The organism is Pseudomonas frederiksbergensis, assembly GCF_003732705.1.
GTDB classification, from domain to species: Bacteria; Pseudomonadota; Gammaproteobacteria; order Pseudomonadales; family Pseudomonadaceae; genus Aquipseudomonas; species Aquipseudomonas frederiksbergensis_F.
Genome location: NZ_MOBR01000044.1, coordinates 150,758 through 208,428 on the forward strand (window position 1 = coordinate 150,758; position 57,671 = coordinate 208,428).

General features: G+C 60.8%; 37 protein-coding genes (1 of these 37 cut by a window edge). 20 read left to right on the top strand and 17 right to left on the bottom strand.

Annotated features, from left to right (window positions below; translation table 11 throughout):
* Positions 1-48: 48 nt before the first annotated feature.
* Positions 49-957 (bottom strand): LysR family transcriptional regulator, encoded by a 909-nt coding sequence (locus BK667_RS32055; protein WP_123515015.1) that lies wholly within the window; start codon positions 955-957, stop codon positions 49-51.
* 115 nt (positions 958-1,072) lie between these two features.
* Here BK667_RS32055 and BK667_RS32060 point away from each other — a divergent pair, with 115 nt between their 5' ends.
* Positions 1,073-1,954, top strand: a complete 882-nt coding sequence (locus tag BK667_RS32060; RefSeq protein WP_123599993.1) for an MBL fold metallo-hydrolase — start codon at positions 1,073-1,075, stop codon at positions 1,952-1,954.
* Positions 1,955-2,014: 60 nt separating this feature from the next.
* Entirely contained in the window at positions 2,015-2,629 is a 615-nt protein-coding gene (locus BK667_RS32065) for an NAD(P)-dependent oxidoreductase (protein ID WP_123599994.1), read from the top strand.
* Between the two features lie 117 nt (positions 2,630-2,746).
* On the opposite strand, the gene BK667_RS32070 is transcribed toward BK667_RS32065, so the two are convergent.
* The gene (locus BK667_RS32070; RefSeq protein ID WP_123599995.1) at positions 2,747-3,628 is read right to left on the bottom strand and encodes a LysR substrate-binding domain-containing protein; all 882 of its coding nucleotides are present in this window, start codon (positions 3,626-3,628) and stop codon (positions 2,747-2,749) included.
* A gap of 159 nt (positions 3,629-3,787) precedes the next feature.
* On the opposite strand from BK667_RS32070, the gene BK667_RS32075 reads away from it, so the two are divergent.
* The 6 genes from BK667_RS32075 (at position 3,788) to BK667_RS32100 (ending at position 11,297) form a co-directional block, all read left to right on the top strand.
* A complete protein-coding gene (locus BK667_RS32075) occupies positions 3,788-5,425 on the top strand; it encodes a 5-guanidino-2-oxopentanoate decarboxylase (RefSeq protein ID WP_123515007.1) in 1,638 nt (545 codons plus the stop codon).
* Positions 5,422-6,870 (top strand): aldehyde dehydrogenase family protein, encoded by a 1,449-nt coding sequence (locus tag BK667_RS32080; protein ID WP_123599996.1) that lies wholly within the window; start codon positions 5,422-5,424, stop codon positions 6,868-6,870. Before BK667_RS32075 ends, BK667_RS32080 begins: the two co-directional genes overlap by 4 nt.
* Positions 6,871-7,168: 298 nt before the next feature.
* A complete protein-coding gene (locus BK667_RS32085) occupies positions 7,169-8,272 on the top strand; it encodes an extracellular solute-binding protein (RefSeq protein ID WP_123515003.1) in 1,104 nt (367 codons plus the stop codon).
* Positions 8,273-8,469: 197 nt separating this feature from the next.
* The gene (locus BK667_RS32090) at positions 8,470-9,381 is read left to right on the top strand and encodes an ABC transporter permease (RefSeq protein WP_123514999.1); all 912 of its coding nucleotides are present in this window, start codon (positions 8,470-8,472) and stop codon (positions 9,379-9,381) included.
* Complete coding sequence (locus tag BK667_RS32095) at positions 9,378-10,226, top strand: ABC transporter permease (RefSeq protein ID WP_123514997.1); 849 nt, start codon at positions 9,378-9,380, stop codon at positions 10,224-10,226. Before BK667_RS32090 ends, BK667_RS32095 begins: the two co-directional genes overlap by 4 nt.
* Positions 10,227-10,241: 15 nt before the next feature.
* The gene (locus tag BK667_RS32100) at positions 10,242-11,297 is read left to right on the top strand and encodes an ABC transporter ATP-binding protein (protein WP_123599997.1); all 1,056 of its coding nucleotides are present in this window, start codon (positions 10,242-10,244) and stop codon (positions 11,295-11,297) included.
* Positions 11,298-11,620: 323 nt separating this feature from the next.
* On the opposite strand, the gene BK667_RS32105 is transcribed toward BK667_RS32100, so the two are convergent.
* A complete protein-coding gene (locus BK667_RS32105) occupies positions 11,621-12,550 on the bottom strand; it encodes an AraC family transcriptional regulator (protein ID WP_123508579.1) in 930 nt (309 codons plus the stop codon).
* 351 nt (positions 12,551-12,901) lie between these two features.
* Between BK667_RS32105 and BK667_RS32110 the strand changes: the two genes are divergently transcribed.
* Complete coding sequence (locus BK667_RS32110; protein WP_123508578.1) at positions 12,902-13,255, top strand: putative quinol monooxygenase; 354 nt, start codon at positions 12,902-12,904, stop codon at positions 13,253-13,255.
* Positions 13,256-13,296: 41 nt separating this feature from the next.
* The gene (locus BK667_RS32115; RefSeq protein WP_054045089.1) at positions 13,297-13,527 is read left to right on the top strand and encodes a hypothetical protein; all 231 of its coding nucleotides are present in this window, start codon (positions 13,297-13,299) and stop codon (positions 13,525-13,527) included.
* Between the two features lies 1 nt (position 13,528).
* Here BK667_RS32115 and BK667_RS32120 read toward each other — a convergent pair whose 3' ends face one another.
* On the bottom strand, positions 13,529-14,158 hold the full coding sequence (locus tag BK667_RS32120) for a flavin reductase family protein (RefSeq protein ID WP_123508577.1): 630 nt from the start codon (positions 14,156-14,158) through the stop codon (positions 13,529-13,531).
* A gap of 257 nt (positions 14,159-14,415) precedes the next feature.
* On the bottom strand, positions 14,416-14,649 hold the full coding sequence (locus tag BK667_RS32130; protein ID WP_123508585.1) for a hypothetical protein: 234 nt from the start codon (positions 14,647-14,649) through the stop codon (positions 14,416-14,418).
* Between the two features lie 456 nt (positions 14,650-15,105).
* On the opposite strand from BK667_RS32130, the gene BK667_RS32135 reads away from it, so the two are divergent.
* Positions 15,106-15,861, top strand: coding sequence for a COG4705 family protein (locus tag BK667_RS32135; protein ID WP_123599999.1), 756 nt, complete (start codon positions 15,106-15,108; stop codon positions 15,859-15,861).
* Positions 15,862-15,976: 115 nt separating this feature from the next.
* Here the strand turns inward: BK667_RS32135 and BK667_RS32140 are convergent, their stop codons facing one another.
* The 8 genes from BK667_RS32140 to BK667_RS32185 all read right to left on the bottom strand — a co-directional run bounded on the left by BK667_RS32140 (position 15,977) and on the right by BK667_RS32185 (position 33,224).
* Entirely contained in the window at positions 15,977-17,299 is a 1,323-nt protein-coding gene (locus BK667_RS32140) for an MFS transporter (RefSeq protein ID WP_123409329.1), read from the bottom strand.
* Positions 17,300-17,582: 283 nt separating this feature from the next.
* A complete protein-coding gene (gene mifR / locus BK667_RS32145; RefSeq protein WP_123600000.1) occupies positions 17,583-18,908 on the bottom strand; it encodes a two-component system response regulator MifR in 1,326 nt (441 codons plus the stop codon).
* The gene (locus BK667_RS32150) at positions 18,902-20,710 is read right to left on the bottom strand and encodes a two-component system sensor histidine kinase MifS (RefSeq protein ID WP_123600001.1); all 1,809 of its coding nucleotides are present in this window, start codon (positions 20,708-20,710) and stop codon (positions 18,902-18,904) included. The genes mifR and BK667_RS32150 overlap by 7 nt, the downstream gene beginning before the upstream one ends.
* 47 nt (positions 20,711-20,757) lie before the next feature.
* Positions 20,758-22,941: an RHS repeat-associated core domain-containing protein gene (locus BK667_RS32155; RefSeq protein ID WP_259698295.1), complete on the bottom strand. Its 2,184-nt coding sequence runs from the start codon at positions 22,939-22,941 to the stop codon at positions 20,758-20,760.
* A gap of 147 nt (positions 22,942-23,088) precedes the next feature.
* Positions 23,089-23,550 carry a hypothetical protein gene (locus BK667_RS33775; protein WP_259698296.1) on the bottom strand — a complete coding sequence of 154 codons (462 nt, stop codon included), beginning with the start codon at positions 23,548-23,550 and terminating at the stop codon, positions 23,089-23,091.
* A gap of 46 nt (positions 23,551-23,596) precedes the next feature.
* Positions 23,597-26,293, bottom strand: coding sequence for an RHS repeat-associated core domain-containing protein (locus BK667_RS32160; protein ID WP_123600002.1), 2,697 nt, complete (start codon positions 26,291-26,293; stop codon positions 23,597-23,599).
* Positions 26,290-30,765: a SpvB/TcaC N-terminal domain-containing protein gene (locus tag BK667_RS32165; protein WP_123600003.1), complete on the bottom strand. Its 4,476-nt coding sequence runs from the start codon at positions 30,763-30,765 to the stop codon at positions 26,290-26,292. Before BK667_RS32165 ends, BK667_RS32160 begins: the two co-directional genes overlap by 4 nt.
* A 935-nt stretch (positions 30,766-31,700) precedes the next feature.
* On the bottom strand, positions 31,701-33,224 hold the full coding sequence (locus BK667_RS32185) for a fumarate hydratase (protein WP_003214142.1): 1,524 nt from the start codon (positions 33,222-33,224) through the stop codon (positions 31,701-31,703).
* Positions 33,225-33,941: 717 nt separating this feature from the next.
* Between BK667_RS32185 and BK667_RS32190 the strand changes: the two genes are divergently transcribed.
* The 3 genes from BK667_RS32190 to BK667_RS32200 are packed head-to-tail and all read left to right on the top strand — an operon-like array spanning position 33,942 to position 36,757.
* Complete coding sequence (locus tag BK667_RS32190) at positions 33,942-35,048, top strand: GGDEF domain-containing protein (RefSeq protein WP_123600005.1); 1,107 nt, start codon at positions 33,942-33,944, stop codon at positions 35,046-35,048.
* Entirely contained in the window at positions 35,041-35,976 is a 936-nt protein-coding gene (locus BK667_RS32195; protein ID WP_123508566.1) for an iron-sulfur-binding ferredoxin reductase, read from the top strand. The genes BK667_RS32190 and BK667_RS32195 overlap by 8 nt, the downstream gene beginning before the upstream one ends.
* A 31-nt stretch (positions 35,977-36,007) precedes the next feature.
* Positions 36,008-36,757 (top strand): enoyl-CoA hydratase-related protein, encoded by a 750-nt coding sequence (locus BK667_RS32200; RefSeq protein ID WP_123600006.1) that lies wholly within the window; start codon positions 36,008-36,010, stop codon positions 36,755-36,757.
* 194 nt (positions 36,758-36,951) lie between these two features.
* Here the strand turns inward: BK667_RS32200 and BK667_RS32205 are convergent, their stop codons facing one another.
* A complete protein-coding gene (locus BK667_RS32205) occupies positions 36,952-38,256 on the bottom strand; it encodes a delta-60 repeat domain-containing protein (RefSeq protein WP_123600007.1) in 1,305 nt (434 codons plus the stop codon).
* Positions 38,257-38,440: 184 nt separating this feature from the next.
* Positions 38,441-39,892, bottom strand: coding sequence for a pyruvate kinase (gene pyk / locus BK667_RS32210; protein WP_123600008.1), 1,452 nt, complete (start codon positions 39,890-39,892; stop codon positions 38,441-38,443).
* A gap of 157 nt (positions 39,893-40,049) precedes the next feature.
* Between pyk and BK667_RS32215 the strand changes: the two genes are divergently transcribed.
* Positions 40,050-40,427 (top strand): tetratricopeptide repeat protein, encoded by a 378-nt coding sequence (locus tag BK667_RS32215; protein WP_123508562.1) that lies wholly within the window; start codon positions 40,050-40,052, stop codon positions 40,425-40,427.
* A 245-nt stretch (positions 40,428-40,672) separates the two neighbouring features.
* Positions 40,673-41,032, top strand: coding sequence for a PilZ domain-containing protein (locus tag BK667_RS32220; RefSeq protein WP_123600009.1), 360 nt, complete (start codon positions 40,673-40,675; stop codon positions 41,030-41,032).
* A gap of 149 nt (positions 41,033-41,181) precedes the next feature.
* Here BK667_RS32220 and BK667_RS32225 read toward each other — a convergent pair whose 3' ends face one another.
* Positions 41,182-41,547 (bottom strand): DUF6124 family protein, encoded by a 366-nt coding sequence (locus tag BK667_RS32225; RefSeq protein WP_123508560.1) that lies wholly within the window; start codon positions 41,545-41,547, stop codon positions 41,182-41,184.
* An 875-nt stretch (positions 41,548-42,422) separates the two neighbouring features.
* Between BK667_RS32225 and BK667_RS32230 the strand changes: the two genes are divergently transcribed.
* The 4 genes from BK667_RS32230 (at position 42,423) to BK667_RS32245 (ending at position 57,225) form a co-directional block, all read left to right on the top strand.
* Entirely contained in the window at positions 42,423-45,059 is a 2,637-nt protein-coding gene (locus BK667_RS32230; RefSeq protein ID WP_259698297.1) for a hypothetical protein, read from the top strand.
* A 150-nt stretch (positions 45,060-45,209) separates the two neighbouring features.
* On the top strand, positions 45,210-48,800 hold the full coding sequence (locus BK667_RS32235) for a Tc toxin subunit A (RefSeq protein ID WP_123600010.1): 3,591 nt from the start codon (positions 45,210-45,212) through the stop codon (positions 48,798-48,800).
* A gap of 48 nt (positions 48,801-48,848) precedes the next feature.
* Positions 48,849-52,913 carry a Tc toxin subunit A-related protein gene (locus tag BK667_RS32240; RefSeq protein ID WP_123600011.1) on the top strand — a complete coding sequence of 1,355 codons (4,065 nt, stop codon included), beginning with the start codon at positions 48,849-48,851 and terminating at the stop codon, positions 52,911-52,913.
* Positions 52,906-57,225: an Ig-like domain-containing protein gene (locus BK667_RS32245; RefSeq protein ID WP_123600012.1), complete on the top strand. Its 4,320-nt coding sequence runs from the start codon at positions 52,906-52,908 to the stop codon at positions 57,223-57,225. Before BK667_RS32240 ends, BK667_RS32245 begins: the two co-directional genes overlap by 8 nt.
* Positions 57,226-57,237: 12 nt before the next feature.
* On the opposite strand, the gene BK667_RS32250 is transcribed toward BK667_RS32245, so the two are convergent.
* A protein-coding gene (locus BK667_RS32250) for a DUF58 domain-containing protein (protein ID WP_123600013.1) crosses the window boundary here: on the bottom strand, positions 57,238-57,671 show its 3' portion. Its footprint extends 898 nt past the window's final position; 434 of the gene's 1,332 nt are visible here — the last part of the coding sequence; the start codon falls outside the window, past its right edge; the stop codon is at positions 57,238-57,240.

Genomic DNA, 57,671 nt, shown 5'->3' on the forward strand with positions numbered 1-57,671 from the left:
TTCAAGCTGCAAGCCGCGCGCCGTTAACTTGCAGCTTGCAGCTTAAAGCTAGTAGCTGCCTTTATCCCATTCCGGTTCTTCGGGGAATCTGAGCACCAGGAAGTCCAGCATGCTGCGCATTGTCGATGGCATGTGTTTGCGTGAGGCGTAGACCGCGTACATGTTCATCTGCCGCGGTTCGGCGTGGGGCAGCAGGCGGATCAGTTCGCCGCTGTGGATATGCACGCCGGCCTGGTAGCTGGGCAGCATCGCGATGCCGGCGCCGGCCATGGTCGCGCGCAGCAGGGTGCTGGCCTCGTTGGCGCTGATATTGCCCTGTACCGGCACCGACACCTGTTCGCCGTCCTGCTCGAAATGCCAGAGGCTTTTGCCGAAGTAGGAGTGGGTCAGGCAGTTGTGCTGGCTCAACTCCTCGACCCGCTGGGGCGTCGGGTGTTCTTCCAGGTAGGCCGGGGAGGCGCAGATCACCGAGCGGCACACCGTCAGTCGGCGGGCGATCAGGTTCGGGTCCAGGTCATTGCTGGTGCGGATCGCCAGGTCGATGCGTTCGTCCACCAGGTTCACGGTGCGGTCGATCATTTGCATGTCGATGCTGACGCCGGGGTAGCGCTTGACGTAAGCGGCCATAGCATCCGCCAATTGTGCCTGGCCGAATGAGGTACTGACGCTGATCCGCAGCAAGCCACGGGGCGCTTCGTCCGGTTCGCTGATGGCGGCTTGCATATCCGTGGTCAAGTCGAGCATCTGCCGACAGCGCGGCAGGATTTCGCTGCCCGCCGCCGTCAGGCTCAACTTGCGCGTGGTGCGGTGCATCAACCGGGCGCCAACCCAATCCTCCAGCTCCGCCAGATACCGCGACACCACCGGCCGCGACAGGTCCAGGTGATCGGCCGCCGCTGACTGGCTGCCCAGGTCCACCACCGAGACAAACACCTGCATTGCTTGAAGACGATCCATGATTTGCCCACTTTTAGAAACAAACTATGTTCAAGCATCGCATTTTTTGTACTGAGATTGGCAACTAAGCTCTGTCCCCATCGCCAGACACGGCAATCGGACAACGGAGCAACAGATGATCGGTTTCACCGCAATCAAGCGCATTCTCCTGGCAACCGCCACCCTCGGCTTCGCGGCTCACGCTGCGGCGGCTTCGACCCTGACCCTGGATGTCTACAACCCGGGCGACAAGGCGATTTTCCCGGTGACGTCGGTGCTGGTCAGTGGCAAGAAAGAGGCGATCCTGGTGGACGCGCAGTTCGGCAAATCCCAGGCCGAACAAGTGGTGCAGAAAATCCGCGCCAGCGGCAAGCAACTGACCACCATCTACATCAGCCACGGTGACCCGGATTACTACTTCGGCCTAGACACCCTGACCGCCGCGTTCCCGAACGCCAAGGTGTTGGCCACGCAGCCGACCGTGGACCACATCAAGCAAACCGTCGACGGCAAACTGGCGTTCTGGGGGCCGAAAATGGGCGCCGACGTGCCGGCCAAAACCATCGTGCCGGGCGTGCTCAAGGGCGACAGCCTGATGCTCGAAGGGCAGAAATTGCAGGTGATGGGCCTGGACGGCAAGCAGCCGGATCGCAGTTTTGTGTGGATTCCGTCGATCAAGGCTGTGGTCGGTGGTGTGGTTGTCGCGGAAAACATCCACGTATGGATGGCGGATACGCAGACCGCGCAGTCCCATGCCGATTGGCTGACGACGCTGCATTCGATCGAAACCCTGAAACCGAAAACCATCGTGCCGGGTCACTACCTGGGTGAGAGCGCCCGTTCCCTGGCTGCTGTGCAATTTACGGCTGAGTACATCAAGGCGTTCGACGAAGAAACCGCCAAGGCCAAAGATTCTGCTGAACTGATCGCAGCCATGAAAAAACGCTACCCGACCCTGGGCGAAGAAAGCTCCTTGGAACTGAGCGCCAAAGTCGCCAAGGGCGAGATGAAGTGGTAATCCGCTGACCCTGATCGCCCTGATCAAAACCTGCCACACCTTACCCAACTGGAGAACGTCATGAGCAAAATCGCAATCATCGGTGCCACCGGTCGTGCCGGTAGCCAACTGTTGGAAGAAGCCCTGCGTCGCGGTCACAGCGTTACCGCCATCGCTCGCGACACCTCGAAGATCGGCCAGCGTGCCGGTGTGGTCAGCAAGAACGTTGACGCACTGGATGCCGAAGCGCTGCAAGCCGCTGTTGCCGGGCATGACGTGGTGATCAGTGCTGCGCATTTCTCGACCTTGCCGGCCAGTGCCGTGATCGGGCCGGTAAAGAAGGCTGGGGTCAAACGCTTGCTGGTGGTGGGTGGGGCCGGTTCGTTGTTGCTGCCCAATGGCACTCGTGTGATCGACAGCGAAGGCTTCCCCGAGGAGTACAAGGCTGAGGCCAGTGCCGGGGCGTTGTTCCTGGAGAACCTGCGCAAGGAGCAGGAACTGGACTGGACGTTCGTGTCGCCGTCGGCGGAGTTTGTTGAAGGTGAGCGCACCGGCAAGTTCCGGATCGGCAAGGATGATTTGCTGGTCAGCGCAGAAGGCCGGAGCTGGATCACGTTCGCCGATTATGCGATTGCGCTGCTGGATGAAGTGGAAATGCCGAAGCATTCGCGGCAGCGGTTTGCCGTGGGGTATTGAGATCCACTGATCGTTCCCACGCTCTGCGTGGGAATGCCTCACCGGACGCTCTGCGTTCGGCTCTGGATGGGACGCGGAGCGTCCCGGGCTGCATTCCCACGCGGAGCGTGGGAACGATCAGCGTACAGCGGCCTGTTCTACCAACCACCCCAACAATTCCTGCAACTTCGGCGAAGGCGCCGGCTTCTGCGGCAATACCAGGTAATACCCCAACCCGGTTTTCACCTTCAATTCAAACGGCATGACCAGCCGCCCGGCGCTCAAATCATCGCCGATCAACGACCAATCCCCAATCGCCACCCCCGTCCCTTGGGACGCCATCGACATCGCCAAATCCAGCGTTTCAAAGTGTTGGCCTTTGCCGACATTGCTCAAGTGCACATCCGCCGTGGTCAGCCACGCCTTCCAGTCGCGCTCATCGCGAGTCGGGTGCAGCAGCATGTGTTGTTCCAGATCTTCCGGCGCCTGCAACGGCACCGGCCCTTCGAGATAGGGTTTGGAACACACCGGCGTCAGTTGCTCATCGAACAAGCGATGGGACGCCAGTGACGTATCCGGTGGTACGCCGTAGATCACCGCCGCATCAAACTGCTCACGATGAAAATCCACGCCATGCCGCACCGTCGTGGTCAGTTCCACCGGCACGTCCGGGCGTTCCTTTTGCCATTGCATCAGGCGCGGCAACAACCAGCGCATCACGCAGGTCGGGGCCTTGAGTTGCAGGGTTTCGCGCTTGACGCCGATCTGCTCAACCGCCTCGCCGATCAAGCCGAAAATCTGTTGAACCCGTGGCAGCCACTCCCGTCCTTCGGCGGTCAGTTCCAGGCCTCGGGCCTGGCGAATGAACAACTCATACCCTAGGTGATCTTCCAGCCCGGCGATCTGGCGACTCACCGCGCCCTGGGTGATGTGCAACTGCTCAGCCGCCCGGGTGAAGTTGCAACATTGGGCCGTGATCAGAAAAGTGTGCAGGGCGGGCAGGGGAGGCAGTCGTTTCATGAGGACCCAAGGTATGACGTGAGGACATGGCTAGTATGACTTTTTATCCATTGTTGCGGCTACGTGCCGCCCGTTCCAATGAGGCCATCCCTGGGCTTGCCTTCGCATCATAAACACTGCGCGGGCCCGGCGTCTCAAACGAACAAAAAGGGCAAAGACATGGCGACGTGCGGCGAAGTATTGGTCAAGTTACTCGAAGACTACGGGGTCGAGCAGGTGTTCGGCATTCCCGGGGTGCATACCGTTGAGTTGTATCGCGGGCTGGCCCGTTCGAGTATCAACCACGTCACCCCGCGTCACGAACAGGGCGCCGGTTTCATGGCCGACGGCTATGCGCGCACCAGCGGCAAACCGGGCGTGTGCTTCATCATCACCGGCCCGGGCATGACCAACATCACCACGGCGATGGGCCAGGCGTATGCCGACTCGATCCCGATGCTGGTGATCTCCAGCGTGCAAACCCGCAACCAATTGGGCGGCGGGCGCGGCAAGCTGCATGAGCTGCCAAACCAGAGCGCACTGGTCGGCGGCGTGGCGGCGTTCTCCCACACCCTGATGTCGGCGTCCGAATTGCCGGGCGTGTTGGCCCGTGCGTTTGCGCTGTTCCAGGCCGGGCGTCCGCGCCCGGTGCACATTGAAATTCCGTTGGATGTATTGGTGGAAGAGGCCGACGACTTGCTCGCCAGCGTCCCGGTCAACATCGACCGCGCCGGTGCTGCGCCGAGTGCCGTTTCGCGCATGACCGAGTTGCTGGCGGTTGCCAAACGTCCACTGATCCTGGCCGGTGGCGGCGCCATCGAAGCCGCTGCCGAGCTGACTGAATTGGCGGAATTGCTCGACGCACCGGTTGCGCTGACCATCAACGCCAAAGGCATGCTCGAATCCAACCATCCACTGCTGATCGGTTCGACCCAAAGCCTGGTCGCCACTCGCGCCCTGGTCGCCGAGGCCGACGTCGTGCTGGCCATCGGCACCGAACTGGCCGAGACCGACTACGACGTGACCTTCGCCGGCGGTTTCGAAATCCCCGGCAAACTGCTGCGCGTCGACATCGACCCGGACCAGACCGTGCGCAACTACCCGCCGCACGTGGCGCTGGTGTCCGACTCGCGCAACGCCGCCCAAGCCCTGCTCAGCGCGCTGTCCCACAAATCGTTGGCCGAGCGCCGCAACGATTGGGGTCAGGTGCGTGCCGCGCGGTTGCGTGAAGAACTCGCCGCGACCTGGGATGCGCCGACCCTGGCTCAAACCCGTTTCCTCGAAACCGTCCTCCACGAATTACCGGATGCGGTGTTCGTCGGCGATTCGACCCAACCGGTGTACACCGGCAACCTGACCTTCAACCCGGAACGTCCGCGCCGCTGGTTCAACTCGTCCACCGGTTACGGCACCCTGGGTTATGCCTTGCCGGCAGCGATTGGCGCCTGGCTTGGCGGCAGCGCTGAAAGCGGTTCGCGTCCTCCTGTTGTGTGCCTGATCGGCGACGGCGGCCTGCAATTCACCCTGCCGGAACTGGCCAGCGCCGTGGAAGCGCGCACGCCAGTGATCGTGCTGCTGTGGAATAACCAGGGCTACGAAGAGATCAAGAAATACATGGTCAATCGCGCCATCGAACCGGTGGGCGTGGACATCTACACCCCGGACTTTGTCGGTGTGGCCAAGGCCCTGGGTTGCGCCGCCGAAGCGGTCAACGGTGTCGAGCAACTGCGCAGCGCCTTGCGCGCCGCCACCGACCGCCAAGGCCCGACCCTGATTGAAATCGATCAGACCCAGTGGATGAAGGCGGTGTCGAAATGACTTTTCCAACAACGCTGGACGGTCTCTATATCGACGGCCAATGGTCGGCGGGCAGCGAACACCTGCGCGTGATCAACCCGGCCACCGAAGCCCTGTTGACCACCGTGAATGGCGGCGATGAGACAGCCGTCGATCAAGCCGTCCACGCCGCGACCAACGCCTTCACGGACTGGTCGAAAACCACCGGCACCGAACGCGGCGCGATCCTGCGCCGCATCGCTGCTGGCGTAGCGGCGGGTCGCGAACAGCTGATGCATTTGCAGTCGAGCAACAACGGCAAACCGCTGTTCGAAGCGGCCATCGATGTGGACGACGTGATCGCCACGTTCGAGTACTACGCCGGTCTGGCTGAAGGCCTGGACGCCAAGCAGGACAGCTCCGTCGAGTTGCCAAGCGACGACTTCAGTGCGCGCTTGCGCCGTGAACCGTGCGGCGTGGTCGGCCTGATCGTGCCGTGGAATTTCCCGATGGTCACCACCGCCTGGAAACTCGCCCCGGCCCTGGCTGCCGGCTGCTGCGTGGTGCTCAAGCCGTCGGAAGTCACGCCGCTGCCGGAGCTGGAACTGGCCGCGATCATCGCCGAGGCCGGCCTGCCTAAAGGCGTGTTCAACCTGGTTTGCGGAACTGGTCTGGCGGTCGGCGCGCCGCTGTCGGCGGATCCGCGCATTGCCAAGATTTCCTTCACCGGCAGCAACGCGGTGGGCGTTCAGGTGATGCAACGCGCCGCCGAAACCGTGAAGGGCGTAAGCCTGGAACTGGGCGGTAAATCCTCGCTGCTGGTGCTCAAGGACGCCGACGTCGAATTGGCCGTGGAACTGGCCTGCGGCGGTGGTTTCTTCAACGCCGGGCAGATGTGTTCCGCCACCAGCCGCGTGCTGGTCGCCGATGAACTGGCGGATGAATTCCTGATTCGTTTGCAGGCCCGGGCCGAAGCGATTCGCGTGGCCGACCCGTTCGACCCGAACGTGGAAATGGGCGCGCTGGTCAATCAGGCGCAATACCAGCGTGTACTCGGCCACATCGATCGCGGTTTGAGCGCGGGCGCCAAGCTGATTTGCGGCGGCAATCGTCCAGCGGATCTGCCGCGCGGTTATTTTTTGCAGCCGACAATCTTCACCGAAGTGCCCCTCGACAGTGCGCTGTGGTGTGAAGAGATTTTCGGGCCGGTGATCTGCGTGCGCAGTTTTGCCTCTGAAGCCGAAGCAATTGCCCTGGCCAACGACAGCCAGTTCGGCCTGGTGGCCAGTGTGGTCAGCCGTGACAACGCAGCGGCGGATCGGGTCGCCAACGCTCTGCAGGCGGGCCTTGTGTGGATCAACGCGCCGCAAGTGATCTTCCCGCAGACCGCTTGGGGTGGCTACAAACAGAGCAGCATCGGCCGCGAGTTGGGGCCGTGGGGTTTGCAGGCGTTCCAGGAAATCAAACACGTGATTCGGACCGTCTGATCGCCTTTCACTGTAGGAGCGAGCCTGCTCGCGAAGGACGTTAACGATGACGCGGGGATGCCTGAATAAACGCGGCGCCCGTGCGCTATTCGCGAGCAGGCTCGCTCCCACATGAGGCATGCGTTGGCGTCATGGCTTCAATGAGTTTTTATCGATAGTCAGGTGTTTTGCACGACCTCAGGATGAACCCGTCGGCTCAGCTCAAGTCCTTTCAAACCGGGGGCTGGAAGCAGATCCGACCGCGCGGATGCAACGGTTGCGACCAACCTCATACTTACAAAAACAAAGGGAGTCCTTCATGGGCCAGCATGATCTGAACAGACGTCAATTCATCAAAACCGTGGGCGTGGCTTCGGTTGCAGCGGCGGCCATGAGCATGCCCTTCATCCGTGCCAATGCCAGCGACACCCGTTTCCAGGGCAAAACCCTGCGCCTGCTGACCTGGTCCGATGACACCGGCCTGGCCGCATTGCGCAATATCGCGGCGACTTTCGAAGCCAAGTACGGCTGCAAAGTCATCGCCGACCGCACTGGCAGCACCTCGGAAATGGTCGCCAAACTCAAGGCCGGCGGTGATCGTCCGCAGTACGACATCATCACCCTGGCGGGCGTCGGTGCCGAAGGCCTGGCCGCCGCCGATCTTCTGGAAAAGCCCGACCTCAACCGCATCCCCAACCTGGTGGACGTGCCGGAGAAATACCGCACCGGCGCCAATGGTCACGGCATCGGTTACCTGCTGTGGTGCAACAGCCTGGTCTACAGCACTCGCACCCAGACTGAAGCGCCAACCAGTTACGCCGCGCTGTGGGACGCCGAGTTGGCGCCGAACATTTTCCTGCCGCCGCCGAACTGGACCGAAGCGATGGACCTGATCATCATCGCCGCCAAACTGGCCGGGGGTGACGAACACAACATCGAGCCGGGCTTCAAGAAACTTGCGGAGCTGAAAGATCGCGTGGTCACGTTGGGCGAAAACCCGAACCAGATTGCCGAGCTGTTCCGCACCGGTTCCCTGGACATGGGCGGCCTCTACGCCCCGGCGTTTTTCCCGAAACAGATCCGCGACCCGGCCTACGGTCTGAGCGCAACCTTTGGCATGAAGGAAGGTTTCTACACCGACCTGATGCAATCGGTAATGCCGAAAAATCGTCCGGGCGATACCGACCTGGCCTACGCCTTCATCAACCACTCTCTGGACCCGCTGGTGCAGGGCAAGATGGCCGAAGACATCTACAACGGCCCGGTCAACGCCAAGGCGATCATCTCCGCCGAAGCGCGCAAGAGCCCGTACATCCTCACGCCAGAGCAGATTGCCGACAAGGCGATCATGCACGACAACGCCTTCCTGGCCACCGTGCATGACCAATGGATTCGTCGCTACACGGAAATCTTTTCTTCCTGATTGAGTGGTGAACACCGATTTCGAAATCACCACAAATCCCCCAGTGGGAGCGAGCCTGCTCGCGAATGCGGACTGACATTCACCATTGATGTCGACTGACAGATCGCTTTCGCGAGCAGGCTCGCTCCCACAAGGGGGGTGGAGGTGGATTCAAGGGCTGTGTTTGCCAGCTGCTTTCCATTGACGAGACTCTTGCTATGGAACACCAACCACATCTGACTCATCCGGTCGCCGTCGCGCCAGCGCCTTCGCGCCGGGGTGTGTCGCCGACCACCCGCGCCTGGCTTTTTCTGTCGCCGTCGATGCTGTTTCTCGGCGTGCTGATTGCCGCGAGCCTGCTGGTACTGCGCATGAGCGTCGGCACCAAAGGCGCGGAGTGGACCGGGTTCAGCCTGGCCAGTTACGCGCAGTTGCTCGAACCGTACTACCTCAAATCCCTGATGCTGACCCTGCGCCTGGCGTTGTTCAGCGCAGTGATCGCGGTGCTGTTGGCGATCCCGGTGGCCTACACCATGTCGCGGCTGACGTCGCCGTTTATCCGGCGGATCTTCCTCGCGGCGGTGTTGCTGCCATTGCTGGTCAACCTGCTGCTGCAAAGCTACGGCTGGCTGGTGATTCTCGGCCCGGCCGGGATGCTCAATCAGGCGCTGTTGGGTCTGGGTTTGATCAAGCGCCCGATCATGCTGCTCTACAACCAGAACGGCGTGTTGATGGGCCTGGTGCAAACCGCGTTCCCGCTGGCCGTGCTGCCGATTGCCAGCGCCATGCGCGGCGTTGCTCGCACCTATGAAGAAGCCGCCGCCACTCTCGGCGCCAGTCGCTTTCAGGTATTCCGCCAAGTGGTGTTGCCGATGAGTCTGCCGGGGATCATCACCGGCGCAACGTTGGTGTTCGCCTACAACGCCAGCAGCTTCGTGGTGCCGTTGCTGCTCGGCGGTCGTCGCGTGCCGATGCTCGCGGTCATGGTGCATGACCAGATCGCCCCGCTGATGAACTGGCCCGCCGCGTCCGCTGCCGGTGTGGTGTTGATCGTCACCACCCTGGCGATCATGACCTTGTCCGAATACATCACCGGCCGTCGTCGGCGCATGCTGGAGGCTTCGCAATGAGTACGCTGACCAAGAAACGTTATGGCCTGCTGCCGGGGGAAACCGGCAAGTTTGCCGGCATCCTGTCGGGCTTCATCCTGCTGTTGGCGGTGCTGCCGATCCTGACCATGATCGTCATGTCGTTCAGCGGCGCCTCGAACCTCGACTTCCCGCCCAGCAGCTACAGCCTGCAATGGTATCGCGCGGCCTGGCACACCTTCGTTTCGCCGGACGCCAGCGACGTGCTGAGCCTCGGCAAAGCCATGACCACCAGCCTGATGGTGGCGTGCCTGACCATGGTCTTCGCCACGATCATCGCCGTGCCGGCGGCTTATGCGCTGACCCGTTGCGAATTCCGTGGCAAAGCCGTGGCCCTGCAATTGATGTCGCTGCCGTTGGTGTTCCCGATGGTGGTGCTGGGGCTGGCGTTGCTGCTGGTGTTCGACAGCCTGCCGTTCCAGATCACCACTTCAAGATTGGTGATCGCCCACGTGATCCTGGCGTTGCCGTTCGTGGTGAAAAACTGCACGGCAGCGATGCTCTCCATCGGCAGCGAAGTCGAAGAGGCCGCGCAAATGCTCGGCGCCTCGCCGACCCGCGCGATCATCGATGTCGTGGTGCCGTTGATGAAATCGGGGATTCTGGCGGGGATGCTGCTGGCGTTCATCGTCTCGTTCAACGAGTTCACCGTGACCTATTTCCTCTACACCATCGACGTCATGACCGTGCCGATCTGGATGTACAGCCGCACCGTGTCATCGCTGGACCCAACCGTTTTCTCGTTTGCCGTGCTGATCGTGCTGATCGACTTCGTCCTGATCTGGGCGTTGGAGAAGCTGGTCGGTGAAGGTGGCGTTTCGTTCTGATTCTTGAGGTGCAACATGACTGGTCTGATTCTGGAAAACGTCGAGAAACACTACGGCTCGGCCTGCGCGGTAAAGGATGTAAACCTGCATTTGCCCGAGGGCAAACTGGTGTGTTTCCTCGGCCCTTCGGGCTGCGGCAAAACCACGTTGCTGCGGATGATCGCCGGGCTCGAAACCCTGAGCGGCGGCGAGATTCGCCTGGACGGCGAAGACATCGGCCACACCCCGGCGCACCAGCGTAACTTCGGCATGGTGTTCCAGTCGCTGGCGTTGTTTCCGCACATGACGGTGGGGGAGAACATCGCTTATCCGCTGAAACTGCGTGGCGTGAGCAAGGCTGATCAGCAGGCGCGGGTGGTGGAATTGCTGGAGCTGATTCAACTGAAGGAGATGATTGATCGCCCGGTGGCGAAACTCTCCGGCGGTCAACGCCAGCGCGTGGCGATTGCCCGGGCGATTGCCTCGCGGCCGAAAATCCTGCTGCTCGATGAGCCGCTGTCGGCGCTGGATGCCAAGTTGCGCGAGTCGATGCAGGTGGAAATCCGTCAACTGCAACAGCGCTTGAACATCACCACGATCATGGTGACCCACGATCAGCGTGAAGCCATGACCATGGCTGATATCGTCGTGGTGTTGGGCGAGCACAAGGTGCAGCAAGTGGGCACGCCGATTGAAATCTATCGGCACCCGGCCAATGAGTTTGTCGCGGACTTTATCGGTTCGGGCAATATCTTTCCGGCTACCGCATTGGGTAACGGCAAGGTTGGCTTGCCGGGTGGTGATGCGCTGGAGGTGCCGATCTGCAGCAGCATTGTGGTGGGGGAGAAGATCAAGATGCTGATTCGCCCTGAGGACCTGCAACTGTCTCATCCCCAGGCGACGGCGGGGAATCGGTTGCTGGGCAAAGTGACGTTTGTGCGGGACATCGGCGCGACGATTGAGACGACGGTTGAGTGTTCGGGGGTGTCGTTTACCGCGTTGAGTACGCCGTGTCAGGGGTTTGGGTTGAGCATTGGCAATCCGGTTTCGGTGACGTTACCGGCGGAAGCTTGCCGGGTACTCAGCGCCTGATATCGGGTTTCTGCCTTTCGATCCACCCCTCACCCCAACCCTCTCCCCAGAGGGGCGAGGGGGCTGACCGAGTTGTTCTTAGAGCTACATCGACCTGAAATATCGAGTCGAACTCAAGCCTTGAAAAGCATGAAGATCGGCTCCCTTTCCCCCTCTCCCCAGAGGGGCGAGGGGGCTGACCGAGTTGTTCTTAGAGCTACATCGACCTGAAATATCGAGTCGAACTCAAGCCTTGAAAAGCATGAAGATCGGCTCCCTTTCCCCCTCTCCCCTCTGGGGAGAGGGTTGGGGTGAGGGGTGGTTTTCGAGCCCCACCCAAAACCTCAAACCGACAACCGCAACCGCGCCAAATCCCGCAACGGCGGTGCGCCAAACAACCGGCTGTACTCGCGACTGAACTGCGACGGACTTTCATACCCCACCCGATACCCCGCCGCCGACGCTTCCAGCCCTTCGGCGAGCATCAAGCGCCGCGCTTCCTGCAAGCGCAACTGCTTCTGATACTGCAACGGACTCATGGCCGTCATTGCCTTGAAACGGTGATGCAGGGTCGACACGCTCAGGTTCACTTCCTTCGCCAGATCATCAATGCGCAACGGCTGTTCATAGTGGCCGTTAAGCCATTTGATCGCCTGGCTGATGCGATGGCTCTGGCTGTTGGCGATGGCGATTTCATACAAACGATGGCCCTGCTGACTGCGCAACAGGCGATAAAGAATTTCCCGGCGGATCAACGGCGCGAGCATGGCGATGTCTTTCGGGGTGTCGAGCAAACGGGCCAGGCGCAGCACGGCGTCGAGCATCGCGGCGTCCAGTCGTTCAACGTACAGGCCGCGCCCGGTGGGCCGGGTGGGCACGCCCATGGGCCCGGCGTCGGCGATCAGCGCGGTGATTTCCGCCGGGTCGATGTCCAGGCGTATGGAGAGAATCGGTTCTTCGGAGGTGATGGTGACCACGCGGCCGCTCACCGGCATCGACACCGAAACCACCAGGTAATTGAGTGGGTCGTATGTGAAGACCTCGTCGACCAGCCGAACCTCCTTGCGCCCCTGGGCCATGATGCACAGTGCCGGTTGCGCCAGCCCCGGCGAAAACTGATGGGTCTGGCTGTAGCGACCCATGAACAGCGAACCGACGGCAGTCGCATAATTGCCATCCTCCGTCGTATTGCGGCGGATGATCGCGGCCAGTTCCTCGCGCTGTTTCTCCATGTCGGCGTCCAGCGGGGCTTCAAAGTGATCGAACGACGACATGCGGGGATTCCTCATTGAGGGGGTGGTCGTTGAAGCGTTGTTGATGGGGCAGAGCTTAAGTTTGTGCAATCGACAGCGGTAGACACATCCTGCCTGATGCTTGCCTGATTCTGCATTGGCTTGTTTCGCGGCGTTGCCAGAGCAGTGCCGCCGGGCTGAAACTTGCTTGAAATCGCTGTGTCATCATCCGGACACGTCCAAGTCGTTGATTCAGTGCGGTTTGGCCATCCTCGCAGGATTGTGCAACAAGCTGGCAGGAATCGACTAACGGCAACCCCGCTGCGCCGCCTAACCTTGGATCCTGTCGCAGCCCGTCCCTGGCTGCCACACGACTCCCTGGGAGGGTTGAACATGTCTACGCAGATTCCCGTCAGCCATATGGCTTTTGTTCGTGCCCGCGCCGGGCGTTCGGCGGAACTCGGTGTACGCCTGAGCGCGTTGATCGAGCCGTCCCGTTCGGCCGGCGGTTGCCTGAGCTTTTCCCTGCAACACTCGCAATGCGATCCCGACCTGTGGCTGGTGTCCGGTTTCTGGACCCATCAACAGGCCATGACCGCGTACTTCAGCACCCCCGCCATGCAGATTTTCGCCGAGCTGGTGCAGGATCTGGTGGTCAACAGCCTGGATTTCCATACCTTCAAGGACGTCTCGGCCGCCCAAGCCCTGGGGCCGACCAAAGCACAGGTGCACAAACTGGTCGGTTGAGGGTTTAATGGCTTCATTCTCATTTAGCCAGGATCCGCGACATGGCACGTAAAGCCTTTGATCATTTTGAAGCTGTATCCGCTGTAGTACCGGGCGAGGGTGGTTACCACGCCGCGATCGCCGTCAAAGCCATCGGTGGCACCGGTGCGCCACGTTTCCACAAAGTGCTGGAAGATCAAATCTTCAAGACCGCAAACGAGGCCGACCTGGCTGCCGCCAAAGAGCTGACCCGCCTCAAAGACGTCAAAGAAGACGCTGACTTGCTTTGGTAAGTTATTTTTTCGCCCCTGGGCGATACATTTTGAACAATGCCTCTGGTCCCAGCTGAAAGTAATCCGCCGGCCCGCCGCCGCGCAGAATCGGTTCTGCCGCGGCGGTGTCGTACACCCCATCCTTCAACAACCATTTGGCGATATGCACGGCGACCACTTCGCCGAGAATCAGCCAACTCGGCACCACATCCCCATTCGCGCGCTGCAACTGAATGATCTGCGTGACCTTGCACTCGAACGACACCGGGCTTTCGGCGACCCGTGGCACCTGAATGATTTTCGACGGGGCGGCTGTCAGTCCGGCCAGTTCGAATTCGTTGGTGTCGGGCGTGACCATCGCGCTGCTCTGGTTCATCCGCTCGGCCAGTGGCCGGGTCGCCAGGTTCCAGGCGAATTCGCCGGTCTGTTCGATGTTGTTCAGGCTGTCTTTGCGCCCGACGCTGGAGAATCCAATGATTGGCGGAATGTAGTTGAACGCGTTGAAAAAGCTGTAGGGCGCCAGGTTGAGCTGGCCGTTGGCGTCTTGCGAAGAAATCCAGCCGATGGGGCGCGGGCCGACGATGGCGTTGAACGGGTCATGGGGCAGGCCGTGGCCGTTGGCGGGTTCGTAGTAGTGGATGTCGTCGGGCATGTTTTGGATTCCTGGGGCGGTGTTCGGGATGCGGCCATAGTGCAAGCGCACGCCGGTAATTTCCAGTCAGACGAAGATCCCTGTGGGAGCGAGCTTGCTCGCGATAGCGGAAGATCAGTCACCCTAAGTGTTGAATGTGAAACCGCTATCGCGAGCAAGCTCGCTCCCACAGTTTCTTCGACATTCCTTCAGGTTTTCTTTGCCCCCAAAAACGACTAAGCCCGGCCGAAGCCGGGCTGTTCAATCCCTCCGATGGGTTAACCGATAGCACCCGCAGTGCCGGTTTTATCAAAGCCGTCAGCGGCAATCGCGCCTGCGGTGCCAGTGTGATCAAAACCATCCGAGGCGACAGCGCCCGAGTGGGTGTACTCGACGGCAGCAGTGGCGCCAGAGATGAAGTCTGCCGTGCCGGTTTTGTCGGAACCATCTGCGGCATAGGTGTTGGCTGCCAGTACGGTCAGGGCCAGGGCGAGGAACAGTTTGGTTTTCATGATAGTGACTCCGGTTTCGTAAAAGGTGATCTTTAACTGCAATTTCAGGCTAAAAAACATCGATTAATTAGATGTTAAGGCCGCCAAATGTTCGCGCTTTCAGGGCTTGAGCGGGCGTATCGCCGTTAATCGATCAGACAGAGGCAGGATGGGTTTTGGGCATTAACCGGTGATTAATCCCGGGTAACAGTTTTTTCATGTGGGTCTACCCGATCCCGGGGCCTTAGTGGCTTTGGGGCCTGCAATTGATATACGTGGGGTAGGCGGGGATGGATGCACCCGGCTGGAAAAGGTCGCGCAGATCAGTGATTTTGCTGGGTTATGCGTAAAGCAATTTGTGTACATGACAGAATTTTCATACAGCACCTACCTATTTTTCACCGCTTCGCCGCCAGTCTGCGCGTCGGCCATAACCCTAAGAAAACGGCCGTCATGACCACTGGAGTTTTATCCGTAATGAATAAGCTGCCTCAAATCACTCTGGCGTTTTGGGTGATGAAAATCTGTGCGACGACCCTGGGGGAAACCGCCGGTGACTTGCTGTCGATGACCCTCAACGTTGGCTACGCCATCAGCTCGCTGATTTTGATCAGTGTGTTCGTGCTGACCCTGGTCACGCAGTTAATGTCCAAAACCTATAAACCGTGGCTGTACTGGATCGTGATTCTGTCCACCAGCACGGCCGGCACCACCATGTCCGACTTCATGGACCGCACCCTCGAGTTGGGTTACGCCACGGGGTCGATGATCCTGATCGCGATTCTGGCGGGGATCTTCGCAGCCTGGCGACTGAGCGGCGATTCGCTGAATGTCAGCAAGGTCCAAACCTTTCGCGGTGAGATGTTCTACTGGATGGCGATTCTGTTTTCCAACACCCTGGGCACCGCGCTCGGTGACTACCTGGCGGACGACTCGGGCCTGGGCTTTGCTGGCGGCGCACTCTTGATCGGCTCGACCATCGCGGTGGTGGTGCTGCTCAAATACTTCACGAAGATTTCGTCGGTGCTGTTGTTCTGGGTGGCGTTCGTGCTGACACGGCCATTCGGCGCAACCCTGGGCGACTTCCTGACCAAACCCCATGAAAAGGGTGGCCTGGATTTCGGCACCATTGGCTCGTCGCTGGTATTGGCGGGGATTCTGGTGGTGATGATTGCGGGCGCGGCTTACGCGCAGAACAAATATGGCAAGCGCGCGGTGGCCGAGTTGTCCTGATAGACCGGGGCGCAGCGTTCGCGGGCAAGCCTCGCTCCAACAGGGGAATGCATTCCAAATGTAGGAGCGAGGCTTGCCCGCGAAGAGGCCATTACAGCCACTATCAATGTAGCTGTCAGTCCGTCTCGATCCGCGAATGCTTGCGGGTGTCCTTCATGGTCACGTACACCAGCAGCGACACGGCGATGCACGCGGTGACATACCAGTAGTAACCGGTTTCCATGCCAATGCTCTTGAACCACAGCGCGATGTATTCCGCGGTGCCGCCGAAGATCGACACGGTCAGCGCATACGGCAGGCCAACGCCCAGGGCACGGATCTCGGTCGGGAACAGTTCGGCTTTGACCACCGCGTTGATCGAGGTGTAGCCGCTGACGATGATCAGCGCCGCCATGATCAGGAAGAACGCGCCCCACCAGGTCTGGATGGTGTGCAGGGTGGTGAGGATCGGCACGGTGAACAGCGTGCCCAATACACCGAAGGCAATCAGGATCGGCCGGCGACCGACCTTATCCGACAAGCCGCCGATGATCGGTTGCAGGCACATGAACAGGAACAACGTGGCCGCCGAGATGCTGGTGGAGTCGGTGATGCTCATGCCGACGGTGTTCACCAGGTATTTCTGCATGTAGGTGGTGTAGGTGTAGAACGCCAGGGTGCCGCCCATGGTCAGGCCGACCACGGTCATCAGCTCTTTCGGGTGGCGCATCAAGGTGCGCATGGCGCTTTCTTTTTTCTCTTTCTTGACCTTGTTGAACGACTCGGTCTCTTCCATGCCGCGACGCAGGTAGAGCGCGACGACCGCACACAGCGCGCCGATGGCGAACGGGATGCGCCAGCCCCAGGCGTACAGCTGTTCGGTGGTCAGGGTCTGTTGCAGCACGATCAGCACCGCCAACGCGATGAGCTGGCCGGAGATCAGGGTCACGTACTGGAAGCTGGAATAGAAACCGCGACGTTCCTTGGTCGCCATCTCGCTGAGGTACGTGGCCGATGTGCCGTACTCGCCACCGACCGACAGGCCTTGCAGCAAGCGCGCGAACACCAGCAGGATCGGCGCGCCGATGCCGATGGTTTCGTAGTTGGGGCTCAGGGCGATCAGCAGCGAGCCGAAACACATCAGGTACACCGAGGCCATCAGTGCGCGTTTACGCCCGGCGCGGTCGGCGTAGAGGCCCATCAACCAGCCACCGATCGGACGCATCAGAAAGCCCACGGCGAAGATCGCGGCGGTGTTCATCAGTTGCGCGGTGGAGGAACCGGCGGGGAAGAAGGACTTGGCGAAGTACAGGGAGAACGCGGCGTAGACGTACCAGTCGTACCACTCGACCATGTTGCCGACAGAGCCGCTGAAGATCGATTTGATCCGGCTGGCGGTGGTTCTTTCTTTGGCAGGCGCAGCGGCCGACCCAAGGGGCAGGGCGTTGGAGTTATCCATTGAAGGATCCTTCGTTTAATTGTTTTTGTGGAGCGCGTGTAAACGCAGCCTGCAGGGGCTATAGCAGGAGGTGTGCCAAGGGGAGGAGGGCCGGTTTAGAGGGGGTGATGGGGTTGGCTGAGCGGATAGTCGCTCAAGGTTAAGAAGCAGATGAGCGGATTTCCGCCTAATGATCGTTCCCACGCTCCGCGTAGGAATGCATCAAGGGACGCTCCGCGTCCCAGGTACGAGTGACGCGGAGCGTCACGGGCTGCATTCCCACGCGGAGCGTGGGAACGATCAGTTAGAGGAACATCTCCCGACTCAACCCATGTCTTTGCAACTTTTCATTGAAGGTCCTGCGCGGCAGTTGCAGCTCTTCAAGCACCGCTTTCACATCGCCCTTATGCCGGGTCAACGCCGCGCGCAAGCAGTGGGCTTCGAAGGCTTCCTGTTGCGCGGCAAGGGATTGGCCAGGGTCGATCCCAACCGGCTCCGGTTCACCGAGCCCCAACACTTGGCGCTCGGCGACGTTCGCCAGTTCTCGCACATTGCCCGGCCAGTCGTGGCTCAGCAGGTGACTCAGTTGCGGGCCGCTCAACGGCGGGAAGGTCCGGCCCAGGCGCTCGGCGGCATTCTGGGCGAAGGTTTCGAACAACAACGGAATGTCTTCACGCCGCTCGCGCAACGGCGGCAAACGCAATTCGGCGACATTCAAGCGATAAGCCAAATCCTCGCGAAAGCGCCCGGCCCGGGCTTCGTCCAGCAAGTCGGGTTTGGTCGCAGCGATGATTCGCAAGTCCACGCGAATGCTCTGGTTCGAGCCCAAGCGCTCGAGCTTCTGCTCCTGCAACACCCGCAACAACTTGACCTGCTGCGCCAGGGGCATGCTTTCGATTTCATCGAGAAACAATGTGCCGCCATCGGCGTATTCGAGCTTGCCGATGCGCTTGCCCGAAGCCCCGGTGAATGCGCCACTCTCGTGCCCGAATAGCTCGGCCTCGAACAATTGCTCAGGAATCGCCGCGCAGTTCAACGCCACGAACGGTTTGTCTGCACGCGGGCCAAAGTCATGCAGGCAGCGGGCGACCAACTCTTTACCACTGCCGGTTTCGCCACGGATCAACACGTTGACCGGCAACGTCGCCAAATCCAGCACCTGCCGACGCAACGTCTGCAAGCCACGGGACACGCCCAACAGCGTGGCATCGAGTTTGGCGCGGTTGTCGGCTTGTTCATGCAGCGCACGGTTTTCCAGGACCAACCGGCGCTTTTCCAGGGCCCGACGCAGGCTGCCGAGCAGGGTTTCCGGGCTGAAGGGTTTTTCGAGAAAGTCGTATGCGCCATCGCGCATGGCTTCGACCGCCATCGGCACATCGCCGTGACCGGTCAGCAGGATCACCGGCAAATCGGCATCCCGGCGCTGCACTTCGGCCAACAGTTCCAGGCCGGTCATGCCGGGCATGCGCACGTCGCTGAGGATTACGCCGGGGAAATGCGCCGGCAACTGCGCCAGGCATTCATCGGCGCGGCTGAACAGCTGCACCTCAAACCCCGACAGGCTCAGCCATTGTTCGACGGCGCTGCGGATGCTGCTTTCGTCGTCGACCACCATCACCGAATTCAGCATGAGACGGGCACCTCCAGATCGATCGGCAAGGTCAGGGTGAACACGGCGCCATTGTCATGATTGTCCGCCGACAGACGTCCGCCGGATTCGTGGGCGATGGCAAACGATACCGCCAGCCCCAGGCCCAAACCATCACCCACCGGTTTGGTGGTGAAGAACGGATCGAACACATTCGGCAGGTGTTCTTCAGCAATCCCGCCGCCGTTGTCGGCGACGGTCAGGCGCCACAGTTGTTCATCGGCTTCGAGGCGGATTTCCAGGCGTTTGCAGGGTTTGTCGTGCACCGCGTCGAGGGCGTTGCGCAGCAGGTTGATTAGCACTTGTTCCAGGCGAATCGCATCGCCGCGCACCCACGCCGGGCGCGTCAGGTGCAGCACGGTGCTGACGTTTTCATCCCGCAGGCGCGCATCGAGCAACTGCAAGGATTGATCGACCACCGCCGCCAGATCCAGTCGTTCGCGCAAACCGCTGGGGCTTTTACGGGCGAAGGTTTTCAGGTGACCGGTCAGTGCCGCCATGCGCGTCAACATGTCATCCACCGGTTTCAGCGCTTTGTAAGCGTCATCGACCCGGCCGTGATCGAGCAGTAAACGCAAGGTCGCCAACTGCATGCGCTGGGCGGTCAGTGGCTGGTTGATTTCATGGGCCAGGGCCGCCGACATCTGCCCCAGCGCCGCGAGTTTGGCCGATTGCACCAGACCGTCCTGGGCAGTGCGCAGGTCGCGGGTGCGTTCTTCCACCAGTTGTTCGAGTTCTTCGCGGCTGCGCTGGCGCATCTTCGCCAGGCGCCAGCGCTGGTTGAGGAACAGCAGCAAAAACACCAGCGCCAGCCACGAGCCTGCGGCTGCGAGGCCGGCATTGCGGCTGTCTTCGAACGCGACTTGCGGGCGACGCAGCAGGTGCAGGGTCCAGCCTTCGGCGGGCAGCGGCAGAGATTCCCACAGGTAATCCGCCGTGCCGTCGGGGCCTTCGACTCGGGCCAGGTCGCTGTTGTCGTCGAAGCGGCGTTTCGATTGATAGACCAGCGGCGTCAGCGGTTGCTTGTCGTATTGTCGGGTGACTTTCAGTTCGGTGTGATCGCTGTCGTTCAGCGGTTTCAATGTGCGATAACGCCAGCCCGGTTGGTTGGCGATGAAGATGATCCCGCGCGCATCGCTGACCAGCAAGGTGTCGGTGCCTTGGCGCCATTCCCGTTCAAGCTCGGGGAATTCGAGTTTCACCACCATGGCGCCGAGGAACTCGCCGTTGTCGCGGGTCACTGCGCTGGACAGGAAATATCCGGGAATGCCACTGGTCACGCCCACCGCATAAAAACGCCCGGTGCCCTGGGTGCGGGTCTGGCTGAAGTAAGGACGAAAGCCGTAGTTGTGGCCGACATAACTGCTGGGCAAGCGCCAATTGCTGGCGGCCACGGCGAGGCCCGTGTGGTCGAGCAATTCCAGGGTCGAGGATTGCGCGGCGCCGTTGATCTTTTCCAGTTTGCGGTTCAGCAGGTCCTGTTGTTCAGGGCTCACCGGGCTATCCAGGGCCGACCGCAATTCCGGGTCCAGCGCCAGCACGGCGGGCAGGGCGCGGTAGCGGTCGATCAGGGTGTGCAGGGAATTGGCGTACAGCGCCAGTTGCTGATTGGCGCGCGCGGCGTCTTCTTCCAGGGCCTGGCGTTCGGCGTGGCGCATGGCCAGGGCAGCGGCCAGCACTGCGCCGGCAACGATCAGTAGGGTGTAAAGCGTCAGGCGCAGGGGACGGGCAGTCGCGGGCATGGCGTCGTAAACAGTCGGCAATACGGGGGCGCACGATAGCATGGAGTCACGCTGGCAGATCCTCCTCTGCCAGCGCACGGGTCAATCACTCATCTTCGGGACGCCTTCGAAGCCGACTTCGCTTGACGGGCCAGAAACTGATTGTCTGTGGTGCCCATTTCCTTGTAATAAGCCATACCCTTTTGAATGCGGCTTATGTAGTCGAGGGTTTGGCTGGTGGCTTGTTGCAAACCGGCCCGGGTGATCGGCTCCAGCATGGCTTTGGGGGTCATGAAGTTGACGTTGGGTATGACGTCGGCCGGGTTGACGGTATCGGTGCCCAACGCATCGAATGCATTTTGTGCCCAGGCCCAGCGTTGCTCGGTCGCGGCTTTCCATTCAGCGGCCATGGCCTCGATCTTGGCGATCTTGACCGGGTCGAGGCGATTTTTGATGTCTTCGGCTTCCACCGCACGGGCAAACATATTCAGCGTGCCGGGAATGATCGATATCCAGGTGGCCATTATCCGGTTCATCACAAACTCCGGATTGAGCACGGCGTTGAGTGCCGGGTGAATCACCTCGTCCTTGATACTTCTCCAGTTGGGCTGTATTTCGTTAGCGGCGGCCGAGACACCCAACGCGCTGTCAATCGCTGCAATGGACATCTTCGAGGTTTGCGGGATGAGCGAGGAGATAAAGCCGACGCTGTCGACTAACGGCCCTCCCACCGCGCCAGACACATCCCCGGCGAGATTGCCGACGGTCAACGCGTGGGAATCCAGGTATTGAACGGTATGAGGGACGCTGGCAAAACGCTCCCCGGACATCTTTGTGGCTCTTGCTCCGGCTTCATAGCCGAGAACTCCCGGAGCCGTCTCCCCCACCAGGTTCTTGAATAGACTTCTGACGATGTTCTTCTGATGAATGATGTTGTCGACCTGTCCGAGTGTTTGCTCTGACAAACCACCCAGGACGGAAATAAAACCCGAGTAGAGAAAAATCACGCTTTCTTCCCTGGCACCGCCCTCGGGGTCCACATAGCGCAGCGGATTATTCCCCACCATCGCAAACATATTCAGCCCATCCACATCCCCGCCCGGATCGGCACTGACCCAACGCTGCAACCACGGCGCGTAATACCGGGCGCCGTAGTAATACAACCCGCTGACATCCATTTCCTTGCCCGAATAACGAATGGTTTTGTAATCCACCTCCACCGCCGAACGCGCCGCCCACCACGCCGTACCGCCGAAGGGGTAGTAGATTTCCTGGCTGATCAGCGCGCCGTTGCGGTCCAGTTCCAGCGTGCTGGAACCCAGATGATCGTCGAGGCTGTAGCGCAATTGATCCTGCTCGATGGCCGTCGGTTTGCCCTTGACCCAGTGCAGGCAACGCACGTTGCCCAGGGTGATGACGTGCAGTTCTTCGCTGTCGTCCAACGTGCGGATTTCCAGCCCCGGCAAGTAACGCACTTGCCGCACATGGGACACCGATTGCGCCTGGGTCACCAGCCGTTTGCTTACGCGCTGACCCTGGCTGTAGACATAGGTTTCTTCATCGTTGGGGCCACCGCTGCGTTCCACCAGCCGGGCCACCGCCAATTGATCGCGACTGTTCCAGGTCAGGGGCTGGCCTTTTTGCAGCCACAGCAGATTGCCGTGGGCGTCGAAGTGTTCGTCGAACACCGGCTCCGGCTCGCCTTCAACCCAGCGCACGCCACGGTTGCTGTCGGGGGCGATGTGCGTCGTTTGCGTGTGATTGTTGCCGTCGCGCACATGGCGTAGGGTCCGCAGATTGCCACCGGTGTCGTACTCATACTGCTGGGTGTAGTTGTAGAGTCGGCCGGTGTCGATGGGCGTGATCGGGGTCGGCAAGCCGGGGCGCAGGTTCGGTGTATCGGTTTCAAAACCGCTGGCACTGCGCAACTGGTACAGGGAGTCGTAGCTGAATTCGCGATGGCCATCGACCCGCTGGTTGGCGAAGAACGCCGGAGTAAAGGCCAGGTCGTCGATGGCCAGCACATTGCCGACCCGATCGTAGTGGTAGCCGAGGTTTTGCAGCGGCGTCCGGCTGGGAAAACCGGCGTGTTGCTGGCTGAGTCGACCGTCGGCCGGGTCGTAGGTCCAATGGCTGATCACGCCATTGTTCGCGTGCTGTTCGATCAACTGGCCAGCAGCGTTGTAGTGGGCATCGGTCACGATGTCTTGCGCCACGTCAGTGGGCGTGATCTTCAACTGCAACCGGTTGAGTTGCCCGGCGATGTCAAAGCCAAACAGTTGCTGATGCGCCATGGCATCGGTCTGCTCCAGCACGGCACCGAGGGGACTAAAGGTTCGGTGGCTGGCATGGGACGCGCCGCCGGCAAAGGTTCGGGTATCGTCCAGTACCTGGCCGCCCAGGCTATAGCTGTCGAAGCTGACGCTGCCCGACAGGTCGACTTACTCGACCAGTTGCCCGCGCAAGTTGTGGCCGGCGGCCGCCGTGGCATTGGCATAGGTGAAGCGCTCGACGTTCGGTTGGGCATTTTCCTGGAGGGCAATCACGCGCAACTGGTCGTCGTAGGTGGTTTGCCAATGCGTGCCGCGCAGGTCCCAGCGTTGCAACCCTTCACCGGCCACGCCGGCCAGGCTCAAGCGCCAACCGGCATCAACGCTGTCCACCCGAACCGCTTCGCCGGACAGGCGATAAATCGTCGCCAGGTTGGGTTTGGGCGCGAGGCCGAACAGCCTCGGGTCCCACTGGGCAACCGATCGGCCAGGCACGTCATGCTGCTGGCGGGTGATGAGGGCTTGTGCCGCAGCGCCCGCATCCTGGCGCCAATAGGCGACTTGCCTGACGGGCAAGCCGCGACTGTCGATGGCGTTCAACGTCGGGGTTCGGCTGTGAATGTTCTGACACATGGATGAGTCTCGTCCGCTGTGAAGTTGAGTGGCGTATGGATGGGGGTCACGCCATCGATACAGACCCGGTTCTCTGAGGGAACCTTATTCTGGGCTTGGGCACCGGTTTGATCTGCGTGCTGGCGATTTGCTCGGCCAATTCGGCCACGTCGGCCAAGCGCTGGTTGGCGCTCCCGGCTTCTTTGAGCTCATGGCTGATATCCGCAGCCGCCGCCAGCACTTGGTCGATCGCTTCAAAGGGGTCAATGCCGGTGTTCATCAGCTTTATCACTTCGCGCTGTGTCTGCGCCTTCAAATCATCCAGCTGCTTGTAGAAAATATCCCGCAGCTGATCCGGATAGGCACCGATGAGGTCATGGGTGTGTTTGATTTTTTCGAGCAGTTTGGCGCCACCGCTGGCAAGGCTTTTGGCCCCCTCGGACAGCCTGTCGGCCGTCTCCGCGAGCGTTTGCATGCCGTCCTTGAGTTCCCGGGTATGAAGCACCTGCACGCTTTTCAGGCCTCTTTTGAAGAAAATGTAACGCACCACGGGTAAAGCAATGGCGCCTGCAACCATCCCGACCGCTCCACCGATTGCGTTGCCGATGCCTGGCACGATAGTGCCCACCGCCGCGCCAGCCGAGAACCCTGCGCCCATGCCTGCAAAGATCGACCTGATGCCGCCACTGGAGCGGATGAATTTCCAGAAGGTCATGGTCTTGCGCAGCTCTTCGAGTTGCTCGGGATCGGCATCTTCGGGAACGAGCCCATCAAACTCCTCGGCCATGTTGTGTATCTGATCCGCCACCGTGCTGGCTTTTTTCATGTAGCCAGCAAACTTGCCGATAACCGACAGGATATTGGTCACGACCTTGCCCTGCCCGGTCTGGTCGACATACACCATCGGGTTATTACCCACCATGGCATACAGATTCAGCCCGTCCACATCCCCCGCCGGGTCGGCACTGACCCAGCGCTGCAACCCCGCCGCGTAATACCGGGCACCGTAGTAATACAGGCCGCTGTCGTCCATTTCCTTGCCCGAATAGCGCACGGTCTTGTAGCTGACTTCCAGCTGTGAAGCGGCCGTCAGCCAGGCCGTACCACCGAACGGGTAATAGCCTTCATGGCTGATCACCCGCGCCTGTTGATCGAGTTCCATTGCGCAGGAGTCCAGGGCGTCGACGAGGCTATAGCGCAGTTGATTGGCTTCGATTGCGCCGGGTTGCCCCTGCGCCCAATGCAAGCAGCGCACCTGGCCACGGCCGCCCGGCAAGGTGATCACGTGCAGTTCTTCACCGTTGTCGCGGGTGCGAATTTCCAGCCCTGGCAGGTACAGCACGTCGTGGTAATGCGTGGTCGAAGGCGTGTGGGTCCTGTGGCTTTTACAGACGCGCCGGCCCTGGCTGTAGAGGTAGGTTTCGGCGTCGTCGGGCAAACCATTGCCGTGTTCGAGCAGGGTGACCTTGCTCAGTTGGTCACGGGGGTTCCAGCTCAGCGGCTGGCCCCGTTGCAGAGCCAGCAGGTTGCCGTTGCGGTCAAACAGTTCGTCGATGACCGGTTGCGGGTCGCCTTCTTGCCAGCGCACGCCGCGATTGCTCGAAGGGTCGATGAACATCTGTCGGGTGTAACTGGCGCCCTCGCGTTCATGAACCAGCCTGATCAGGTTACCGCCCGGGTCATAGTCGTAGTGTTGCGTGTAGTTGCGCCGATCATTCGGATCGCCGGGCAATGGCCGTCCCGGCAAGTCCGACGGCGGGGCGGTGTCATGGCCGGTGGCGCTACGCAGTTGGTATTGCGAGTCGTAGCTGAAGTCGCGGTGGCCGTCGATGCGCTGGTTGGCAAAATGGAACGGCGTGAACCCATGGTCTTCGATGCGCACCACATTGCCCATCGGGTCATAAAAATAGGCGAAGTCCTGCAGGGCTTTTTCCGGGTTCTTTTGCGCCTTCAGATGGCTCAGGCGCCCGTCGGCCGGGTCATAGCTCCAAGTGCTGAGTACGGCGTTACCCGCACGTTGTTCGATGATCTGGCCGGCGGCGTTGTACCGGGCATCGATGAGGATGTCCTGGGCCGCGCTGTCAGCGTCGATTCGCAGCTGAACCTGCTTGAGTTGCCCGGCGACATCATGGCGAAACCGCTGTTGATGACCCCGTGCATCGGTCTGCTCCAGCACCACGCCGAGCGCGCTGACAACTTGCCGGCTGGAATAGGGCTGGCCCTCGGCAAACGCACGGCTTTCGCTTAATGCCTGTCCGTCCAGGCTGTAGCTGTCCAAGCGCAGGCTGCCCGATGGATCGAGATGCTCGATCAGTTGGCCGCGCAGGTTGTGCCCTGGGTCGGCCGAGGCGTCGGCATAGGTGAAGCGCTCGACGTGGGGCTGGGCGTTTTCCTCGACGGCAATCACGCGCAGTTGGCCGTCATAGGTGGTTCGCCCATGATTGCCGCGGGTGTCCCAGCGCTGAAGCATTTCGCCGGCCACCCCGGCCAGGCTCAAGCGCCCGCCGGCGTCGACGCTGTCGGTACTGATGACGTCGCCGGACAGGCGATACACCGTGCTCAGGTTGGGCCTGGGCGCATGGCCGTAGAGACGCGGGTCCCATTGGGCGGTCAGGCGGCCAGCGCGGTCATGCTGCTGGCGGGTGATCAGGGCTTGCGCTGTTGCGCCGGGCACGGTGCGCAAGTAGGCGACCTGGCCAATGGGCAGGCCGCGACTGTCATTGACCGCCAGCGCAGGCGTGCGCCAATGCACGGTGTTGTTCATGGCTCAAGCGTCTTGGGAGTGGTGGGCTCTGGTGGTTCGTAGGTGTCGTTGAAGTCGTGACTGGCGCGATACCAGGGGTGCAAGGTGTCGAACGACTCATAGCCCTTGGCATTGATCAATTTGAACGGGCGCCCGAGTGCGTCGTAGAACTGTTGATCGTGGTAGCCGAACAGGCGAAAGGACTGGTCGCGGATATAGCCGTGGGTGTTGCAGAAGTAGGGGCGGAACACACGGGTCACGGCGCCCTTGTTGTTGTATTCGACGCGCTCGCTGATCCGCCAGCGCGGGTCGGCCTGTTTCTCTACCGGTTTGCCGTCCACCAGTTCCAGTTCGAGGTTTGCATCGGCACTGTAAGCCAGCCCCGGTTCGACCTTTTGCTGGGTTTGCAGCGCGCGCCCGAAACCATCCACGCAGGCCTTGGTGATCTGGATCTGCTGCAACGGGTCATCGGGGTAACGGTCGGCGGTGAGGACCACGCTGTGCACCGGTTCCCGGGGTGTTGTCGCGATGAGTTCCTTGAGTGCCTGTTCGGCGGCGGTCCGCGACTTGAGCCGGGTCAGGCGCGTACGGGCGCTGGCGCGAATGTGCAGGCTCGGCAAGAGGTAACCGTCGGCGATCCAACCCGTCAGCCAGGCTGAAGTTTGCCGGACGGATTCGTCGAGCCGGCCCATCCAGCTGAACAAGTCCTTGCGCAGGACGCTGGCGGTTTTTTGCAGTGCCGTCGAGGGATTGTCGATGGCCGGATCGGGGAGCAGATTGCCGGGACGAATGTATTCCTCCAAAGGCCTGAAACCAACTCGTTGGCCCTTTTCAGTGCCGTAGAAACTGATGGCGAGCGGTTGGCCGGAAGGTTCGTAAATCGCTTCTTCTACGTTGTCGTTGGCATCGATCAGACGCAGCGGTTGCAGGGCGTGATAGTCATACTCGGCCCGCGTGGTGCAGCCGTCCGGCAAAGTGACTTCGGTGATCGCCAGGTTGTACGGGTCGTACTTGGCCTGGGTGATCCCATGGCTTTGGGTCTCGTGGAAGTTTTGTACCTTGTAGAAGTCGTCCAGGTCGCCGTACTCGGCGAAACCGTACAGGGCGGACCAGAGGTTTTTTTTCTGGTCTTCCCCGGTATCCGGTTCAAGAAACAGCGGCATGGGCGCATAACCGATCTTCGCCAGCTCGGCGCGGATGTCGAACGGCGCGGGCAGTGCGTTGTAGGCGTTGAGCGCGGTTTCATCCAGCTGCGCGAGTTCCTGGGGCGCGGCCAGCGCTTCGAAGTCGGCGGTGCCGTCGGGCAGAACGCTGCGGTCCGACGTTTTAAGGTAACGCTGCACGGCTTGCCGGGTCAGTTCGCGGGCGTTGTTCCACGGGGCGCTGGCCTGATGGGCAAGCAGTAACTCGTAATTGATTTGCTCTGGGTTGAGCCCCGTAGGCAACGATCCCTTGGGCAGTTTCAAGGCATTGCCGCGCTGGCGATAAGGCAACCCCAGGCGCCAGCCTTGCGCATCGGTCAGGTGAATGAACTCGGCGCGGGTTTCGCTCAGGTAGTAAGACTGCTGCGCCGGGTCATGGGCGTCGCGCCACCAGGTTTGTTCGTCCGGGTCATCGAAGGGGGGCGCGTCGAGTTCGGTCTTGCGCCGGGCGTAGTGGACGGTGAGGGCATGGGTCGGCAGGCCAAAGGCGTCCAGGCTCAGGGTGATGTCGTGCTGGCACAGCGGGTCATCGATAAAGCGTTCGTAGTGGTAGCTGAGTTTTTCCAGTGGCGAGGGCATCAGCACGGCATAAGGCGAGTGCTCGTCGATGGCACGTAACTCACGAACCTTGTAGCGATACTCCTCCACCTGAAAGGGCCGGTCGTCGTTCAGCCCATAGGTTTCCATGCGCATCACGGAACCGGCGAGGGCACGTGCGATTTCTCGGGAGGTGGCTTGGTCCGCAGTGATCGGTTCATCGACCCCATCGTTGGCGTGGTAGCGACAGAACAACGTATTGTCCAAGGGCCTGGCGTCGTCATCGCGGCCGAAATAATCTTCTCGCGGCATGTCCACGCTGCGACCCGTATGGAACCAGGTGCAGACCAGCGCCGGTTCCGTGAAACCGATGTCGTCCTTGGCTTGCACGACTTCGCTGTCGGTCTGGCGCACCCGGCCGAAGCCGCGTAACTCACGCTCGAAACCATCGTAGTAACCGTGACTGTAGGTGAGGGTTTGGGTGAGGACGTTGCCGGTGATCTCGTCCTTTTGCTGCTGTTTACTGACGACTTGAACCGGGAACGGCAGGGATGACACCGCAAACATTTTGCGCTGGAGTAACTGCCGTTTTTCATCTAGCCATTCCTGCGCCGAACTGCGGTACATCACTTGGGTTGCAAGGCCCATATTGTTGTTGCTGGCGCTCAGCAGGTAAGGCTTGGTGCCGACAAAGTCATAGCGCCAGTGGCGCGGCTTCATGTGCGGCACGCTCAGGATCAAACTGCTGCAACCCAGGCCCTGAAGGTCGGCGAGGGTCACCTGACACAGGTTGTCGTAGCGCACGCCTTCAGGCCATGGCACCTGCACCGGGGTTTGCTCCAGCCCGCTGCCGCCATGGTTGAAGTAGAGGTCGAAACCGGCGGACTTCAGGTAAATCAGCGCCGGTGCCCCGGAGCCGTCGAGGTCGGCAATGCGCACCCGCGCGGCATCGAATTCGGCATAGCTGAAGGGCAGGGCGCTCATCACGAAACCCTGGCCGAAGCGGCCGTGACCCAGGTTGGGCCAGCATTTGATTTCATTGTGGCGAATGCGGCACAGCTCGCTCATGTCGCTGGCGAGCATGTTGCCCAGGAACACCAGTTCGGTGGGCACATCGCTGAACAGCGGCAAGCGGTCATCGTCCGGGGTGTGGGGCACGTCCTCACCCTTGGCGAAACCATCGGCGCGGCGGTTGGCGTACAGGCGCACGCTCTTGGGGCCGATCAGCGCCAGGGAACTGAGGCCGTCGCCGCTCAAATCGCCGAGTTGCGCCAGGGTATTGAAGTACTCCACCGGGAACGCGTTGAACGGGATGAAGCCTGACCAGGTGCGGTCCGGGTTCAGGGCGTGGAAACCGCTGAGGCCCGGTTGAGCGATGACCCAGTCCAGGCGCCCGTCGCCGGTCAGGTCGGCGAGGGTTTGTTGCACCGCTTTGTTCTGGTCGGCGCGGGGGATCTGGCTCAACTCGGTCCAGGGGCCATAGTCGATGGCATCACCACCGGACTCGGCACGCAGCGGCTCGCGGTAAAACCAGGCCTGATCGTAGCGGCACAGAAAACCCGGCAGGCCCTCGCCGAACAGATCGAGGCATTGATAGCGTTGCCCGTCTTCCAGGCCAGGCATGTTTTCCTGGGGCAACAAGGGCGCCGGTTGCGTATTGAGCGTGAACGCCGAGTAATCGAACTCCATGGGCGGCCGGTGTTCCACCGCGCCGCTGGCGTCGTAGGCCTGATAGTGCGCGGCCGCCAGTTGGTTGTAGCCCAGCGAGGTGGGGCGGTATTCCAGTAGCAGCCGTCGCACCAGTACCGGGTTCGCCCCCAGTTCCTGCGGGAAGTGATGGAACATCAACACCTGATGACACAGGCGCCGGGTGCCCACTTCGAAGCCGTTGCCGTAGGTGTGGAACGGATCGCTGCGCACCGGCCACGGGGTCAAGGGCTCGTAGGTCGGTTTTAGTTCCCGGTCCAGAGTGCGTTCGCCGTAGTCGAACAGCAGATGGAAATGCCACGCCGGCGAGGACGGCGGCTCGATCAAGCTATACAAATGGCTGCTGGCCTCGGCGTTGCCATACAGCACCTTTTGCAAGTAGCGCTGGGCCCGGTAGTCGTGGGGGGCTGGTGACGCCTCGTCGGCTTTGTACTCGTAGGCAATGTGCTCGCCATGGGCATTCAGGCTTTCCTGCAATAACCAGGACGCCACGCGCAACGGATCGCTGGGGTCGGCCACGCGCGCGGTATCGGTTTTGCCGAACAGGTGCAGGCTGCCGTCGATGCCGTGCACCAGCCAGAAACCTTGCGGGTTGGCATCGGAGTGCCAGAACTCGATCAACTCGAAGGTGGTTTCGACGCGGGGGAAATAACGCACCACGGCGTGGGACCCCATGGGCTCGCCACGGTAATGGGTTTCGGTCCTGGAGATGATTTGCCCTTGGGCATCCCGTTCGGGGCGCCACTGCTGGCCGTTGTGGCCGATCATCACGTCGTCATCGAGGTAACGCGGCACACCCTTGTGGGTCTGGCGGGAAATGGCGCCACTGTTCAACCCCCAGCCGATCCCGAACGGACCGTTACCGGCCTGGCTGTCATAGCTCAAGGTCAGGGCGGGATCGAACCCGCGTCCGGGCGACAGCGGCAGGGGCAACTCGAACGAAGCGCTGCCGGTGAAGCCAATCGAACCACTTTTTCCGACCATGGCAATCGAGGCGGTACGGGCAATGGAGGGCGTGGTGATGCTCAGTGCGGTGTGGTCTTCCATGCGGCGGATCCTGTTTCGGCCCTGGACCGGCATTCGGCAAAGGGTTTCGTGGTGGATCAACGCTATCAAGATGAAGGGGCGGCGTAACCTGTCAGATCTGACAGGTGGGGGTGGGGTTTTTAGAATGATTGGGTTGCAAGGTGTGGCGATTTATAGCGATTGCCGAAAACCACACTTCCCCTGTGGGAGCGGGCTTGCTCGCGAAAGCGGTGTGTCATTCAGCATTGATGTTGGCTGACAGGGCCACTTCGCGAGCAAGCCCGCTCCCACAGGGGATCACCGTCGAGCACAGATTTTGCGTTCACCGAAAATCAATGTAGGAGCGAAGCTTGCTCGCGAAAGCGGTGTGTCATTCAGCATTGATGTTGGCTGACAGGGCCCCTTCGCGAGCGGGCTCGCTCCCACAGTTGAGCTGTGTTGTTCACAATTTTTATGCGCAACTCCAATCCCCTGTGGGAGCGAGCCTGCTCGCGAAAGCGGTGTGTCATTCAGCATTGATGTTGGCTGACAGGGCCCTTTCGCGAGCAAGCCCGCTCCCACAGTTGAGCTGTGTTGTTCACAATTTTCATGCCCAACTCCAATTCCCTGTGAGAGCGAGCTTGCTCGCGAAAGCGGTGTGTCATTCAGCATCCATGTGGCTGACAGGGCCTCTTCGCGAGCGGGCTCGCTCCCACAGTTGAGCTGTGTTGTTCACAATTTTTATGCGCAACTCCAATTCCCTGTGGGAGCGGGCTTGCTCGCGAAAGCGGTGTGTCATTCAGCATTGATGTTGGCTGACAGGGCCCCTTCGCGAGCAAGCCCGCTCCCACAGTTGAGCTGTGTTGTTCACAATTTTTATGCGCAACTCCAATCCCCCTGTGGTGTTGGGGATTGGGCAAAAAAAACGGCCGGGTCATCTGGTGAGATGGCCCGGCCGTTTTTGGAGGTGTGGGTGCTTACTGCACTTCTACCGCCAGGCTTTCACTGATCTTTTTCTGCCAGATGGCAGGACCGGTGATGTGGACCGACTCGCCCTTACTGTCTACGGCAACGGTCACTGGCATGTCTTTAACGTCGAACTCGTAGATGGCTTCCATCCCCAGTTCGGCGAAGGCCACGACGCGGGATTTCTTGATGGCTTGCGCCACCAGGTAAGCCGCGCCGCCGACTGCCATCAGGTAAACGGCTTTGTGGTCCTTGATCGCTTCGATCGCAGTCGGGCCGCGCTCGGATTTGCCGATCATGCCCAGCAGGCCGGTTTGTTCGAGGATCTGACGGGTGAACTTGTCCATCCGCGTGGCAGTGGTCGGACCGGCAGGGCCAACCACTTCTTCGCGCACCGGATCAACCGGGCCGACGTAGTAGATGAAGCGACCTTTCAGGTCCACCGGCAGGGTTTCACCTTTGTTCAGCATCTCAACCATGCGCTTGTGCGCGGCGTCGCGACCGGTGAGCATCTTGCCGTTCAGCAGGACGGTTTCGCCCGGCTTCCAGCTCTGCACGTCTTCCGGGGTCAGGGTGTCGAGGTTGACGCGACGAGCCGACGGGCCGGCTTCCCAGACGATTTCCGGGTAGGCGTCCAGCGGTGGCGCTTCCAGCGAGGCCGGGCCGGAACCGTCGAGCACGAAGTGCGCGTGACGGGTGGCGGCGCAGTTCGGGATCATGCACACCGGCAACGAAGCGGCGTGGGTCGGGTAATCCATGATCTTCACGTCGAGCACGGTGGTCAGGCCACCCAGGCCCTGGGCGCCGATGCCCAGTTGGTTGACCTTCTCGAACAGCTCCAGACGCATCTCTTCGATACGGTTGGACGGGCCGCGCTTTTTCAGCTCGTGGATGTCGATGGATTCCATCAACACTTCCTTGGCCATCACCGCGGCTTTCTCGGCGGTGCCGCCGATGCCGATGCCGAGCATGCCCGGTGGGCACCAGCCGGCGCCCATGGTCGGAACGGTCTTCAATACCCAGTCGACGATCGAGTCGGACGGGTTGAGCATGGCCATTTTCGACTTGTTCTCGGAACCGCCGCCCTTCGCCGCCACGTCCACTTCCACGGTGTTACCCGGGACGATGGAGTAGTGGATCACGGCCGGGGTGTTGTCCTTGGTGTTTTTCCGAGCGCCCGCCGGGTCGGCGAGGATCGAGGCACGCAGGACGTTTTCCGGCAGGTTGTAAGCCTGGCGCACGCCTTGGTTGATCATGTCGTCCAGGCTCATGGTGGCGCCATCCCAACGCACGTCCATGCCCACGCGGACAAACACAGTCACGATGCCGGTGTCCTGGCAGATCGGGCGGTGGCCGGTGGCGCACATGCGCGAGTTGATCAGGATTTGCGCCATCGAATCACGGGCCGCTGGCGATTCTTCGCGCAGGTAGGCTTCGTGCATCGCCTGGATGAAATCAACGGGGTGGTAATAAGAAATGAACTGCAGGGCGTCGGCAACGCTCTGAATCAGGTCGTCTTGCTTGATCACGGTCATGAGTCGCGCTCCTCTAAAAGACGGGAACATTCTATGGGGCAGCTACAAGCCTTAAGTTTCAAGCTGCAAGTTCCAAGCAGTACGCGAACTGCCTCAGCTTGCCGCTTGAAGCTTGACGCTTGTAGCTGATCCTCTGGCACGCCGGGGCTGCTGGCGCGACGCTAAAAAGGCGCGGCAGTATAACGCGCCTCGCTGGCGGGTACACGCGCCGGCAGTCAATCGTTGGTCGTATAGGGCGGTCGTTGACGGAATCGGGTTACCCATTCGAGACCCACCCCTCACCCCAACCCTTTCCCCAGAGGGGAGAGGGGGAAAGGGGGCGGATCTTCATGCTGTTCAAAACCTGAGTTCGATTCGATGTTTCAGGTCGATGCAGGGCCAAGAACACCTCGGTCAATCCCCTCGCCCCTTTGGGGAGAGGGTGAAAGGGGGCCGATCTTCATGCTGTTCAAAACCTGAGTTCGATTCGATGTTTCAGGTCGATGCAGGGCCAAGAACACCTCGGTCAGTCCCCTCGCCCCTTTGGGGAGAGGGTTAGGGAGAGGGGGCGGTCTCAAGCTGTGAACACCATGCCCAGACACACAAGGGGCCATGCTTTTGACGCCAGTTTTCCGCTCCCAAAATTGAATGGTCATTTATCGGTCGCGCCACTAAAGTGGCAATCGGCCTGTAGAGTAGGACACTCTTTCAGCCTCTTTTCCTTCGGTGAGTCAACGATTGACCCATAACGCCATCCAGCGCCTGTTGCTCAAACGTTTTGCCCTCGCGGCCGGCACCTATGCCCTGGCATTACTGCTGCTGTGGCTGGCGTTTTTCACCGGGCACTTCGATGCGCCCCTGGCCAGCGTGGCCGTCGGCAGTGCGTTGGTGGTGATCAGTCAGGCGGCGTTGTTCGCGGTGTTCTACAGCGGGTGCAACCTGCGCTTCGCCGACCCGAGCCTGACCGAAGTCCAGGTGTTGCTGGGCCTGGGCTGGCAAACGTGGCTGATTTCTCATCTGGACGAGGCCCGCGGCGCGTTCCTGGTTTTCTATATCCTGATCCTGCTGTTCGGTCTGTTCCACCTGTCGCGCCGGGCCTTTGTGCGCTGTGCGCTGTTGGTGTTCTTCAGTTTCAGCGCCATCACGCTGTGGGAGGGCTACCACTTCCAGTTGCCCGACCCGGCCCTGGCGCTGTTGCAGGTGTGCGTGCTGTTTATCGTGCTGGTGTGGCTGGTGCTTTACGCCCGTTACGTCCAGGCCTCGCGCCAACTCATGCGCCAGCGGCGGTTCGCGTTGCAGGCGCATCAGGACACTCTGCGCGGGATGATGCGCCAACTCGAAGACCTGGTCGCCACCGACGAACTCACCGGCCTGTTCAACCGCCGCCACTTCCTGCGCCTGGCCTCCCGCGAGCTCAACGCGATGGACGCTGGCGTGGTGCACGGTCTGGCGCTGATCGACCTCGATCACTTCAAACGCATCAACGATGTGCACGGCCATGCTGCCGGCGATCAAGTGTTGCAAGCCTTCGCCGGCGTGGCCTCGGCCTGCTTGCGCGAAGGCGATGTGCTGGCCCGTTACGGCGGTGAAGAATTCGTGGTGTTGCTACCCGACTGTAACCCCGAACGCCTGACTTCCTGTTGCGAGCGACTGCGCATCGCGTTCACCGATGTCGAGTTGTTCGGCCTGAGCGTGAGCAACCTCAGCCTGAGCGCCGGCATGACTTTGCTGGAACTGGGCGACGACCTCGACGACGCTTTGCAACGTGCCGACCAGGCGCTGTACCGCGCCAAGCGTGACGGCCGCAATCGGTGCGCGGCGGCGTGGGAGAACGTCGATGCCTGAATTACGGGTTGGCGAACGCCAGTGGTCGGTGGCGGCGGGCAGCAACTTGCTTGATGCCCTGAATCAAAACGGCGTGTCGGTGCCTTACAGCTGCCGCGCCGGCAGTTGCCATGCGTGCCTCGTTCAATGCGTGCAAGGGTTGCCCAGCGACAGCCGCCCCGATGCCTTGAGCGCCGAACAGCGTCAGCAAGGCTGGCGCCTGGCCTGTCAGTGTTCGGTGATCGAAGACTTGCAGGTGCACACCTTCGACCCGCTACAGGACGGTCGCCCGGCAGAGGTCGCCGCCGTCGATTGGCTCAGCGCCAACGTGCTGCGGTTGCGCCTGATCACGCAACGTCCGCTGCGCTATGGCGCGGGTCAGCACTTGGTGTTGTGGGCCGGCAACGTGGCGCGGCCGTATTCCCTGGCCAGCCTGCCGGACGAAGACCGTTTCCTGGAATTCCACCTCGATTGCCGCCAGCCCGGGGAATTCAGCGACGCGGCGCGCCAATTGCAGATCGGCGACACCCTGGGCCTCGGCGAATTGCGCGGCGGCGCCCTGCATTACGACGCGGACTGGCACACTCGACCGTTGTGGCTGTTGGCCGCTGGCACCGGGTTGGGTCCGTTGTTCGGCGTATTGCGCGAGGCGTTGCGCCAGGATCACCAGGGCGCCATCCGAGTCATTCACCTGGCCCATGACGCCGACGAGCACTACCTGGCCAAACCCCTGCAAGCCATGGCCGCCGGCCGCGAAAACCTCACGGTCGAACTCTGGACCCCGGCCGAGTTGCCCCAGGCGTTGGCGCAACTGCGGCTTGTCTCCCGGCAAACCCTGGCCTTACTCTGCGGTGGCCCCGACAGCGTCGACGCCTTTGCCCGGCGCCTGTACCTGGCGGGACTGCCGCGCAATCAACTGCTGGCCGACGTGTTCCTGCCCCGTGGTTGAGCGCTGATCGTATAACGACGCGAGACCTGCCATGACCGATGCCATCCAACTTGAACGCGAACGCGGCCTGCTGACCCTGCGCCTCAACCGCCCCGACAAGAAAAACGCCCTGACCCGCGCCATGTACGCGCAACTGGCCAAAGCCCTGAACGAGGCCGACCAAGACCCTGAAATCAACGCGGTGTTGATCACCGGGTCTGCCGAATGCTTCACCGCCGGCAACGACATCGCCGACTTCCTCCAGCAACCACCGAGCAGCCTCGACAGCCCGGTGTTCCACTTCATGCTCAGCCTGCTCGACTGCCGCAAACCGGTGATCGCCGCCGTGGCCGGGGCAGCGGTGGGGATTGGTACCACGTTGTTGCTGCATTGCGATTTGGTCTATATCAGCCGCGATGCGCGGTTGCGCATGCCGTTCGTCAACCTCGGGTTGTGCCCCGAATTTGGCTCCAGCCTGATACTTCCGCGTCTGCTCGGGCACGCCAAAGCGGCGGAATTGTTACTGCTGGGCGAAGGTTTCAGCGGTGAACAAGCGGCGGAGTGGGGCATTGCCACTGAAGCGTTGGGCAGCGGCGAAGCAGCGTTGGCCAAGGCGCGGGAGATGGCGTTGCGGTTTGAGTCGTTGCCAACCGAAGCGGTGAGGATTAGCAAACAATTGATGAAAGCGCCGGACCGGGAATTGGTTCGTAAGGTGATCGAAGAAGAGGGCGCGTTGTTCACTCAACGGCTGCGCTCGCCGGAAGCGATGGCGGCGTTGTCGGGGTTTATCAACCGGCGTTGAGTCTTGCGGTGATTGGGCGGGCCTCGTCGCGAGCAAGCCCGCTCCCACATTTGGAACGCGTTCCCCTGTAGGAGCGAGGCTTGCCCGCGAAGGCGCCCGTCCAGACAACACATCCCCCGGATCAGAATGCAAAAAGCCCCGCCATTTTCATGGAGGGGCTCCTATTCCGGACCAGCAGACGCCACCTGCGATACTCAGGGTATAACGGCACGCAACAGTTCGAACCCGGAAAGCAAATAGATGCGTTTGTCGTGAATCACTGCGGCACCCATAAAGCCGAAATCCTCCCCGGAAAAGCGAAAGGTTGGTTTGCCCTGAGCAAAATCAGTGTCGGGAACACCTTCGTTTGATAAACGAGTCAAGGTGGATTCCCCACCTGCCGCGCCGATGAGTAAGATCCTGGCTTGTGGCTGTACAACGATAGCGCTCGCCCATCCGCTCAAGTCGCCGTCAACCTCAGCTATAAACGGTTTACCCTTATTGAACTGAATATTCGGGGTGCCGTTGCTTTCTATGCTGATCAAAAGACCGGAGGATTCTTTGGGATCGACATTACTGCTGCCACATAGCAACAGACGCCCATTGGGTTGCACGCACATATTTGGCAGCAGATATTCGATATCCTTTGTTCTCGGTAGCTCCAGGACGCCTTCTTCAGCAAACTTTAGATCCAGTACGCCTTCGTCGGTAAGTTTGAGCACCACGCTCCTGTCAAATATGGTGTGTGGTACATCGGCAGTACCGCAGATGGCGAACTTGCCGTCCTCAACGGCAACGACTTTGTTGTACGCCATATTTGAATACGGGAACACAATCTTAGCGTATCCCGCATTACCAAATAGAGGGTCTATAACACCATCACGCGTAAGGCAAACAACTTCTTGAGTAAACACGCCGTCGTGATCAAATGTCATTAGTTTGATGATTCGTCCATCGGAAAGTACGCACATACGCATGTTTACGTTTACGTTTGCATTCGAAACGTTTTCAGCGTTTGGTGAATCTGGCGGCTGCTGTTCTTTTTTTCGGGTTGCGGTTGTTGAGCGTGGAGCTATCAGCACCTTACCGTCAGTGCCAAAGGTTTTGTCCAGTGAGCCATCTGCATTCAAGCGCACGAAACCGCAAAAACGCGAATTGCCGTCTTCAGGTTGATAATAGCCGCTGAGTAAAATTTTTCCGCCGGGCAGTTCAATCATGTCCTCAGCGAAGGAGGTGCTGCGATGGAGGAGTTCGTCAATGCCGAAAAATCCAGTCGCGAAACCGTTTTCGCCAAAGCTTTTGTCGATATCGCCGTTCAATTTAAGACGTAAAACGGCGAACAGGAAACGGAATTGCGGCTTCCACACGTGACCGTAAATTAGTAAATCTTTTTTTTCTGTCAGCGCCATATTGACCGGCGTGAATCTCAATTCAATCGAGGGAAGGCGAAGTCGTCCGTTATTTCCGAACGACAGATCAAGTTGGCCAGGATGGCTGGGAAGTGACATTGAAGATGTCATGGGGCGTTCCTTCTTTTGTGATGTTCGACCTAAGCATCACAAAGACATATCGGTACGCCTAGCTGTTAGTTCTGCCAGTTCTGATAAACGGTAAGGGAGCGCCCGAGAGAACATTTTCATCGGTGAAAACAACAAAGCCCCGCCATTCACATGGCGGGGCCTCTGTTTTGCAGCAAGCGGTCAATCAGACCATCGGATCGCCAACGTGCAGGATTTTCATCCCGTTGGTGCCGCCGATGGTGTGGTAGCTGTCGCCCTTGGTCAGGATGACCCAGTCGCCTTTCTCCACGACGCCGCGTTTGAGCAACTCGTCGATCGCGGCCTGGCTGACTTGCTCAGGTGGCAGCGATGCCGGGTCGAACGGTACGGTGTAGACGCCACGGAACATGGCCGCGCGGGCCTGGGTTTCGCGGTGCGGGGAGAACGCGTAGATCGGCACCGAGGAACGGATGCGCGACATGATCAGCGGCGTGTAGCCACTTTCGGTCAACGCGATGATCGCTTTCACGCCCGGGAAGTGGTTGGCGGTGTACATGGCCGCCAGGGCGATGGACTGGTCGCAGCTTTCGAAGACCTTGCCGATGCGGTGGCTGGAGGTCTTGCTGGTCGGGTGCTTTTCGGCGCCGACGCAGATGCGCGCCATCGCTTGCACGGCTTCCAGCGGGTACAGGCCGGCGGCACTTTCGGCCGAAAGCATCACAGCGTCGGTGTAGTCGAGCACGGCGTTGGCCACGTCGGACACTTCGGCGCGGGTCGGCATCGGGTTCTGGATCATCGACTCCATCATCTGGGTCGCAACGATCACAGCCTTGTTGTGGCGGCGTGCGTGCAGAATGATTTTCTTCTGAATGCCCACCAGCTCGGCGTCGCCGATTTCCACACCGAGGTCACCACGGGCAACCATGACAGCGTCGGAGGCTTTGATCAGCGCATCGAGGGTGTCGTCGTCGGCCACGGCTTCGGCGCGTTCGATCTTCGCCACCAGCCAGGCAGTACCGCCGGCCTCGTCGCGCAGTTGACGGGCGTATTCCATGTCGGCGGCGTCGCGCGGGAAGGACACGGCGAGGTAGTCGACTTCCATTTCGGCGGCGAGCTTGATGTCGGCCTTGTCTTTTTCAGTCAAGGCTGGCGCCGTCAGGCCACCGCCGCGACGGTTGATGCCTTTGTGGTCCGACAGCGGACCGCCGATCAGCACGGTGCAGTTCAGTTCGGTGGCAGTGGCGGTATCGACGCGCATCACCACGCGGCCGTCGTCGAGCAGCAGCTCGTCGCCCACGCCGCAGTCTTTGACCAGGTCCGGGTAGTCGATGCCGACCACTTGCTGGTTGCCTTCGGTCAGCGGATGGCTGGTGGAGAAGGTGAACTGGTCACCGATCTTCAGCTCGATCTTCTTGCCGGCGAATTTGGCGATACGGATTTTCGGGCCTTGCAGGTCACCCAGCAAGGCGACGAAGCGGCCGTGCTTGGCGGCGAGGTCACGCACCAGCTTCGCGCGAGCCTTGTGCTCGTCGGGGGTGCCGTGGGAGAAGTTCAGGCGGGCGACGTCCAGGCCAGCCAGAATCAGCTGTTCGAGAACTTCCGGCGAGTTACTGGCCGGGCCAAGGGTAGCGACGATTTTGGTGCGACGGACGGACATGCATAGACTCCTGAGTTCAAGCGCTGAGTGAGGCTACTATGCTCTCCCGTTGTAGTCATTGTTCGTTTGCACTACTTATTCGTTTTTATCTTTAAACGAACATTCCTGAAGATTTCCGCCAACGGGTCGATACAGAGCTCAAGACAGGAGAACCCTCATGCGATTTGCGCTCATAGCCGTCATTGCCCTCAGCGTCACGGGCTGCACCCGTTGGTCGATGAACCATCATTTGAATAACGCCTACAGCGCCTATGACCGGGGCAATTGCGAGCAGGTGATGCTCGAACTGTCCAAGGTTGACCGTGCCAGCCGCGCCCGGCGTTACGTGCAACCGGAAGTGTCGATGATGCGCGGCCAGTGCCTGGAACGGCAGAAGCTGTTTATCGACGCTGCCCAGACTTATCAGTACATCATTGCCTCGTACCCGGACAGTGAATACGCGTACCGCGCCCGTGCACGCCTGGAAACCCTGGAGTCACTGGGCCACTATCCGACCCGCAGCGCTGCGGCAGTGGTGCGGCCGACGCGCTTCTGATGACAGCTCTCATACAAAGTCTGGCTGACTGTATAGGTTCAGCTATAGTCGAATAAATCGGTGTTGGAGCCTTTGCTCCAGCCCGACGCAACACCTGCGACCGGCAGCGGTAGAAGTGGCTGCATTTTGCATGAACAGTCACACCGGAAGCGGGGAGAGCGGCCCATCCTGCCTTTAGAGAGCAGAAGGCCCGTTCCGAAGCATTAGTGCGGCTCTGCTTAAGAGCCTTGCGTAGCGAATTCAGCATGTTTACCGACCGCCGGATCGAGCGGCATCAACTGCCGTATTTTCTGAAAGTGTTCAACAGCGTCACCGATAAACCGATCGGCTTTCTGGGCAATGTTTCGGAAGACGGGATGATGCTCATCAGTCAATTGCCGATGATGATTGGCGCCGACTTTGACCTGCGCCTGAAAATCCCCGCCAGCGACGGTTGCCAGCAGGTCATCGATTTACGGGCAACGTGTTTGTGGTGCCATGAAGATGCGACCCCTCACCACTATGACGCCGGGTTCAGCCTGCAACGGGCACCGCCGGAGTATGGGCAATTGGTCTGTGCGTTGAGGCAGTACTTCAGTTTTCAACCGTTGCCTGCTTCGGCCTGATAGCGGCGTTGTTTGTGCGATTGCTTTCGCGAGCAGGCTCGCTCCCACAGTGGTTTTGTGTTGATCACCAAATGTGTGATTAACCCCAATCCCCTGTGGGAGCGAGCCTGCTCGCGAAGGCGTCAGCACAAACAACCCATCACTAACGGCTAAACCCCGCTAACCGCCGGCTCATTCTCCAGCGACTTCTCCACCAGCAACAACCCCATCTCACTCAACTGATAAATCGCCATCGCCAGGTGCCGTGGTTTGTTGTCCAGGCTTTCGGCCAGGTCGAGCAGCAGGATGCTGACCGAGGAAAAGGTTTCGTAGGTCTGGATGGTGATGGCCCGGGCGTTGGCTTCGGGGGCGACGGCGAACATTTTCATGGCACGGTCCTGTGGGGCACGCAAGTGGTGGGCATTGGGCTTGAGGTAATGGTCGAGGGCGCGGTCGGCGGCCTCGCGGAATTTTTTTGCATCGAGGGTGGCCGAAAACGAGTCCGTTTTCGGCGGATTGGGTGTGGCTTTGAACATATATTTCATTCCCTTTATTGAGCAGCCACCGTCTCGCGACTAAACGAGGGGTGGCGGCTGTACACAGGTTAGTCGACCGGAAGGGAATGCGAAAAAACCGGCGCGCCCGAGAGCGCCCTGCGCACAGCCACCATAACGTTCAGGAAGGGGGATAGGGACATCCCGACCGTCTGGCGTGCTTTGCACCTTCGCATCCACCTCCCGGGCGACTAAACCCGGCCGCTGCCAATCAGCGACACGAATCAAATTACGGGGCAGGCCAAAAGTGCACAAGCCGGGCGATTCTGAGGGACTTGTAGGCAACGGCGCAAGGCTTCGTAGGCCTCAAGAAATGTAGGAAAACTCCGTAAGGCCGTTCGTCTGAACTGTCAGTTATTACAGGTAGGCAGGCGGCAAGGACAGGGCGTAAAAAGCCTGAACCATTGTTGCCGAGGCCGAGGGCTCCTTTCATGACTGATGAAACCGATCTTCCCGAAACAGTCGAACCCGAAGCCAACGACACGCCGCCGCGGGTTACTGAACCCGTCTATAACGCGTACGTGCACGATGGCGATTTGACGATCAAGGGGGTTGGCCACGCGCGGCGCAATGTGCGAATCGTCACCCCCCCCGAAGGATTGGATTACCTCAGCGACGAGATGCAAACGAATGGCGCGGGGCATTTCAGTTTGCGATTGAGGACCCCGCTTACCGCCGGTCATCACGACCTTCAGGTTCTGCAATGGGAAATGTATCCGGAAAGCCACAAGCGTTCTAATTTGATTATTGTGACAGTGGTGCCCGCGCCTGTTGTTCTGATGCCGCTCAATGGGAGCGACCTTGATGTACTCTACTACCCTGTTGTGAGTGGGAGAAACGGGGCACCCGGAGCTGTGGTGACCATCCACAAAAGCGGTGATGGCACCACGGTATATGGCGAAGACGTGGTCAGCTCTTCGGGCAGTTGGGACGTGCAACTTTTGAAACCGTTTCCTACCAGCACTTTCAGAGTTGCTTGCAGGCAGACGTTAAATGGCTTTGCGTCTCATTGGGGCGATCCGGGACACACGTGGAATGTGACCTTCCCGACGATTGCGTCTCCGCCGCCGGGTGCCGTTATCCCCACGGGCAGTGGGAGCTTCTTCAAGGGCATCGCTGCGACGGGATGGATGGTGAAGGTGGTCAATGCCGCTAATCGTAACGAGGTGCTTGGCAGTGCTGTCGTCGTTGGCAGTAATCGAAGCTGGGAGTGTCCCCTCATTCCAACGCTGGCCAGCCGTACCGTTACTGTCGAGGCGCAGTACTCGCGAACGACTCCCTATCCGGGTGTTGTCTATTCGGCGCCCCTGACCTGTACGATCCTCGGCGCGCCCACCATCAATGCGCCTTCCAACATCGTTGACACAACGTTCAATCTCACCGGCGGCAATGGCGTCCAGGGCGCCACGGTCGAAATTTTCATTGACCTGAGCCAGACCAAAGTCGGGCAAGCGGGGGTGTTCAACCCTCCAGGCTGGAACGGCTCCGTCACTGTCCCGCCGGGGGCGGTGACGCTGGTGGCGCGGCAAAACGCGCAAGGGGTTTTGTCCTCGCTCGGTGCTCCGGTCATCTTCAGGGTTCGCCCACCCAGACTGACCTCGATCACAGTCACGCCGCTGGACAACGCCGGCCTGAGGTTCTCAGGCACGGGCTATGGAGGCGCCATCGTCAAGGTGATCAAGGTCAGCGGGCCGGGTTCGTCGACGGTGCCGCCGGTCACGGTCGGCAGTACTGGCACCTGGAGCGTGGACGCCGCCAATTGGCCGCCGGGCCAATACAGCTTCAAGGCCACGCAAACAGTACTCGATAACACCGGTGGCGAGATTGTCTCCACGGACTTCGTCTTCAACTACACCCTGGCGCTGCCGGTGCCCACGGCCAGGCATACCGGCGATTACCGGCCGGTGTTTTCCGGCGGCGGCTACACCGGTGCCACGGTGGTGCTGGTCAATCCCGGTGGCGGTAGCAAGGTCGCGCCGGATGCGTGGGTGAGCGGCGGAAGCTGGTCCAGTACGGCGTCTGAGGTGTGGGGCCCGACCTTCAAGCGCAAGGTTCAACTGCGACAGGAACAGAGCGGCCACACCTCCTCAGGCTGGGTGGAGCTGGAGGTGACGATTGCCCCTCTGGCGCCGGTCATCACTGAGATCACCGGGGGCGATGACAGTCAACGCTCACCCACCGTCAAAGGCACCTGTTGGCCGGGGGCGGTGGTGAAACTGGTCTTCAGCGATGCGCCGACCTCGGTTCACGAATTCCCTGTGCCCGACGGCAACTGGACCTATCGTCGCCCCACCCCGTTTACCCCGAACGTGCCCCATACCGTGACCGTCACCCAGACCGTCGCGCAGCAAACGTCATCACCCACAACGCGAACGTTCGAAGTCCGCAGGACGTTGTTCAAACCCGTTATCACCGAACCCACGAACGAGGCAGAGGTGGAGCGCGATCTGACTGTCCGTGGTCGGCAAGGCGTGACCGGGGCGTCGATGCAGCTTCGTATCGACGGTATCAATGCGGGAGCGCCGAAACAGCTGACCAGCGATGGCGACTGGTCCATCGACCTCAAGGGCCTGGCCTTCGGCCGGCTCATCCTGGATGCACGGCAGACCCTGGACGGTCGGCCGTCCGAGCTCAGCGAATCCGTGCCTTTTAATGTGGTGCTGATGCCACCGAAGTTCACGACGCCAGTGCCGGGCGGTGATTTGCCGCGCAGATCGACGATTTACGGCACGGGCATGCCGGGTGCGCTGGTCGAGGTCTGGCTGGAGGGTCGCGATGAACCTCTGTTGCGCAGCATCCCGGTGAATACCGATGGCCGCTGGGAAGGCCCGGTGGCGTTGTCCGTGGGGGTGACGAAACTGCTGGCCAAGCAAGCCATCGGGCAGGTGGATTCCAAACTCAGCCCACCGTTGACGTGCAACGTGGTCCCCACCGCGCCCAATATCGAAACGCCGGTCAAGGATGGGCATATCGGGTCTTCGACCGTGGTGTCCGGTTTCGGCGAGCCGGGGGACAGGGTCAGCATTTATCTGGGCGATACCTTACTCGGCAGCGCTGCGGTGCTGGAGGATCGCACCTGGTCGGTGCCCGTGACGCTGACTCAACCCGGTGGTGCTTACGTGCTGGTGGCCGTGGCCTCGTTTGAGGGTTTTGAGTCGGACCGTTCCGCGCAACAGCCCGTAGTGCTGGGTCGCTATTTACCGACCATCGATTCGCCCCTGGCCGGAAGCTGGGTCAGTCATCCGGTGATCTTCAGCGGTCAGGGCCGCTTGGGCACCGGCCAGCTGGTGAGCTGGTTCAACCCGGAAACGTCCTGGGTGCCGGATCAGCCCGTCAATGCGCAGGGCTGGCGCGGGGTGTCGGGCCGGGAGCTGCCGGTGGGCGGCAACTGGTGCCGCTTCCAGCAGACGATCATGGATGGGGCTGACGCCTCGACGATTTCCGATTGGAGCGAGAGCGGTCGTTTTGAGGTCCTCGGCCCACCCGCACGCTGAGCGCCATCACCGGATAAACGGTCACGTCTACTGTCAGTTCTGACAGTAGACGGTCCCCGCGCCACAGGTGCAGATTGGTCACACAAGATGAATGTCCGGACAGTCGTTTGGGCGCCTATATCCAACAAGGATCCAACAAGGAGCTTGGCCATGGCGGACTCCGGTAATCGTGCCATCCAACAGCTGTTCGAGCAGGTATTCGACGAGGAACAGCGTGCTACCTACGCCAACCTGTCGACGTACATTCAGCAGGACGGATCAATTTTTCCCCTGGTGGAGCGCGGCGTGCAGGGGCTGGTGCGCGATTACGGACTGAGTCATGAGGAGGCGCAAGCGTTTCTGCGCCGGGCCAACAGCCTGGCCGCGTATGTGCGTCGTCAGTTTATCGAGCACAGCCTGACGGGCAGCGGGGAGCAGAATGGCAAGCTTTCGATAGGCCTGTTGTCGCTGGTGCCGGGGCCCAGTTATGAGCGTTTGTTCTCCCCCAACTTTGACCAATTGTGCCCGCCCGATGCCCTGGAATCGGTGATGTCGCCTGTGGCGTACATGGTGGAGCTGCTGCGCTGGATCCAGGACCGGATCGAACCGCTGGGCACGGGCACACAACTGCTTTTGCATAACCGTCGCAGAGACTTGAAGCCGTTGCCCGTGGATTTCAACGCAGTGCACCAATCGGTGTCGGCGGTGGACATTATCGTCTCGGTGCTGGAGGCCTTCATACAAGACGAAACTGCGGCGCCCGATCTGGAACACGCCATGATCGAGGCCCGCTATCCCAATGGGCTGCCGTATTACCAGCACTGGGTCACGCTCGATACGGTCGCCCGCTATCACGGTCTGTCGGTGGGTAACTTTGACCATATGGTGGATGTGTCCTCGCCGTATTTCCTTCAGCCCGAAGCCTGGGACAGCGATGCGGAACGGGCCTTGGCCCATGCTTCGCGGTTGGGGCCGTATCAGCGGTTGCTATTGACCGAAGAAGCGGTTGACGAGGACGGGTGGGAGCGCTTTTACCTGCGTGACTTCGGTGCCGAAGGGGTGTCCTGGACCAACCTCAGTCAGGTGGCGTTTTTCGGTGAGCGCACCAAACTCGATGCCCGGGGTGTCGAGGCGCTGCTGTCGGTGCGTGATTTCGCGCCGACCCGTTCGCCCAACATAACGGTATATGAAGCGCCATCAACGACGGGCGAAAGCCACCGTTCAGGCTCGGTTTATCTCAACGGCGGCGCCTCACCACCGGTCACGATCAACTACAGCGCGGCGGGGGGAACGTTCCACCGCCTTAGCGTAGATCCGGCCACCGAGTTTGCCGTTTATGACCGGATGAACCGCAAGCTGCGCCTGGATCAATGGCTGGAGCTGCCCACCGAACAGGTGGATGCGCTGCTGGTGGCCGCAATGAAAGCCGAAAACCGCGACAACGCCAACACGTGGTGGATAACCAATGGCACGGTCCATGCCTTGGGCCTGTTCCAGTCATTGCGTGAGCGTTACGGGTGCACGGCACCGGACTTCGCAGCATTTATCGATGAGGTGGGGATCTACGGTCGCGGCACTGCGCTGTCGCAGTTCGATCAAGTGTTCAACAACCTGGGTGACTACCGCGCAGCGCTGGTACTGGATGGCTTGACGTTCCCGATCATCCCGGCGCCGGGGGCCACGGACCTGACGATCAACCGCTTGTGCAGTGGCCTGGGCATCGATCTGAAAACCTATGAATACCTGGCCTTGGCGATTGCCCGTGCGCACAACCGCATCGACGGCAACTTGTTGCGCACCACGGCGATCATTTCCGCGTTCTATCGGTTGGTGAAGTTGCCGCGCCTGTTGGGCATCACGCCGGTCGAGGGCGTGCTGATGCTGACCTTGCTGGGCGGCGAAACCTGGGTCAATGGCCTGGCGGGAACCCCGAGTATCAAGACGAACGGCAGCAGCGATGCCACGCCCGATGCGTTGAACCTCATTTATGCGCTGCAGGCGTGTGTGGGCTGGTGCCGGGATCGCGATCTGCCGGTGCTGTGGATGTTGCAGCAGGTGTCGCCGCCGGCGGCGTTGGCGGTGGCTTCCGAGAAGGAACGCCAGTTGTTCGAGCAGGCGGGCAACCTGTTGCCTGCTGCGCTGTTCACCCATGGCGCCTTGTTGATGGCTGGCGTGCCGCCGCTGGTAGGCTCGGACTGGCTGAACCTGCTGACGGCGCTGGTCGATTCCTCGGGATTGGTGATAAGTCGTGCCGGCACCGAAGCCGAGTACCTGGTGTTCGCCCGCGAGGAATTGGACAAGGCCGTTCGCGATGGTCTCGGCCTCGATGAGGAAGCGGACGCCGCAGAGATCAAGGTCATTGTCGAACGCATGCTCACGGTGCTGTTGCAAGCCCGGGAGGCCCAGGCCTCGGTGGTCAAGGAAACCCTGGCGGTGTACACCGGCCTGGATGCCGAGCGGGTAGCCCATGTGTTGGTCTGGGCCAACAGCACGGTTTACCAGTTGCTGCGCCAGGTGCTGGAACAGGCTGGACGCGAGTTGCAGGGTACGCTGCGCAACGAGCCGGATCCTTCGCTGACCTTGCTCGCCGATGTACGGCGGCGCGCCAACGTGGTTTTGCAACTCGACCTGAGTGCCACGCTGCTGCAGGACTATCTGCAATATGGCTACAAGGCGTGGCTGGGACAGGACGACCGGCAGGCGTTTTCGGTGCGCACCCTGTATTACCTGACGGCGCTGACCCGGGCCTTTGAACTCGGTGAACAACCGGCCGGTGAACTGCTGAATTACCTGCGCGAGGTCAACGCGCTGCCGGAACCTATTACCGACGAAGCGCTGGGGCTGGCGCAGAAAGCGGCCGCCATCCGCCTGGCCACTTTTTTCGACTGGAGCGCTGAGGAAGTGCGGGCGTGCATTACGCATATCGATCCCGACACACGCCTGGTGAAAAACCTGACTCAACTGGACCTGTTGATGCGCATCCGGGTGTTGTCCCGGCACACCGGCATGGACGCCTTGACGATCTTCCGGGTGGGCGGTCTGCCGGAGACATTCAATAAAGACGTGTACCGGATCGCCGCTGAAAGTGCCTTGCTGAGCCTCACTGAATCCGGTGTTTCGGTGGCGGCCTACCACGACGAGGTGCCTGAGCCGATCGTCACGCTGACCTGCACCGTGGACAAGACCGACGTGGTCGCCAACGATCTGGACGACACGATCACCTTTACCGTGACGCTCACGGACCCGGACGGCAGCGTTATCCCGCACGTCAATGTGTACTGGCAAGCCAGCCTCGGCACGATCGCGACGCAGCAGACAGACGAAAAAGGCGAGGTCAACGCGGCGTATCTGGGCAAGGTCCTGGGGACGGAGACGCCCCTGTTCTGGCTGGATCTGATGGCACCGATGTATGCGCCGACCATCAACGTCATTGCCGACAAGGCTACTTTGACGGTAGCGCAGGGAGACAAATCCCGGGTGCCGGACGCGCCGGTACCGGCGGGCCGGGAGGTCGAGCTTTACGGCACTTTGACGGACCAGTTCGGCAACCTCGGCAAAGGCGAGCTGGTGCGCTGGAATGTAAGCCCGATCGAGGGCGCGACCATCCGACCCGCGCAGGGGTTCACCAATCAGGACGGCCTGGCGCGGGCGTTTATTTCCAGCGCGGCAGGCGGAACCTTCGTAGCCAGTCTCTCTATCGAAGGAGCCGAGAGCGGTGTGGTCTTCGACTCCATCACCTTTGTCGGCCCTGGCGCCGAATGACAACGGCTGGATGGCGGTTTGCGCCCCTCGGACACAGGAGCAAGGAACATGGCACAGAACAATATCGGCGGTCTGCTTGAAAAGCGCCGTTCGGCACTGGTCGAGTACTGCATCGGGCAAGTCGGCAAGACCGGGACTGGTAAATATACTTTCGTGAGGACGCCGGGAGATCTGTTCGAACTGCTGCGCCTGGACCCGCTGGACAGTTATCCGGTGCAAAGCTCTTGGGTGGCGGAGGCGACCAGTTGTGCCCAACAGTTCATTCATGCGGCCTACCGCAAGCTTGAGCCCGGGTATGAAACGACGGAGTTCAGCCCGCAGGATCTCAAACTCTGGGAGCTGTACAACAACTACCCGGACTGGGCGGCGGTGACACAAATCGGGGTCTACCCGGAAAACTACATCAACCCGTTCGTGCGTCAGCGCAAGACAGGCCTGTTCAAAACCCTGGAAAACGATCTGAACCAGACGCGCCTCAACAGCGATTCGGTGCAACGGGCGTTGCAGAATTACCTGCAAGCCTTCGAGCAGACCTGCGACCTGGATGTGCTCAGCAGTTACATGGACGGCACCACCCCAAGGCGTGCCGACTATTACTTCATTGGCCGCCAGCGCGTGCCGCCATTCCAGTACTTTTGGCGCAAGGCCGAGATCGAATTGGTGGATGACTGCAAAGCCATCAACCCGGTGGCGTGGGGGGAATGGCAAGCGGTGGATATCGGCACCGGCGATAAGGTGCTGGATGTTCGCCCGGTGTTTTGGAACGGGCGATTGTGCGTGGTGTGGGCGCAGTGGCGCGAAAAGGTTAACGATTTGCCGTACAAGCTCGAGATCAATCTGGCGTTCATGACCCAGAACGGGCAGTGGTCGGCGCCGTTGAATCTGCACAGCAGTGAGCCTGCGCAAGATTTGTCGGTCGACTCCCGGTTGATCGCGACGATTGCGGTGGATGAGCGTCAGCCCAAAGGAGTGTTGGGCGTCATGCTGAGGTGCAAAGACAGCAATTTTGACAAGTTCGTGGTGCGTGACGTGTTGCTGCGCCCAGTGCCGGAAGACGACGGCACCTGGCTGAGTTATCTGGCGACCTACCGTTTCCCCGATGCCTTGATCGTGCAGCATCCGCTGTTCGGGCAGAACCAGCCGAAGGTCACCAAAGCAGTCGAGGACGCAGGCACGTTAACGGATTATTTCGGCCTGCAGGTGCTGTTTATACCGGGCAGCGACAAGGACCGCTTGGTGGTCAGAGGGGTGTGCCAGCGTAATTCGGTCGGCTCTACCAACGCGCAGTTCATGCTGACGTTGCAGTCTCCGGGTGGCGACGATCCCAGACCCATCCCCCTGAATGCTCCAGGTTCGGGTGGCTGGGCGACACCTTGGATGGTGGTCGAACGGCCTGTCGGTGGTTTTACTTCTAATGCTGTGTTTACGTTGGGAGGGGGCACGATCTATGGCCGTTCGAGATTTACCTTGGCGATGGCCGGCCTTCCCCGGTTCGTACCCGCCTCCCTGAAAAAGAACACCGCCAACGCCGCGCAATTCATCGCCTTCAACCAGACCGGCACCCTGGCCCACGCCCGCCTCAATTCATTGTTCGGCCCGGAACTGGTGCAGCGCGCCCATGTTTCGGTGGAGGCGGTCCTGGACTGGGAGATGCAATTCCTTGCGGAGCCCGCGCCCGATTCGGCGACCCTCGACGAACCGAACGGCCCCTACAACGGTGCCAACGGTTTGTATTTCTGGGAACTGTCGTTTCATCTGCCGCATCTGGTGGCGACTCGCCTTCGGGCCGAGGATCGGTATCAGGAAGCACAGAACTGGCTGCATTACCTGTTCGACCCGCGCGCGCCGGCAGACGCGCCGTCCACCCCGCCACAACCCTCTGACAAACCGCTTTACTGGCGCTGCCGGCCGCTGGTCAGCGACGGTAACCTGGGGTGTGAAAGCCAATTGCCGATCGATCCGGATGCCATCGGCTACTCGGCGCCCCGGCACTTGCGGATTCTGGTGTTCATCGACTACGTGAAAAACCTGATCGCCTGGGGTGACTGGTATTACCGCCAACTCACCCGGGACAGTCTGGTGGCGGCCAAGCTGTGCTATGTGCAGGCCGAATTCCTGATGGGCAAGCCACCGGTGGCGCGGACGGTGACTGACTGGGAAACAAAAACCGTTGAACAATTGCTAAACGCCAGCAGCACGCGCCCGGCGCTGGAGGCGTTCGAGAAAACCCTGGATGTTTCCCTGGCCGATATTCCGCCTTCCGCGCAGGCCGCACCCTTGCTCGGGTTGTTGGCCAACGCGCCGTTCAAACTGCCGATCAACGAGCAATTGCTCAGCGTGTTCGATTTGCCGGGCCGGCGCCTGAATAACCTGCGCAACAACCTGACGCTGGATGGCAAGCCGCTGAATATCCCGCTGTTCAGCCCGCCAACCGATCCGAACCAGTTGTTGCGCGATTTGGCCGCCGGTGGCGTTGGCGGACCACGGCCGATGGGTGGGCGCCTGGTGGTGAGCGCCTTTCACTGGCGGGTGGCCTTCGAGGTCGCGTTGCGTGCTGTGCAGGGCTTGCAAGACTACGGCAACCAAGTGTTGCGTCTTCTTGAACAACGGGATCGGGCCGAACTGGAGGAGCTGCAACAGAGCCACATGGTGGAACTGGGGGATTACGCGCGCACGGTCCAGGAGCAGAGCATCGCCCAACTGGAGGCGAATGTGGCGGCGTTGCGGCAAAGCCGAGTCACGGCCCAGGAGCGCGCCGACACCTATGACTGCTGGTACGACGAAAACGTCAGCGCAGTGGAATACGAGGTGATGGATGCGCTGCAAATGGCCAAGGTCCTGCACATGTCAGCGACGGCCTTACAGTCAACAGGGGCGGCCATCGACAGCTTTCCGACTATTTATGGCACGGCCACTGGCGGCGCTCGTCCCGCGTCCCTGGCCTACGCCGTGGGCTATGGCCTGGAAATCGCAGCGACTGCGGCGCAAATGGATGCCGATAAGAAAGCGGTCACCGAGACCTATCGCTTGCGCCAGCGCGAATGGGAGCTGCAACGCGACCAGGCTCAAGCGGAGACGCTGGCCATCGATGAGCAAATCAACGCGCAACAGATCGCGGTCGAAGCGGCCAGGGCCAGCCTCGATCAGACCTTGCGCGGCAATGCCCAGGCGCTGACGGTGTACAACTTCCTGAAAAAGCGCTCGACCAATGCCGAGTTGTTCGGCTGGTTGCTGGGCCAGCTCAAGGCCTTGCACTACCAGGCTTACGACGCGGTGGTCAGCCTGTGCCTGAGTGCCCAGGCCTCCCTGAGCGCGGAAACCGGCGAGTACGATTCAACACCGCCCCTGCCTCAGGTTTGGCTCGAGAACCGTTATGGGCTGACGGCCGGCGAACACTTGCGCGAATACCTGATGCGCATGGAGCGCAGCCACCTGCAACGCCATGAGCGACGGCTGGAGCGGGTCAAGACCGTTTCCCTGCGGCGGCTGTTCGACGACGCCAGCGACCCGCAAGCGGGGCATGCCAACTGGGACGCGGCGTTGCTCAAGTTGCAAGACACCGGCGTGCTGGAATTCAAGCTCACGCAGTTGTTGTTCGATCGCGAACACCCCGGCGACTACTGCCGGTTGATCAATTCGGTGGAGGTCGATCTGCCGGTGCTGGTCGGCCCCTACGAAGATGTGCGCGCAACCTTGCTACAAATTGGCAGCATGACGGCCACCAAAGCGTCGGCGCATTCGGTCGAATACTTGCTCTGGCCGGAGGGTGCGGTGGCGCCGGCGGATGTGCAGTTCAACTTGCGCAGCGGGCAACAGATCGCGCTCTCGGCGGGCATTGCCGACAACGGCATGGCGGCCATCAAACCCGATGAAGGGCTGCTCAACCCGTTCGAGAACACTGGGGTCGTGTCGCGCTGGCAGCTGAATTTCCCCTGGCCCAAGCGCGAGGCGCAAAGCGCGATGCTGGGCTCTTTGACCGATGTCATTGTGCGGATCCGCTACACCGCCAAGGGCGGCGAGCCGAGTTTCAGGCTCGCGGTGGAAAACCTGGTGAACCTGGCCGAAACCCCCGGATTGAAACGTGCAGATAAAGGAGCAGGCAGCCATGCGTGATCCCGTCATTCAGGCCGATCAAAACCTGGTGCTCAATGGTGACTTCAAACAGGCCACCACTTACTGGGCCAAGCAACCCGCCAATACGCCATACGTTGACGTGATTTGGGAACTCTATCAGGGGGAGCAGACCCACCTTCTCAGGGTGGGGCGTGACGCGTCAGCCAGTCAGGTGATCGAAGCACCCAAGGCACTGGGACCCGATGCCCGGTATGTGCTGAGTTTTCTCTGTGAAGTGCGGGCTAGCGCAGAGGCGCGGTTGGTGATCGAGATGGTTGGCTCGCCCGGGACCAGTCAGGTCATTCCTTTACGGCTTGGCCAGGCACGTAACGAGGAAGAAGACCGGGCGCGTCTGCTGGACGGACTACCGCTGGATTATTTGCCGATCAAGTACGACGAGCTGCTGAACCTGCCGCTGCAAGACCAGGACCAGATTCGCCTGAGGGTGCACAGCCCCACCGATGCCACGGGCAATATGGTGGTGTGCATCACGCGCATCAACCTGGCCTTGCATCTGCCACCGCTGGAGTTGCAAGCGCTGAAGCTGGATGAGGAGTCGCTGTCTCCCACGGGCATTTTGCCGCTGTGTCTGGGTGCGCCGATCCTTTCGTCGCATCGTCTGCAGTGTGTGCCCATGCCGGGCCATCCCTGGCTGGGCACCCAAGCGGCCTTGACGATTGACGACAACCCGCAGGGCTCTATTCGCGCGGAGCCGGACTGGGGCGTCGATCAGCCACTGGCATCGTACTGGGAGCTTGAAACCCCATGGCTCGATGATGAAGGCCCGCATGTGTTCACGATGCAGCTGGCCAACCAGTACACCGCCACGCCTTACTCGATCCGGGCATCGCTGGGTCACCATCGCCTGGTGTTCCGTGATGAATTGCAGGCCGCCTATTACCCGGTCCTGGAATACAGACAGACCGTGCGCCTGGGTGTGCAGGTCGCGTCGTACTACACCGGTCGGACATTGGACGCCCGTACGGTGAGCTGGCGGGTGGCCGGGCAGGGCATCAAAGGCGCGGGCCTGACGGATGAGGATGGCTGGGCATACTTCGATTTCGTACCGACAGAGGCGGGGGATTTTGCCATCGAAGCGACGGTGGACAGTCTCTATTACGCCTCTGGTGTGGTTTCAACCACCCTGCCGGTCCGGGTACTGGCGACCGACCCATTGAAGGCGCTGACGACGGTCGTCGAGGGCGCCGAAATATCCTGGGAGGACAAGACCGGCTACCCCAATCGCGGCTCCGATTACCCCGTGCAGGTGAGGTTACCGGCTGATCATCGGTTGTCGGGTAGTGAGATGCAGCTGCGCTGGAGTGGCGACTCCGCCGAACAACTGGGGGTTGTCGTCAGGCCGGCGCTTGAGTCGCCGGTGCCGGTGGACGGCCGTGAACTGACCTGGACGCTGAGCAGCGAGGATCGCCTCGACGGTCGGTTCGAACTGTCGCTGGTCTGCTCGAAACTGTTGCTGCCGTCGCCGAAAAAAACCATGTCTTTGGCACGCAACCTGGTGCGCATCGGCGAGGTGCGCGAGGCCAACAAGTTTCCGGTGGTGGATGAATACGAAAGCGTGCTGCTGCGGATTCAGGTGGTGCATGTGCGGGTCAGTGACGACGGCGATCCCGTGGTCAACGCACTGGTTGAATGGGTAACCCCGGAGGGACCGCTGCCGACGGTCACGACCGGGGCCGGTGGTTGGGCCAGTTTGCTGTACACGCCGAAAAATGCCGGGGACCTGGTGGTTACCGCCCGTGTTCGGGCCCATGAAGAGGCGGTGGCGGTTGAGCAGTCTTTCGCTGTCAAAGCCCTGGCCACCAGTCCATGGAAAAGTGAAGTCAGGATCCTGCTGGATAACATCGAGGTCGATCGGGTGGTGCTGGGCGTGCTCTGTTGGCGGGGTCAATCATATACATTGAAAATCGAGCCACTGCCCAACAGCCATTTGATCGGTCAACCCGTGACGCTGAAGTGGCGCGGCGCGGCACCGAATATTGGCCTGGACGTGAGTGATCTCGGAGCCCCCAGAACACTGACCGACGAGGGGCTGGAGTGGACGCTGAGGTCTGCTCTGAATACCAGCCGCAGCAGCCTGTTCGAGCTGACCTTGAGCACCCCAACGCTGGCATCGGATCGGGAATTGTTCGGGCGTCTGATCGCTCCGGATCTGGCCGAAGAGGCGAGCCTGACCCTGGATCAGGTCTCGGCGGCGCCCGGTGGCCAGACGTTTTATCCGTGCCTGGGGGCCGTGCACCGTTTCAGTTTTTTGCCCCATGCACTGAGTCCGCTGGTGGGGCTTTCGACGACGTTGTTATGGACCGGATCGCCGCCCGAACAACTGGGTGCGTCCATTGATCCGCCCCTGGCGCAGTCGCAAGTGATTGGCGACGGCGGCGCGCGCTGGTCCCTGGACTTCCTGGGCAGTCCGGCGCCAGGCACCTTTGCCCTGGCACTGGACCTGCCGCAGTTGGTTCTGAAAACATCCGCTAACGAGATGATTCTGGCGCACAACAAAGTCAGGATCGAGGCGCACCGCGACACGGCGGTGGACCCGGTGATGGGGCAGGAACCGGCCTGGATGTGGGTCCAGGTGTTTTCCCACTTCATCGGCCGTGCGGTCGATCTGGTCGATGTGAATTGGTTGGCGGGTGAGCAATCGGCTGTGGTGAAAACCGATGCCGACGGTTGGTCCGGTTTCGCCTTCGCGCCCACGGTCGAGCAGCCGCAGACGGTGGAGGCGGTGCTCATCAGCCCTTACGACGGCTACGAGGACAAGCGCTCGATGAGGGTCAATGTGTTGGCGAACGATCCGTGGGAAGGGGTGACCGTCAGCTTTGATGGTCAACCGCCAGAACCCTGGGGCAAGAAGACCTATTTCCCGCGTCGCAAAGGCAATCACCAGATCAAAATCATGGCCGCCGGTAACAGTCCGTTGCTCGATAGGGACCTGTCGCTGGGGCTGACCGGCACCGGTCCGGCGGAGTTGGGCATTCGATTTGAACCGTCGAACGCGCTAGGTACCGCGCGCAGGTTTTATGACGTCGGCCTGGAATACAACGTTGTGGTCAGCGATGTGAAGGACGGCGCGTTCGCCCTGCGCCTGGCCGCCAGCCGCCTCGCCCGGTTGTCACCGGCCAATGCAATGTCCCTCGGGTCAGGGACTCAGGTGGTCAAGTTGCGGGTCGACAGCCGGGTGGCCCAGACACTGGATTGGGGGCAGGCACTGGTTGAGCAGGTCACGGTGGTATCGGTGATCAGCGGCAAGCCGATGGCTGGTTTGACCGTGACCTGGCGCAGCCCGGACCTGGGTGTGGCGACATCGGTGACGGATTTTTACGGCGTGGCGAAAATCAGTTTTATCCCGACGCAACCGGGCCCGGCGGAGCTGACGGCGACGGTGGGGGATGCGCTGTACTCGGAGTCGATAACGTCGGGCTTTACCCTGAACGAACCGCGCAAAATCGTTGAATTGATTGAAGTGGCCGGCGCGGGGCAGGAGCCGGCGCGGGTGCGGGTCAAAGTCGCGTCCAGCCGCACCGGCGAGCCGTTGCAAGGTGTGACGGTCATGTGGGAGTTGAACGGTTTACGGTTGCCATCCAGTGTGACCGATGCTCAGGGATATGCCTGGCTGGATTTCAACCTGGCCGCGGATCCGGACAAAGTAGTAGTGGCAGTGGTGGAAGGTGGGGAAGCTGGTTGGGATATGGCGATACTGGGGCTCGATATAGTGGGGGTGCCGGTCATCGACCGGCTGATATGCGACAGAACTATCAGCTACACAGGATATGAAGTGAACGCTCGGGTACTGGTCGTCGAGTCGGTCAGTGGCAAGCCATTGGAAGGCATCAAGGTCAACTGGCTTTTTGCGCAACAGGCGCTGTCCGATTCTGTGACAGGCGCCGATGGTTTTGCCGTGATGACCTTTGAAACGCCTGATGCAGGTGAGTTCGAGCTGGTTGCGTCCCTGGCGTCAGGCCTGCCAGGGGATAAGCGTCAGAGTATTACGGTGAGACGTTTGTCCAGGGTGACCTTATCCGGCATGCTCGCTTGGCCAGCGACCATCGATTACACCATGACATCGGAAATCAAGGTGTATACCTCGGTCGGTATCGTACCCATTCAGGGAATCAGGGTGGCCTGGATGGCCAATGGCAAGCCTTTGGGGCAGACCTACTCGAATGCATTAGGCTCGACCGAAATCAGATTTCGACCCGAGGGGTTCAGCGGCACTGTGGTCATTGAGGCGCGAGTCAACAATCCCACCGACGACGTGTATACAACGGCAAACGTAACTATTGTCTCGTCCTGAAACAGTTTCTGACTATAAGGCTGCAGCCTTCTTCCAGCTCAGGTAACGGGTAACCAACCCGTTGCCGAGCTCCTGGGGCAGCGCTTCGAGCAGCGGCACGCCATGGGCGTTCAGTTGTTCATGGAGTTCGGCCCGGGCGTTGAGGTAATCCAGCGTGCCGCAATACAGCAACGCGTCGGGCAGGGTTTGCACCGGGGTTTGGCGCAATTGATCGAGGACTTCCTCGCGCAGGCTGGCGACCAGCACCCGGTGTTGCTGACTCAGGCGTTGCACGGCGTTGAGCAACTCTTGATCGTCCTCGTCCCGCAGGTTAGTGATCATGACCACCAGCGAACGACGTTTCTGCCGGGCCAGTAACTGGCTGACGGCGGCCTGGTAATCGGCGGGGCGTTGGGTGGTGTTGAGCGTGTAGACCGCGTTGAGCACGGCCTTGAGTTGGCCCGCAC

Bases quoted from the DNA above. Each gene is read 5' to 3' on its own strand.
- BK667_RS32200 (WP_123600006.1), top strand. From the start codon at position 36,008: ATGACCGATGCCATCCAACTTGAACGCGAACGCGGCCTGCTGACCCTG.
- BK667_RS32120 (WP_123508577.1), bottom strand. From the start codon at position 14,158: ATGCCCGACGACATCCACTACTACGAACCCGCCAACGGCCACGGCCTG.
- BK667_RS32130 (WP_123508585.1), bottom strand. From the start codon at position 14,649: ATGAAAACCAAACTGTTCCTCGCCCTGGCCCTGACCGTACTGGCAGCC.
- BK667_RS32110 (WP_123508578.1), top strand. From the start codon at position 12,902: ATGTCTACGCAGATTCCCGTCAGCCATATGGCTTTTGTTCGTGCCCGC.
- BK667_RS32080 (WP_123599996.1), top strand. From the start codon at position 5,422: ATGACTTTTCCAACAACGCTGGACGGTCTCTATATCGACGGCCAATGG.
- BK667_RS32095 (WP_123514997.1), top strand. From the start codon at position 9,378: ATGAGTACGCTGACCAAGAAACGTTATGGCCTGCTGCCGGGGGAAACC.
- BK667_RS32065 (WP_123599994.1), top strand. From the start codon at position 2,015: ATGAGCAAAATCGCAATCATCGGTGCCACCGGTCGTGCCGGTAGCCAA.
- BK667_RS32215 (WP_123508562.1), top strand. From the start codon at position 40,050: ATGCGATTTGCGCTCATAGCCGTCATTGCCCTCAGCGTCACGGGCTGC.
- BK667_RS32055 (WP_123515015.1), bottom strand. From the start codon at position 957: ATGGATCGTCTTCAAGCAATGCAGGTGTTTGTCTCGGTGGTGGACCTG.
- BK667_RS32070 (WP_123599995.1), bottom strand. From the start codon at position 3,628: ATGAAACGACTGCCTCCCCTGCCCGCCCTGCACACTTTTCTGATCACG.
- BK667_RS32140 (WP_123409329.1), bottom strand. From the start codon at position 17,299: ATGGATAACTCCAACGCCCTGCCCCTTGGGTCGGCCGCTGCGCCTGCC.
- BK667_RS32240 (WP_123600011.1), top strand. From the start codon at position 48,849: ATGGCACAGAACAATATCGGCGGTCTGCTTGAAAAGCGCCGTTCGGCA.
- BK667_RS32160 (WP_123600002.1), bottom strand. From the start codon at position 26,293: ATGAACAACACCGTGCATTGGCGCACGCCTGCGCTGGCGGTCAATGAC.
- BK667_RS32100 (WP_123599997.1), top strand. From the start codon at position 10,242: ATGACTGGTCTGATTCTGGAAAACGTCGAGAAACACTACGGCTCGGCC.
- BK667_RS32225 (WP_123508560.1), bottom strand. From the start codon at position 41,547: ATGTTCAAAGCCACACCCAATCCGCCGAAAACGGACTCGTTTTCGGCC.
- BK667_RS32075 (WP_123515007.1), top strand. From the start codon at position 3,788: ATGGCGACGTGCGGCGAAGTATTGGTCAAGTTACTCGAAGACTACGGG.
- mifR (WP_123600000.1), bottom strand. From the start codon at position 18,908: ATGCTGAATTCGGTGATGGTGGTCGACGACGAAAGCAGCATCCGCAGC.
- BK667_RS32090 (WP_123514999.1), top strand. From the start codon at position 8,470: ATGGAACACCAACCACATCTGACTCATCCGGTCGCCGTCGCGCCAGCG.
- BK667_RS32205 (WP_123600007.1), bottom strand. From the start codon at position 38,256: ATGACATCTTCAATGTCACTTCCCAGCCATCCTGGCCAACTTGATCTG.
- BK667_RS32235 (WP_123600010.1), top strand. From the start codon at position 45,210: ATGGCGGACTCCGGTAATCGTGCCATCCAACAGCTGTTCGAGCAGGTA.
- BK667_RS32085 (WP_123515003.1), top strand. From the start codon at position 7,169: ATGGGCCAGCATGATCTGAACAGACGTCAATTCATCAAAACCGTGGGC.
- BK667_RS32135 (WP_123599999.1), top strand. From the start codon at position 15,106: ATGAATAAGCTGCCTCAAATCACTCTGGCGTTTTGGGTGATGAAAATC.
- BK667_RS32185 (WP_003214142.1), bottom strand. From the start codon at position 33,224: ATGACCGTGATCAAGCAAGACGACCTGATTCAGAGCGTTGCCGACGCC.
- pyk (WP_123600008.1), bottom strand. From the start codon at position 39,892: ATGTCCGTCCGTCGCACCAAAATCGTCGCTACCCTTGGCCCGGCCAGT.
- BK667_RS32060 (WP_123599993.1), top strand. From the start codon at position 1,073: ATGATCGGTTTCACCGCAATCAAGCGCATTCTCCTGGCAACCGCCACC.
- BK667_RS32150 (WP_123600001.1), bottom strand. From the start codon at position 20,710: ATGCTATCGTGCGCCCCCGTATTGCCGACTGTTTACGACGCCATGCCC.
- BK667_RS32165 (WP_123600003.1), bottom strand. From the start codon at position 30,765: ATGGAAGACCACACCGCACTGAGCATCACCACGCCCTCCATTGCCCGT.
- BK667_RS32195 (WP_123508566.1), top strand. From the start codon at position 35,041: ATGCCTGAATTACGGGTTGGCGAACGCCAGTGGTCGGTGGCGGCGGGC.
- BK667_RS32105 (WP_123508579.1), bottom strand. From the start codon at position 12,550: ATGTCGTCGTTCGATCACTTTGAAGCCCCGCTGGACGCCGACATGGAG.
- BK667_RS32245 (WP_123600012.1), top strand. From the start codon at position 52,906: ATGCGTGATCCCGTCATTCAGGCCGATCAAAACCTGGTGCTCAATGGT.
- BK667_RS32115 (WP_054045089.1), top strand. From the start codon at position 13,297: ATGGCACGTAAAGCCTTTGATCATTTTGAAGCTGTATCCGCTGTAGTA.
- BK667_RS32220 (WP_123600009.1), top strand. From the start codon at position 40,673: ATGTTTACCGACCGCCGGATCGAGCGGCATCAACTGCCGTATTTTCTG.
- BK667_RS32155 (WP_259698295.1), bottom strand. From the start codon at position 22,941: ATGGCGCATCAGCAACTGTTTGGCTTTGACATCGCCGGGCAACTCAAC.
- BK667_RS33775 (WP_259698296.1), bottom strand. From the start codon at position 23,550: ATGTGTCAGAACATTCACAGCCGAACCCCGACGTTGAACGCCATCGAC.